The organism is Halomonas sp. GXIMD04776, assembly GCF_049808615.1.
GTDB lineage: Bacteria > Pseudomonadota > Gammaproteobacteria > Pseudomonadales > Halomonadaceae > Modicisalibacter.
Genome location: NZ_JBNCAN010000001.1, coordinates 1 through 56731, shown reverse-complemented (window position 1 = coordinate 56731; position 56731 = coordinate 1). Strand labels below are relative to the sequence as shown.

General features: G+C 59.0%; 50 protein-coding genes, 1 tRNA gene and 1 pseudogene. 33 read left to right on the top strand and 19 right to left on the bottom strand.

The window, feature by feature from the left end; all coding sequences use genetic code 11:
- Positions 1 to 25 precede the first annotated feature (25 nt).
- Positions 26 to 1882 carry an RNA polymerase sigma factor RpoD gene (gene rpoD, locus ACPF7Z_RS00260; protein ID WP_425191154.1) on the top strand — a complete coding sequence of 619 codons (1857 nt, stop codon included), beginning with the start codon at positions 26 to 28 and terminating at the stop codon, positions 1880 to 1882.
- 140 nt (positions 1883 to 2022) lie between these two features.
- Here the strand turns inward: rpoD and ACPF7Z_RS00255 are convergent, their stop codons facing one another.
- Positions 2023 to 2949: a LysR substrate-binding domain-containing protein gene (locus ACPF7Z_RS00255; RefSeq protein ID WP_425191153.1), complete on the bottom strand. Its 927-nt coding sequence runs from the start codon at positions 2947 to 2949 to the stop codon at positions 2023 to 2025.
- Between the two features lie 258 nt (positions 2950 to 3207).
- Between ACPF7Z_RS00255 and ACPF7Z_RS00250 the strand changes: the two genes are divergently transcribed.
- From ACPF7Z_RS00250 to mtgA, 6 genes are all read left to right on the top strand, one after another.
- Entirely contained in the window at positions 3208 to 4587 is a 1380-nt protein-coding gene (locus tag ACPF7Z_RS00250; protein ID WP_425191152.1) for an L-serine ammonia-lyase, read from the top strand.
- Between the two features lie 280 nt (positions 4588 to 4867).
- On the top strand, positions 4868 to 5608 hold the full coding sequence (locus ACPF7Z_RS00245; protein ID WP_425191151.1) for a Crp/Fnr family transcriptional regulator: 741 nt from the start codon (positions 4868 to 4870) through the stop codon (positions 5606 to 5608).
- Between the two features lie 199 nt (positions 5609 to 5807).
- Positions 5808 to 6917, top strand: coding sequence for an S-(hydroxymethyl)glutathione dehydrogenase/class III alcohol dehydrogenase (locus tag ACPF7Z_RS00240; RefSeq protein WP_425191150.1), 1110 nt, complete (start codon positions 5808 to 5810; stop codon positions 6915 to 6917).
- 72 nt (positions 6918 to 6989) lie between these two features.
- A complete protein-coding gene (fghA, locus tag ACPF7Z_RS00235) occupies positions 6990 to 7844 on the top strand; it encodes an S-formylglutathione hydrolase (RefSeq protein WP_425191149.1) in 855 nt (284 codons plus the stop codon).
- A 289-nt stretch (positions 7845 to 8133) separates the two neighbouring features.
- Positions 8134 to 9279 carry a GlxA family transcriptional regulator gene (locus ACPF7Z_RS00230; RefSeq protein WP_425191148.1) on the top strand — a complete coding sequence of 382 codons (1146 nt, stop codon included), beginning with the start codon at positions 8134 to 8136 and terminating at the stop codon, positions 9277 to 9279.
- A gap of 61 nt (positions 9280 to 9340) precedes the next feature.
- Positions 9341 to 10045, top strand: a complete 705-nt coding sequence (gene mtgA, locus ACPF7Z_RS00225) for a monofunctional biosynthetic peptidoglycan transglycosylase (RefSeq protein ID WP_425191147.1) — start codon at positions 9341 to 9343, stop codon at positions 10043 to 10045.
- Positions 10046 to 10057: 12 nt separating this feature from the next.
- On the opposite strand, the gene ACPF7Z_RS00220 is transcribed toward mtgA, so the two are convergent.
- The 3 genes from ACPF7Z_RS00220 to ACPF7Z_RS00210 form a co-directional block, all read right to left on the bottom strand.
- On the bottom strand, positions 10058 to 10933 hold the full coding sequence (locus tag ACPF7Z_RS00220) for a DMT family transporter (RefSeq protein WP_425191351.1): 876 nt from the start codon (positions 10931 to 10933) through the stop codon (positions 10058 to 10060).
- Between the two features lie 74 nt (positions 10934 to 11007).
- Positions 11008 to 11487 carry a DUF4174 domain-containing protein gene (locus ACPF7Z_RS00215; protein WP_425191146.1) on the bottom strand — a complete coding sequence of 160 codons (480 nt, stop codon included), beginning with the start codon at positions 11485 to 11487 and terminating at the stop codon, positions 11008 to 11010.
- 63 nt (positions 11488 to 11550) lie between these two features.
- A complete protein-coding gene (locus ACPF7Z_RS00210) occupies positions 11551 to 12546 on the bottom strand; it encodes a lipid A deacylase LpxR family protein (protein WP_425191145.1) in 996 nt (331 codons plus the stop codon).
- 225 nt (positions 12547 to 12771) lie between these two features.
- Between ACPF7Z_RS00210 and ACPF7Z_RS00205 the strand changes: the two genes are divergently transcribed.
- The 6 genes from ACPF7Z_RS00205 to ACPF7Z_RS00180 all read left to right on the top strand — a co-directional run bounded on the left by ACPF7Z_RS00205 (position 12772) and on the right by ACPF7Z_RS00180 (position 20869).
- Complete coding sequence (locus ACPF7Z_RS00205; protein ID WP_425191144.1) at positions 12772 to 13686, top strand: MurR/RpiR family transcriptional regulator; 915 nt, start codon at positions 12772 to 12774, stop codon at positions 13684 to 13686.
- Positions 13687 to 13725: 39 nt separating this feature from the next.
- Entirely contained in the window at positions 13726 to 15060 is a 1335-nt protein-coding gene (locus ACPF7Z_RS00200) for a pyridoxal phosphate-dependent aminotransferase (protein WP_425191143.1), read from the top strand.
- Between the two features lie 148 nt (positions 15061 to 15208).
- Positions 15209 to 15607, top strand: a complete 399-nt coding sequence (locus tag ACPF7Z_RS00195) for a DUF4168 domain-containing protein (protein WP_425191142.1) — start codon at positions 15209 to 15211, stop codon at positions 15605 to 15607.
- A gap of 247 nt (positions 15608 to 15854) precedes the next feature.
- The gene (locus ACPF7Z_RS00190; RefSeq protein WP_425191141.1) at positions 15855 to 17585 is read left to right on the top strand and encodes an NADH-ubiquinone oxidoreductase-F iron-sulfur binding region domain-containing protein; all 1731 of its coding nucleotides are present in this window, start codon (positions 15855 to 15857) and stop codon (positions 17583 to 17585) included.
- 12 nt (positions 17586 to 17597) lie between these two features.
- A complete protein-coding gene (fdhF, locus tag ACPF7Z_RS00185; protein WP_425191140.1) occupies positions 17598 to 20456 on the top strand; it encodes a formate dehydrogenase subunit alpha in 2859 nt (952 codons plus the stop codon).
- 71 nt (positions 20457 to 20527) lie between these two features.
- Positions 20528 to 20869: a hypothetical protein gene (locus tag ACPF7Z_RS00180; protein ID WP_425191139.1), complete on the top strand. Its 342-nt coding sequence runs from the start codon at positions 20528 to 20530 to the stop codon at positions 20867 to 20869.
- A 73-nt stretch (positions 20870 to 20942) separates the two neighbouring features.
- On the opposite strand, the gene ACPF7Z_RS00175 is transcribed toward ACPF7Z_RS00180, so the two are convergent.
- The 3 genes from ACPF7Z_RS00175 to ACPF7Z_RS00165 all read right to left on the bottom strand — a co-directional run bounded on the left by ACPF7Z_RS00175 (position 20943) and on the right by ACPF7Z_RS00165 (position 25222).
- Entirely contained in the window at positions 20943 to 21569 is a 627-nt protein-coding gene (locus ACPF7Z_RS00175) for a flavin reductase family protein (RefSeq protein WP_425191138.1), read from the bottom strand.
- A 95-nt stretch (positions 21570 to 21664) separates the two neighbouring features.
- Positions 21665 to 23716, bottom strand: a complete 2052-nt coding sequence (locus tag ACPF7Z_RS00170) for an FAD-dependent oxidoreductase (protein WP_425191137.1) — start codon at positions 23714 to 23716, stop codon at positions 21665 to 21667.
- 222 nt (positions 23717 to 23938) lie between these two features.
- Positions 23939 to 25222, bottom strand: coding sequence for an aromatic ring-hydroxylating oxygenase subunit alpha (locus ACPF7Z_RS00165; RefSeq protein ID WP_425191136.1), 1284 nt, complete (start codon positions 25220 to 25222; stop codon positions 23939 to 23941).
- Positions 25223 to 25528: 306 nt separating this feature from the next.
- Between ACPF7Z_RS00165 and ACPF7Z_RS00160 the strand changes: the two genes are divergently transcribed.
- Positions 25529 to 26635 carry an FAD-binding oxidoreductase gene (locus ACPF7Z_RS00160; RefSeq protein WP_425191135.1) on the top strand — a complete coding sequence of 369 codons (1107 nt, stop codon included), beginning with the start codon at positions 25529 to 25531 and terminating at the stop codon, positions 26633 to 26635.
- A gap of 75 nt (positions 26636 to 26710) precedes the next feature.
- Here the strand turns inward: ACPF7Z_RS00160 and ACPF7Z_RS00155 are convergent.
- A pseudogene (locus ACPF7Z_RS00155) lies at positions 26711 to 26908 on the bottom strand (hypothetical protein); the annotation flags it as partial.
- Positions 26909 to 27061: 153 nt separating this feature from the next.
- On the opposite strand from ACPF7Z_RS00155, the gene ACPF7Z_RS00150 reads away from it, so the two are divergent.
- Positions 27062 to 27688 (top strand): cell wall hydrolase, encoded by a 627-nt coding sequence (locus ACPF7Z_RS00150; protein ID WP_425191134.1) that lies wholly within the window; start codon positions 27062 to 27064, stop codon positions 27686 to 27688.
- A 39-nt stretch (positions 27689 to 27727) separates the two neighbouring features.
- Here ACPF7Z_RS00150 and ACPF7Z_RS00145 read toward each other — a convergent pair whose 3' ends face one another.
- Positions 27728 to 28633: a LysR substrate-binding domain-containing protein gene (locus ACPF7Z_RS00145; protein ID WP_425191133.1), complete on the bottom strand. Its 906-nt coding sequence runs from the start codon at positions 28631 to 28633 to the stop codon at positions 27728 to 27730.
- Positions 28634 to 28974: 341 nt separating this feature from the next.
- On the opposite strand from ACPF7Z_RS00145, the gene ACPF7Z_RS00140 reads away from it, so the two are divergent.
- The 6 genes from ACPF7Z_RS00140 (at position 28975) to ACPF7Z_RS00115 (ending at position 34525) form a co-directional block, all read left to right on the top strand.
- Positions 28975 to 30444 carry a pyridoxal phosphate-dependent decarboxylase family protein gene (locus ACPF7Z_RS00140; RefSeq protein ID WP_425191132.1) on the top strand — a complete coding sequence of 490 codons (1470 nt, stop codon included), beginning with the start codon at positions 28975 to 28977 and terminating at the stop codon, positions 30442 to 30444.
- A 34-nt stretch (positions 30445 to 30478) separates the two neighbouring features.
- Complete coding sequence (gene hisD, locus ACPF7Z_RS00135; protein ID WP_425191131.1) at positions 30479 to 31795, top strand: histidinol dehydrogenase; 1317 nt, start codon at positions 30479 to 30481, stop codon at positions 31793 to 31795.
- 14 nt (positions 31796 to 31809) lie between these two features.
- Positions 31810 to 33000 carry a DegT/DnrJ/EryC1/StrS family aminotransferase gene (locus ACPF7Z_RS00130; RefSeq protein ID WP_425191130.1) on the top strand — a complete coding sequence of 397 codons (1191 nt, stop codon included), beginning with the start codon at positions 31810 to 31812 and terminating at the stop codon, positions 32998 to 33000.
- A 97-nt stretch (positions 33001 to 33097) separates the two neighbouring features.
- Positions 33098 to 33823, top strand: coding sequence for an aspartate/glutamate racemase family protein (locus ACPF7Z_RS00125; RefSeq protein WP_425191129.1), 726 nt, complete (start codon positions 33098 to 33100; stop codon positions 33821 to 33823).
- A gap of 127 nt (positions 33824 to 33950) precedes the next feature.
- Positions 33951 to 34244, top strand: coding sequence for an antitoxin of toxin-antitoxin stability system (locus ACPF7Z_RS00120; protein WP_425191128.1), 294 nt, complete (start codon positions 33951 to 33953; stop codon positions 34242 to 34244).
- Positions 34241 to 34525 carry a type II toxin-antitoxin system RelE/ParE family toxin gene (locus ACPF7Z_RS00115; protein ID WP_425191127.1) on the top strand — a complete coding sequence of 95 codons (285 nt, stop codon included), beginning with the start codon at positions 34241 to 34243 and terminating at the stop codon, positions 34523 to 34525. The genes ACPF7Z_RS00120 and ACPF7Z_RS00115 overlap by 4 nt, the downstream gene beginning before the upstream one ends.
- A gap of 14 nt (positions 34526 to 34539) precedes the next feature.
- Here the strand turns inward: ACPF7Z_RS00115 and ACPF7Z_RS00110 are convergent, their stop codons facing one another.
- On the bottom strand, positions 34540 to 35418 hold the full coding sequence (locus ACPF7Z_RS00110; protein ID WP_425191126.1) for an AEC family transporter: 879 nt from the start codon (positions 35416 to 35418) through the stop codon (positions 34540 to 34542).
- A gap of 250 nt (positions 35419 to 35668) precedes the next feature.
- Between ACPF7Z_RS00110 and ACPF7Z_RS00105 the strand changes: the two genes are divergently transcribed.
- From ACPF7Z_RS00105 to ACPF7Z_RS00085, 5 genes are read left to right on the top strand one after another with little or no spacing between them, the layout of a single operon-like run.
- Positions 35669 to 36439 carry an ABC transporter ATP-binding protein gene (locus ACPF7Z_RS00105; RefSeq protein ID WP_425191125.1) on the top strand — a complete coding sequence of 257 codons (771 nt, stop codon included), beginning with the start codon at positions 35669 to 35671 and terminating at the stop codon, positions 36437 to 36439.
- Positions 36436 to 37185, top strand: a complete 750-nt coding sequence (locus tag ACPF7Z_RS00100; RefSeq protein WP_425191124.1) for an ABC transporter ATP-binding protein — start codon at positions 36436 to 36438, stop codon at positions 37183 to 37185. The genes ACPF7Z_RS00105 and ACPF7Z_RS00100 overlap by 4 nt, the downstream gene beginning before the upstream one ends.
- A gap of 60 nt (positions 37186 to 37245) precedes the next feature.
- Positions 37246 to 38457, top strand: a complete 1212-nt coding sequence (locus ACPF7Z_RS00095; protein WP_425191123.1) for an ABC transporter substrate-binding protein — start codon at positions 37246 to 37248, stop codon at positions 38455 to 38457.
- 29 nt (positions 38458 to 38486) lie between these two features.
- Positions 38487 to 39374 carry a branched-chain amino acid ABC transporter permease gene (locus ACPF7Z_RS00090; RefSeq protein WP_425191122.1) on the top strand — a complete coding sequence of 296 codons (888 nt, stop codon included), beginning with the start codon at positions 38487 to 38489 and terminating at the stop codon, positions 39372 to 39374.
- Between the two features lie 2 nt (positions 39375 to 39376).
- Positions 39377 to 40360, top strand: coding sequence for a branched-chain amino acid ABC transporter permease (locus ACPF7Z_RS00085; RefSeq protein ID WP_425191121.1), 984 nt, complete (start codon positions 39377 to 39379; stop codon positions 40358 to 40360).
- A 68-nt stretch (positions 40361 to 40428) separates the two neighbouring features.
- Here the strand turns inward: ACPF7Z_RS00085 and ACPF7Z_RS00080 are convergent, their stop codons facing one another.
- Together ACPF7Z_RS00080 and ACPF7Z_RS00075 are read right to left on the bottom strand one after the other, a co-directional pair.
- On the bottom strand, positions 40429 to 40650 hold the full coding sequence (locus tag ACPF7Z_RS00080; protein WP_425191120.1) for a hypothetical protein: 222 nt from the start codon (positions 40648 to 40650) through the stop codon (positions 40429 to 40431).
- A 185-nt stretch (positions 40651 to 40835) separates the two neighbouring features.
- Positions 40836 to 41582 (bottom strand): hypothetical protein, encoded by a 747-nt coding sequence (locus tag ACPF7Z_RS00075; protein WP_425191119.1) that lies wholly within the window; start codon positions 41580 to 41582, stop codon positions 40836 to 40838.
- A gap of 255 nt (positions 41583 to 41837) precedes the next feature.
- Here ACPF7Z_RS00075 and ACPF7Z_RS00070 point away from each other — a divergent pair, with 255 nt between their 5' ends.
- A complete protein-coding gene (locus ACPF7Z_RS00070) occupies positions 41838 to 42320 on the top strand; it encodes a pyridoxamine 5'-phosphate oxidase family protein (protein WP_425191118.1) in 483 nt (160 codons plus the stop codon).
- Between the two features lie 96 nt (positions 42321 to 42416).
- Here ACPF7Z_RS00070 and ACPF7Z_RS00065 read toward each other — a convergent pair whose 3' ends face one another.
- From ACPF7Z_RS00065 to dgoD, 3 genes are all read right to left on the bottom strand, one after another.
- Positions 42417 to 43295 (bottom strand): SMP-30/gluconolactonase/LRE family protein, encoded by an 879-nt coding sequence (locus ACPF7Z_RS00065; protein ID WP_425191117.1) that lies wholly within the window; start codon positions 43293 to 43295, stop codon positions 42417 to 42419.
- Positions 43292 to 44062, bottom strand: coding sequence for an SDR family NAD(P)-dependent oxidoreductase (locus tag ACPF7Z_RS00060; protein WP_425191116.1), 771 nt, complete (start codon positions 44060 to 44062; stop codon positions 43292 to 43294). The genes ACPF7Z_RS00065 and ACPF7Z_RS00060 overlap by 4 nt, the downstream gene beginning before the upstream one ends.
- 156 nt (positions 44063 to 44218) lie before the next feature.
- On the bottom strand, positions 44219 to 45367 hold the full coding sequence (gene dgoD, locus ACPF7Z_RS00055) for a galactonate dehydratase (protein ID WP_425191115.1): 1149 nt from the start codon (positions 45365 to 45367) through the stop codon (positions 44219 to 44221).
- 124 nt (positions 45368 to 45491) lie between these two features.
- On the opposite strand from dgoD, the gene ACPF7Z_RS00050 reads away from it, so the two are divergent.
- The gene (locus tag ACPF7Z_RS00050; RefSeq protein WP_425191114.1) at positions 45492 to 47288 is read left to right on the top strand and encodes an ABC transporter ATP-binding protein; all 1797 of its coding nucleotides are present in this window, start codon (positions 45492 to 45494) and stop codon (positions 47286 to 47288) included.
- A gap of 85 nt (positions 47289 to 47373) precedes the next feature.
- Here ACPF7Z_RS00050 and ACPF7Z_RS00045 read toward each other — a convergent pair whose 3' ends face one another.
- The 4 genes from ACPF7Z_RS00045 to ACPF7Z_RS00030 form a co-directional block, all read right to left on the bottom strand.
- Entirely contained in the window at positions 47374 to 48078 is a 705-nt protein-coding gene (locus ACPF7Z_RS00045; protein ID WP_425191113.1) for a PRC-barrel domain-containing protein, read from the bottom strand.
- Positions 48079 to 48187: 109 nt separating this feature from the next.
- Positions 48188 to 51202: a cellulose binding domain-containing protein gene (locus ACPF7Z_RS00040; RefSeq protein WP_425191112.1), complete on the bottom strand. Its 3015-nt coding sequence runs from the start codon at positions 51200 to 51202 to the stop codon at positions 48188 to 48190.
- Positions 51203 to 51319: 117 nt separating this feature from the next.
- Positions 51320 to 52096, bottom strand: a complete 777-nt coding sequence (locus tag ACPF7Z_RS00035) for a 4'-phosphopantetheinyl transferase family protein (protein WP_425191111.1) — start codon at positions 52094 to 52096, stop codon at positions 51320 to 51322.
- Complete coding sequence (locus ACPF7Z_RS00030) at positions 52074 to 52688, bottom strand: hypothetical protein (RefSeq protein WP_425191110.1); 615 nt, start codon at positions 52686 to 52688, stop codon at positions 52074 to 52076. The genes ACPF7Z_RS00035 and ACPF7Z_RS00030 overlap by 23 nt, the downstream gene beginning before the upstream one ends.
- 102 nt (positions 52689 to 52790) lie before the next feature.
- On the opposite strand from ACPF7Z_RS00030, the gene ACPF7Z_RS00025 reads away from it, so the two are divergent.
- The 5 genes from ACPF7Z_RS00025 to ACPF7Z_RS00005 all read left to right on the top strand — a co-directional run bounded on the left by ACPF7Z_RS00025 (position 52791) and on the right by ACPF7Z_RS00005 (position 56625).
- Positions 52791 to 52867 (top strand) — tRNA-Ile (locus ACPF7Z_RS00025).
- Between the two features lie 97 nt (positions 52868 to 52964).
- A complete protein-coding gene (locus tag ACPF7Z_RS00020; RefSeq protein ID WP_425191109.1) occupies positions 52965 to 54026 on the top strand; it encodes a tyrosine-type recombinase/integrase in 1062 nt (353 codons plus the stop codon).
- 773 nt (positions 54027 to 54799) lie between these two features.
- Positions 54800 to 55648 (top strand): helix-turn-helix domain-containing protein, encoded by an 849-nt coding sequence (locus tag ACPF7Z_RS00015; protein ID WP_425191108.1) that lies wholly within the window; start codon positions 54800 to 54802, stop codon positions 55646 to 55648.
- A complete protein-coding gene (locus ACPF7Z_RS00010; RefSeq protein ID WP_425191107.1) occupies positions 55563 to 56321 on the top strand; it encodes a replication protein P in 759 nt (252 codons plus the stop codon). The genes ACPF7Z_RS00015 and ACPF7Z_RS00010 overlap by 86 nt, the downstream gene beginning before the upstream one ends.
- Positions 56322 to 56415: 94 nt before the next feature.
- Positions 56416 to 56625, top strand: a complete 210-nt coding sequence (locus ACPF7Z_RS00005) for a hypothetical protein (protein WP_425191106.1) — start codon at positions 56416 to 56418, stop codon at positions 56623 to 56625.
- Positions 56626 to 56731 lie beyond the last annotated feature (106 nt).

Here is a 56731-nt window from a genome sequence, read left to right as displayed (position 1 = left end):
TCCTCTTCATCGAGATAGGGTCTCTATGGCTGGAAATGCGCAGCAGCAATCGCGTCTGAAGGAATTGATCGCGCGAGGTAAGGAGCAGGGCTACCTGACCTACTCCGAGGTCAACGATCACCTTCCCGAGGATATCGCCGATCCGGATCAAGTGGAAGACATCATCGGCATGATCAACGACATGGGCATCAGTGTCGTTGAGGTGGCGCCGGATGAAGATACTTTGATGATGTCCGATCAATCCACCGATGAGCAGGCTGCCGAGGAAGCGGTGGCTGCGCTGGCGGCCGTGGAGAGTGATGTCGGGCGGACGACCGATCCGGTCCGCATGTACATGCGCGAGATGGGCACGGTGGAACTGCTGACGCGAGAAGGCGAGATCGAGATCGCCAAGCGTATCGAAGAAGGCACTCGTGAAGTGATGTCGGCGCTGGCCTATCTGCCCGGCGCAGTGGATTCCATTCTCGACGCTTACGACGCCACCCAGGATGAGGAGGCACCCGGACGTCTCTCCGATCTGTTCTCAGGGTTCATCGATCCCGATGAAGGAATTCCTGGAGTTGCCGAAGCCGAGGTCCCGGAGGAAGAAGAACTTGTCGCCAGCGATGATGATGTCGATGGTGACGAGGACGGCGACGATGACGATGCCGCCGAGGAAGAGTCTGTTGGTGGGCCTGACCCGGAAGAAGCCAAGGCGCGCTTCGAACAGATTCGCGAACAGAATGCCGCTGCCAAGGCCGCCATTGACAAGCATGGCGTCAAATCCTCGGAAGCGCTTGCCGAGCAGGCGCGTCTGGCAGAGTTGTTCTCCCCGATCAAGCTAGTGCCCAAGCATTTCGAGCGGTTGGTGGGTCAGGTACGCATTAGCGTCGACCAGGTGCGGGTGCAGGAAAAGACCATTCTTCAAATGTTCGTCAAGAAGGGTAAGGTACCGCGCAAGACCTTCATCAAGTCGTTTCCGGGTAACGAATCCAACGCCGAGTGGCTGGATGAGTTTCTGGCCAAGAATTCCAAGCATGCCGACAAGCTCGAGGTATTCCGCGGTGACATCAAGCGTGCCCAGCGCAAGATTGCCTTCGAAGAGCAATTGATTCAGCTGTCGGTATCGGAGATCAAGGAAGTCAACCGTCGCCTTTCGATTGGCGAGGCCAAGGCGCGCCGAGCCAAGAAAGAGATGGTCGAGGCCAACCTGCGTCTGGTGATCTCGATTGCCAAGAAGTACACCAACCGTGGCTTGCAGTTTCTCGATCTGATTCAGGAAGGCAACATCGGCCTGATGAAGGCGGTGGACAAGTTCGAATATCGCCGTGGCTACAAGTTCTCGACCTACGCCACCTGGTGGATTCGCCAGGCGATTACCCGTTCGATCGCCGATCAGGCGCGCACCATTCGTATTCCGGTGCACATGATCGAGACCATCAACAAGCTCAACCGTGTGTCGCGGCAGATGTTGCAGGAGATGGGGCGGGAGCCGACACCGGAGGAACTCGGTGAGCGCCTCGAGATGCCCGAGGACAAGGTGCGCAAGGTGCTCAAGATTGCCAAGGAGCCGATCTCCATGGAAACCCCGATCGGCGATGACGACGATTCGCACCTGGGAGATTTCATCGAGGACGGCACCATGCTGCTGCCGATCGATTCCGCCACCGGTGAAGGCTTGATCGAGGCCACCCGTAACGTCCTGGGCGGGTTGACCGCTCGCGAGGCCAAGGTGCTGCGCATGCGCTTCGGTATCGACATGAATACCGACCATACCCTCGAGGAAGTCGGCAAGCAGTTCGATGTCACCCGCGAACGCATCCGCCAGATCGAGGCCAAGGCGTTGCGCAAGCTGCGTCATCCGTCCCGCTCCGAGCCGTTGCGCTCTTTCCTCGACGAATAAATCGTTCTCGCAAGCCTGATGAGGCTTCGGTACTTTATTTCACGAACACCCGCAAGCCTTGCTTGCGGGTGTTTGCGTCTGGGTATGGTCGAGTCGCGAAGTGGCATCACATCAAGCGGGACTTTCCAGGAGTTCTTGCGCTATTCACTTGGCGCGGACCGCTCGGCCTCCTCGACGATCCAGTCGTGCACCACTCGGACGCGCCGGTCGTCGAGAGCGCCCTGGGAGTAGACGATGCCGTAGCGCTTGCCGGTAGCGACCCGTTGCGCGAACGGTGCGATCAACGCACCGGTCTTCAATTCGTTGGTGATCAGGGTGCGCCGTGCAATGGCTACACCCATGCCGGCGATGGCGGCGTCCATGGTCAGTTGATTGCGGTTGAACGTATAACCGCGGCGCAAATTGAGTCGCGGCGCCTCGATGGCTTGTAGATAGTGCTCCCACTCGGCGTAGTCGTGGCTGCCTCGCCAGGCAGTGACATCGTGTAGAAGTGGATACCAGGCGAGGTCTTGGGGTCGAGCGAGTGGGGGTCTTCCGCGTAGCAGCGATGGCGCGCAGACCGGGAAGATCACCTCATCCATCAACGGTGTGATGTGAAAGCCCGGGTAGCGACCATCGTTCAGATCCAGTGCCAGGTCGAACTCGCCTTCGCGGAGCGAGATATTGCTGTCTTCGGCAATGATGCGCAGCTCGATGTCCGGGAAGCGCGCCTGTAGCCGGGGCAGTCGCGGCATTACCCACTTGGCGAGGAAGGAGGGCACCGAGCGCAAGCGCAGGATGCCGCTCATGACACCGCTACGCAGACGGCGCACTTCCTGGCCCACGGATTGATACGCCTCATCCACCACGGCGGACAAGCGACGGCCTTCATCGGTCAGCTCCAATCGTCGGGGCAGACGTCGAAACAGCTTGAATCCCAGGCGCTCCTCGAGTTGCTTGATCTGCTGGCTCACCGCACCCGTGGTGACATGTAGCTCCTCCGCAGCGCGCGTAAAAGAGAGGTGTCGGGCGCTGACCGCGAAAACCTTTAGCCAGGCATGGGTTTGTCCATTGAGAGAACGGTTCATAATTTAGTAACAGTTTAGTAGTCGTTAAGTGCATCAATAAAAGAAAGGGATTTATGCCCATATTTGAATTACAAATGGTGCCTGGCGCGATGTCTGATCTTTTCACTATAGTTATTCTAAAGCGATAGTCAGATATTTTCGATTGCCTGGCGCTCATTATGGCTGCAGTCTAGGATCAAAACCCCAATTGAGTCAGAGGGCTTTAGTAAGCCTGATCCCAAGGGATCGGCTTCGAAAGTTCACCGACGAGGAGATGTCATGGCTATCAGCGTATTCGACCTTTTCAAGATCGGCATCGGTCCCTCCAGCTCGCACACCGTGGGCCCAATGCGGGCTGCCTACGACTTCGTCGAGGAGTTACGTGAGCGAGACATGCTCGAGCGAGTCGCTCGCGTCGAGGTGCAGCTTTATGGGTCGTTATCCGCCACCGGCATTGGCCATGGTACCGATCGCGCCATCATCATGGGCCTGATGGGAGAGCGCCCAGACAGCATCGACCCGGCAATCATCAATCCCTGTATCGAGGAGTTGCTCGAGGCCCAGACATTGATGCTGGATGGTCGTCTGGCGGTGGCGTTCGTATGGGCGCGGGACATGCAGCTGTTTGAGGAGAACCTGCCGCATCATCCCAATGCCATGCGCCTGATCGCCCATGGCTACAACGACGAGCTTTACTGCAACACCTACTATTCGGTGGGCGGAGGCTTCGTCATCGATGATGAACAAGCTCAGGCGGGGGAGTTGGATACCGACACAACGACTTTGCCTTATGATTTCAATAACGCTGAAGAGTTATTGGTGCAGTGCCGCACTCACAATATGCGTATCAGCGAGGTCATGCTGGAAAATGAAAAGGTCTGGCGTGGCGAGGATGAGATACGCAGTGAGCTGTGGCGGGTTTGGGAGGCCATGCATGCGTGTGTCGAACATGGCCTGCAGCAAGAGGGCGTGCTGCCCGGCGGGCTCAACGTCAGACGCCGTGCCAAGCAGCTTCACCAGCGCTTGCAGGCCGTCGAAGAGAGCCCGAGCCTGATCACCTCGACCTTTTCGGCAATGGATTGGGTCAATGTCTTTGCGTTGGCGGTCAATGAAGAGAATGCCGCCGGTGATCGCATGGTCACCGCACCTACGAATGGGGCAGCGGGAATCATTCCAGCGGTGCTGCACTATTACATGAAGTTTCAGCCTGGCGCCTGCGAGCGTGACCTGGTCGATTTCCTATTGGCTGCGGGTGCCGTGGGTGTTCTGTGCAAGAAGAATGCCTCCATCTCTGGGGCCGAGGTCGGTTGCCAGGGCGAAGTCGGTTCCGCCTGTGCCATGGCCGCCGCCGGACTGGCCGAGGTCATGGGAGGCACTCCAGAGCAGGTCGAGAATGCCGCCGAGATCGGGCTCGAGCACAATCTCGGCCTGACCTGTGACCCGGTGGGTGGCTTGGTTCAAGTGCCTTGCATCGAACGTAACGCCATCGCCTCGGTCAAGGCGATCAATGCCGCCCAGATGGCTCTGCGTGGCGACGGTGAACATTTCATCTCCCTCGACAAGGTGATCCGCACCATGCGCGATACCGGACGCGACATGCAGGACAAGTACAAGGAAACTTCCCGCGGCGGTCTGGCGGTCAATACCATCGAATGCTGATGAGCATGGCGAATGACGCCGCCCACAGCCGTAGGAACGGTTAACTCAAGGCGCTCCAGGGAGCGCCTTGTCATGTTTTAGACTCATTTTGGGCTCTGGCGACACGGCGTTGTTGAATAGGCGTAGAATAGTTGTTGAAACGTTGTTGACATATTGTTGAGACGTTGTCGAAATAACATGGGTTGTTGGGTGACCCTTGCAGGTGATTCAAAATACCGCGCGAGATCAAGAGGTGAGGGGCAAGGCTCCTTATTGCCAATCAGGACGGGAATGCTTGACCGTGGATCAACAAGACAGCTGTATCATTCGCCTTTTCAGCAACTACTGCGCCCTGTCGGAAGAAGATAAGCGCTTGCTGCAAAAGCTCGAGGAAAGTCCGGTCGAGGTGCAGGCAGGCCAGACGCTTTGGAAAGAGCGCGATAAGGCCTCGGAGTTTTGCACGATCAGCAAGGGTTGGGCGTACTCCTTTCGCAACATGGGCGATGGTAGCCGTCAGATTCTCGAAGTCTACCTTCCCGGTGACATTATCGGCATGCGTGAATTCGCCTTCTCCCAGCGACTTTCCGGGGTTGCGATGATCGATGATGGTGTGGTCTGTCATTTTCCCCATCACCGACTGCTGGAAATTTTTCGTGCCTCGACTACGCTGACTGCGGTGTTGTTTGCCATCGCCAGTCGTCATCAGGTGCTGTTGACCGAGCGCCTGGTCAACCTGGCACGGCGCTCCGCGCAGCAGCGTCTGGCGCATTTTGTTTATGAGATGTATGAGCGCCTGACCCAGACCGGTTCGTCCAATGATGGCCATTTTCGCCTGCCGCTATCGCAGGAACAGCTTGGTGACGCCTTGGGCTTGAGTTCGGTGCACGTGAGTCGCACCTTCACCAGCTTTCGCGATGCAGGGTTAGTGCTGCGCGAACGCCATCGTATATCCCTGCCGGATCCGCAGGCGCTGGCGGCATTGGCGGAATTCGACGACCGTTATCTCAATGACAGTCTGCGCCCGCTATTCAACGACCATTAATTAATGGCAGGGGCACCACGGGCGTGGGTGAGGCGCCTATTGGCTGAGTGGTGTTGTTCCTGTCCATGGCGTGGCCATGTTGGCTACTTGTCGCTGCCAGATAATCCTCAGGTTGGCTTAGCGCCTATTCTTTCCTCGTTTATTTCGCCTAAACTGGGCATAACCGTTTTGATGCCATTCTCTTTCGCTAGGAGTTGCTATGAAATCCCGTGCCGCCATTGCGCTTGAAGCCGGCAAACCGCTGGAACTTGCTGAAATCGACGTTGAAGGCCCCAAGGCGGGCGAGGTGCTGGTGCGTATTGTCGCCACCAGTGTATGCCACACGGATGCCTATACTCTGTCCGGTGCCGATCCGGAGGGATTGTTTCCTTCGGTGCTGGGCCACGAAGGCGCCGGGGTCGTGCAGGAGGTCGGTGAGGGTGTGACCAGCGTGCAGCCCGGCGATCATGTGATTCCGCTGTACACCGCGGAATGTGGCCAGTGCAAGTTCTGCCTGTCCGGCAAGACCAATCTCTGCAGCGCTGTGCGTGCCACCCAGGGCCAGGGCCTGATGCCCGACGGCACCACGCGTTTCTCCTTCGAAGGCAAGAAGCTGCATCATTACATGGGCTGCTCGACCTTTTCCGAATACACCGTGCTGCCGGAGGTATCCCTGGCCAAGGTCTCCAAGGAAGCCCCCATGGACAAGATCTGTCTGTTGGGCTGCGGGGTGACCACCGGCATCGGCGCGGTGCTCAATACCGCCAAGGTGGAGCCGGGCTCGACGGTGGCGATATTCGGCCTGGGGGCCATTGGCCTCGCCGTCATTCAAGGGGCGCAGATGGCCAAGGCCTCGCGGATCATCGCCATCGACGTCAACCCGGACAAGTTCGAACTGGCGCGTCAATTCGGTGCCACCGAGTTTGTCAATCCCAAGGACTACAGCGATCCCATCCAGCAGGTGATCGTCGACCTGACCGATGGCGGCGTGGATTACTCCTTCGAGTGCATCGGTAACGTCAACGTCATGCGTTCGGCGCTGGAGTGCTGCCACAAGGGCTGGGGCGAGTCGATCATCATCGGTGTGGCCGGTGCCGGTGAAGAGATCTCGACCCGGCCGTTCCAACTGGTCACCGGCCGGGTCTGGAAAGGCTCCGCCTTCGGCGGCGTCAAGGGGCGCAGCGAACTGCCGGGTTATGTCGAGCGCTACATGAACGGCGAGCTCATGATCGACGAGTTCATCACTCATAACATGCCCTTCGAGCAGATCAACGAGGCCTTCGATCTGCTGCACGAGGGCAAGAGTATTCGCAGCGTGCTGAGCTATTGATAGGCGCACGAAACCGCGCCGCTCACTGTCATGCAGCCGATCGGCGAGTCTTTCGATCAAGGAGAGTCGACCATGAGTATGTCCGAAACCCTGGAGCAGGTATCCGCCAACAAATGTTTCGGCGGGTGGCTCAAGCGCTACAAGCATCACGCCCGAGCGCTTGATTGCGAGATGACCTTTTCCATCTATCTGCCACCCCAGGCAGAGCAGGGTAAAGTGCCGCTCCTGTGGTGGCTGTCCGGGCTGACCTGTACCGATGAGAACTTCATGCAGAAGGCAGGTGCCCAGCGCGTCGCCGCAGAACTGGGCATGGCGCTCGTGTGTCCGGATACCAGTCCGCGAGGGCTGGATCTGCCCGGTGAGCACGACAGCTACGATTTCGGTTCCGGAGCCGGTTTCTATGTCAATGCGACCCAGGAACCCTGGTCGAAGCACTATCGCATGTACGATTACGTCAACGACGAGTTGCCTTCAGTGGTGCGTCAGCACTTTCCGGTCAACGGTCGCGAATCGATCAGCGGACACTCCATGGGGGGGCATGGTGCTTTGGTGATGGCGCTGCGCCAGCCGGGACGCTATGCCTCGGTCTCGGCCTTCGCGCCGGTGGTCAATCCAAGTGCGGTGCCCTGGGGAGAAAAGGCCTTCGGCAACTATCTGGGCAATGATCGTGGCAAATGGACCCAATACGACGCCTGCGAGCTGGTCGCCAAGGGCGCGTCGCGCCAGCCGCTGTTTATCGATCAGGGCGAGGATGACAACTTCCTCGAAGAACAGTTGAAACCCGAGAACCTGGAGGCCGCCTGTGAGAAGCGCGATCATCCGCTGACGTTGAGGCGCCAGCCGGGGTACGATCATAGCTATTACTTCATCGCCACCTTCATCGAAGAGCATCTGCGCTATCACGCCAGACATCTCAAGATAGCCTGATGCCGAGCTGATCTTTTGCGGAACATTTGACCGTGGAGCATCCGACGCCCCTGAGCCTGAACTGGCGCCAGGGGCGTCGTTTTTTTAAGCGTTTCGACTCATGGCGACATTGCCATAGCCATCAGCGACAGAATTACCTCAAGCGCCGAGTTTTTTGTCGGGAAATAAAAATTTTAATGGCATAAAACGACACAGGTTTTACATTGAGTAGGGAGGCCGAGGTAGGGGCATACAACGACAATGAGACTCTCACCAAAGGGTAGGGAGCGAGACATAAGAGGAGGGGAATATGGCAGATTCTCCTGTGGCAAAGACAGCATCCGTTATCCCAAGGTCCGTGACGCCTCAGACCCTTGGTTTTCTATTGCTGGAAAATTTCACTCTGATTTCGCTGGCCTCTGCCATCGAGCCGCTACGCATGGCCAACCAGCTTACCGGCAACGAATTGTATCGCTGGTATACCCTCAGTCAGGATGGCTTGCCGATACATGCCAGTGACGGCGTACAGGTGACGCCGGACGCTTCCACCAGCATTCCGCTCAGCCTCGATTGGGTGGTGGTATGTGGCGGGGTAGGGCCTAATCGTAGTATCAATCGCGAGCATGTCAGTTGGCTGCAGTCACAGTCGCGTCAGTTGCGCCGCCTGGGGGCGGTATGCACGGGCAGTTGGGCGCTCGCCCGGGCCGGCCTGCTCGATGGCTTCGAGGCCAGTGTTCATTGGGAGTGCCTGGCTGCCATGCAAGAAGCATTTCCGCGCATCGCGCTGACGACTCGACTCTTTTCTATTGATCGTGACCGCTTCACCGCTTCGGGGGGCACCGCGCCCCTGGACATGATGTTGACGCTGATCGGCCGTGACCATGGCCGTGACCTGTCGGCGGCAATTTCCGAGATGTTCATCTATGAGCGCATGCGTAACGAACAGGATCAGCAGCGTATGCCGCTCAAGCATATGCTGGGCACCACTCAGCCCAAGCTGCTCGAGATCGTCGCGCTGATGGAGGCCAACCTCGAAGAGCCCATCGGGTTCGATGAATTGGCTGCCTTCGTCGACATTTCGCGCCGCCAACTGGAGCGGCTGTTCCAGAAGTATCTGCGCTGTTCGCCATCACGCTACTATCTACGTCTGCGGCTCACCCGGGCACGTCAATTCCTTAAGCAGACACCGATGCCGATCATCGAGGTGGCGTCAGCCTGTGGTTTCGTATCGACGCCGCATTTCTCGAAGTGCTATCGCGAATTTTTTGGTGTGCCGCCTCGGCAAGAGCGTCTGGTCACTCGCTCGCGAAGTAGCGAACTCAAGAATGAGCAAGATGAGCAAGCGCCATTGACGTCGATGCCGGATATATCGGGGCAGGAACCCGTCTCGAGGGCGGTGGCGGCGCTGGTCAGCGCGCGCGAAGAATCGACCTATGCCAGTGTACCGCTGAAATAATCGGCGACGGGAGGCGCCATTGTTATACTCTGGGCCATTGCCCAATGTACAGAGAGACAGCATGACCCAGGACTGGCTGCGGCGAATAATGCGCTACTCACTGATTGCCATTGCCGGTTTTGTGGCACTTTCGGTACTAGCGGTGATGGTATTCCGAGTGGTGCCGGTGTTCGGTTCGATGGTCATGGTCGAGCGTAAGGTCCAGTCTTGGGTGGCAGGAGAGCCATTGAATATTCGGCAAGACTGGTCGCCCTGGGAACGCCTTTCCGATTACGCCAAACTCGCTGTGATCGCTGCCGAGGATCAGAAGTTTCCCACTCACCATGGCTTCGACCTTGGGCAACTGCGCAAGGCCGTATCCACCTGGCAATCCGGCGGTGGGCTACGGGGTGCCAGCACCATCAGCCAGCAGACCGCCAAGAATCTGTTTTTATGGACCGGGCGCAATTGGTTGCGCAAGGGGCTGGAGGCCTGGTTTACGGTGCTCATCGAGCTGTTATGGCCCAAGGAGCGTATTCTCGAGGTCTATCTCAATATCGCCGAATGGGACAATGGCGTATTCGGTCTCGAGGCCGCGGCGCAGCGCTATTTCGGCGTCTCCGCAGCGGAACTCAACGCCACCCAGGCCAGTCGTTTGGCTGCTATCCTGCCTAATCCTCGCGAGTGGAGTGCTTCAAAGCCCTCCGGTTACATTCTGAAGCGCAGTCAGTGGATTCAAGGCCAGATGCGTCAATTGGGCGGCACATCTTATTTGAGTAGGTTATAACGCAAGAAGATCCTATTTTGCTGGGGCGCGGTTGCCGCGTACCACCAGTCCAACCCCCGTAATGGCAATCACCATACCAATCAATGCCACCGGCCCCAGGGTCTCGTCGAACAACCACCAGGCTTCCAACGCCGTCAGCGGTGGCACCAGATAGAAGAGGCTCGCCACCCGTGAAGCCGCACCACGTCGTATCAGCGCCATCAGCAGCAGGATCGCGGCAATCGAGAGCCCCAGCACCAGCCAGGCCAGGGTCGCCAAGAAGGTCGCTGTCCAGGCCACGTCGCGGGTTTCGAACAGGAATGCGCCGATACCGAAGAGCGCACCAGCGGCCAGGTACTGGGCTATGCTACCGCCCAGCAGCGGCATACCGGTGCAGAAGCGCTTTTGATACAAGGTGCCGGCAGAGATACCCAACAGGGCGGTAAAGACGCAGGCCAGGGCGCCCAAGCCGAAACCCTCGAATAACCCTGCTTCTCCCGGGGCCAACTTGCCACTCAGTACCAGCGTGATACCGATCAGACCCAGCAGAAGGCCCAACCACTGCCAGATCGTCAGGCGCTCTCCCAATAAGGGAAATGCCAAAGCCGCGGTGAGCAGCGGTTGCAGGCCGACCAGCAGTGATGCCAGCCCCGCCGGCAGGCCAAGATAGATGGAATAGAACACTCCACCCAGATAGGCACCGTGAACCAGCAGACCGGTCACCGCGGCATGTGCCCAGAGTGCCGGTGACGATGGCCATTGCGCCTTGAGCAGCGCGAGCAAAGGCACAATGAGCAGCAGCGTCAGCACGCAACGAATGAACAGGAAGGTGAACGGCTCAGCGTAGGGCAGGCCGAACTTGGCCCCAATGAAGCCGGTGCTCCAGAGTAGAACGAAGACCCCGGGCATTGCCGCCAGCCACGGGGTTTGCGCTTGCTCGGTCTGGGTGGTGGCAGTGCCGGAGTCCGTGTTGGGGGAACTCATCAACGACTCTCACGCGGCGCCGTGCGGCGCTGTTCGGATTGTCGCATGGGCATCTTATCGATGATGTCGAAGATCTGCTGGGGGTCGACATAACCTTCGAGCTGCATCTTCTTCCCACCATCGTATCCCACCAAAATCACCGTCATCGGCCCTTGGGGGTCTACTTCCAGGGCCTCGAGCAGCGCCTCGGTCTCGAAGCGCGTCATGGGCCGCCCGGTGCGGTGACCGTTACCGTCCTCGACGCTGTAAAGCATCATGCGGCGGTCGTCGAACTCCGCGCGATGCCGCTGTAGCTGTTCGCGCATGCGAACGTAGGCATCATGTTCAATGCTGGGCGTGACGAGAATCAGCGGACGAAACTTGCCACGGTCGGTGATCAATGGGTTGGCCGGATTATCAGCGGCGAACGTGGTCGGCACGGCGAGACTCCAGACGATTAAACAGATCCAGGAAAGTAGCACTACGAGGGAACGAGGCATGGCGATTTCCTAGCAACCAGGTTAGTTCTCCAAGCACAACAGATCGGCTGGCGAAGTACCAGCTTATAGCCAGGTCGAGAGAGTGATCGACCCAAACTGATCTGTCTCGTTCTGAGAGTCGAACTCCCGGGTACGCCAGACGTTGGTAAACGCGACCTGGAAACGATCCCAGCTGAATACGACACCGGCGGTCAGATCACCCACCCATTCACGGCGCTCGACCTCATGGCTATTCTCGAAGGTATTGCCATCCAGCAATAGGTTGTGGGCCATATAACGGCCCTCCGTTCCGAGAAACCCATACCAGCCGAAGCCAGCGTCTTGAATGAATCCCTGACGTCCACCTTGGGCCGGTGAAACCGAAGGAATACCGAAGCTCTTTTCCAACCCGTTACCGACTCTCAACGCGCCTCCGGCACCTGCGTAGTCGTAGAGATTGCCCACCTTGAGCGAGGCGCTAGGCCCGTACTCCCATTCCAACCCGCCAAAACGAGAAAGCCACCACCAGGACTTGCTCCAGCCCAGGCTGACGATCGGCTCGTTGTCGAGTTGATTGTCCCAGCCTTCAGGTTCTTTACTGTCCACTACTTTATGCACCGCTTTCTGGATGGACTCGCCCCCCGCAGCGGGACCCACCCACCCGATTTGTAGTTGCAAGGCCGAGGCGGTACGCCAACCATCGTGCTGTTCATCGTCGAATAACGAGAGACCGCCCAGCAACAACCCTGCATAGGGGCGATCGTCCTCGATCAGGCGTTCACGTTCGATATCGTTGGGGGTATAGATCTGATGAATGAAGTGATAACCGACAGCATCCAGCCCGTCCGCCGACCAGCCGGGCAACCAGTCAGACAATTTCCGGGACCAATGAGTATTGCCTGGCAGGCTAATGCCTGTGAGCTCCAGACCGTTGGTGTAGTGGCCATCTTCGCCGCTGGAGAACAGGTCGTTTTCCACCTTGATGGAGTAAAGATTCGCGCCAACGGCAAAAGGAGCACAAAGCATGCCTGCAAGAAACAATCCTGAACGTGAAACCAGGGGCGGGAGAGATAGACGCATGCCGCTTCCTTGTGTGATGAGATTGCACAACATACATATATGTATGTTTTGAAGCAATGTAACAAAGACCGATTACAAAAACTATTTGGTGATGGGGAGGCGAGTAACGATCCTCATTCTTAGCAATGGTTGGTTGTTTTGAAATAAATTTTTCTTATTGCAAATAAATTTGCAATACGGCGGCGGTAGCGCTTATCCTCATGCAACGCACATGATGAGATCGCCATGCCCAGCACGATATTCACTCAGCCACCGGCCAGTATTGCCGAACTTCAGAACCTTGCCGACCTTAGCCGGCGTGGGGAGAGTGATGCCCCACACTTGTCGACAAAAGCACTCGCTCTGCTCGAGGCGCTGCTGGCAACACCAGAGACGGCGGGACTGTCGAGTATTTCCCGGCTTGGAGAGCGCCATGGGGTGAACCCCTCCAGTCTGACACGGCTGGCTCGAGCGCTGGGGTTTTCCGGCTTCAAGGCGTTTCAAGCACTCTTTCGAGAAGACCTGACTACCAACGCGTTCTATTCGACCCGCGCCGAACGTTTACTGGATTTCGGTGAAACGCCACAGTCACCGCCTGCAACCAGCCAAGATCATGTGCTGTGGCAACAGGAGATGGCCAACCTGTCCGTCGCGGTGGCAAATCTCGACAGCGATATGCTCGAGCAGGTGGTGAAGGCCATCGTGGCAGCCCGACGGCTACATGTCGTCGGCCTCCGGGCCAGCTTCGGGGCGGCGCACTACCTGGCCTATTACCTCGACTATTTGCGTGAGAATGTGCAATTGATCTCGCCCCTGGCGGGCGTCGGTCTCGAGCAGGCGCTACATCTTGATGAGAACGATCTGGTGATCGGCATCGCCTTTCGTCCCGAGACCCGTCTGAGCCTCGACTACTGCCGGTTGGCGGTAGAGCAGGGCGCCGATCTGGTGGCGCTGACCAACCATCCTGGTTCGCAACTGGCGGCTTTGACTGATCGCTGCCTGATGGCGCCGGCGGAAGGACCGTTCTTCTTCAACCCCATGAGTAGTCTGTTTTTACTGGTGGAACTGGTGTTGTCGCGAGTCGCCCGGGAATTGGGCAGCCAAGCGGTTGCCAGCATTCGCCAGCGCGAGGCGCTGATCGCACGTCTTGATATCGAATGAGGCGATCACGTCCACCCAATACCCACAGGGAGATTCTTCATGACCCGCGCTTCTGATTCATCCAGACCGACCGATGCTTCATTATCGGGACCGCATTACAGCGTTGCCGATCGTTTGGATAGCGGCTATGGCAGGGCAGACGAGGCAACCCGCTCCTCTGACACGTTGCTGATCAACGAGCAGTCCCGGCTGCTTGAGGCCGGAGGGCGACGCATCTTCAAGTTCGGCTTTGGCCAGTCACCGTTTCCGGTATTTGCCCCCGCCGTCGAATCGCTTGCCAAACATGCCGCCGAAAAGGCTTATCTGCCGGTGCAAGGGCTGCCGGCGCTAAGAGATCAGGTCGCTAAGTTTCATAGCGATATCGATCATACTCGCTGGGACGCCGAGCGTATTATTGTCGGTCCCGGCAGCAAGCTATTGCTGTTCGCGCTGATGAAGTCGTTACCCGAAGCCGACATTCTGATTCCGGCGCCGTCCTGGGTTTCCTATGCCCCCCAGGCGCGCATGGCCGGCCAGCGAGCGGTACGGCTCGATGCCTCCTTCGAGACCCGCTGGCAGGTAACCCCGGAGCAGCTCGAAGCGCACTGCACCGCGGATCCGGAGCGGCTCAAGGTGTTGATTCTCAATGCGCCGGGCAACCCCACCGGGTTGTCACCGGAAGAAGATACCCAAAAGCGCCTGGCCCAGGTAGCTCATCGTCATGGGGTACTGGTGCTTGCGGATGAGATTTACGGACTACTGCATCATCGCGGTGAACATCGCGCCTTTGCTCTGGATTATCCTGAGGGTACTGTCACCACCAGTGGACTTTCCAAATGGTGTGGCGCCGGTGGTTGGCGCCTTGGGGTCATGCATGTACCCGCCGAGCTGGGCGCTGAGTTGTTCGCTCGGGTGCTGGGCGTTGCCTCCGAAACCTGGTCTAGCGTCACAAGCCCTATACAGTATGCCGCCATGACCGCCTATACACGTACGCCGGGTCTCGGTGCCTACGTCCAACGCCAGCGCAACGTGCTGAGTGATATTGGACAATGGTGTGCGGCGCGCCTGAATAAAGCGAGGATACGTACCCATGCGCCGGATGGTGGCTTCTATCTATTCCCCGATTTCGAAGTCCATCGCGAGGCACTGGCCGCCCGGGGAATTACCACCAGTGCCGAGCTGACGGCACGTCTGCTCGAGGAGGCTGGAGTGGCATTGTTGCCGGGTAGTGCCTTCGGCTGTGACCCAAGCCGACTCACGGTGCGGCTGGCTTACGTGGATTTTGATGGCGCTAAATTGATGAATGGCGAACAAGCAGCCCTGGAGCAGTCGGCGACAACGACTCTCATTCAGGGAATCGACGCCATCGTCGAATGGCTCAACCAAGAGGCGTAAGAGTGGGTGATCGAATAATTCGTCGCTTTTTATAGACATTTGTAATCGATAGGAAAATTTTTACCTTCTTTTCTTTACAAATAAAGTGGAACCACCCTGCGATAGAATTATCAGACCCAGGACACACAACACGTAATGGAGTATCTACATGCATAAGATGACTGCCCTGTTCTCCGCCGCTCTGCTGACTGCAGGGATGATTGCCACGCCAGTGATGGCTCAGGATTCGTCAGCCCAGCAGCAGGACCCGGCAGCACAACAGTCCCAGGCTACCGCTCAGGACTTCTCCGATGAGCAGCTACAGCAGTTTGCTGATACCTCTGAAGAGATTGCCAAGATCTCCCAAGACTATACCCAGCGTCTGCAGGAAGCGGGCGATGACCAGCAAAAGCAGCAGGAAATTCGCATGGAGGCCAACGAGAAGATGGTGGCTGTAGTCGAAGACAGCGGCTTGGATGTAGAGACATTCAACTCCATCGGTCAGGCGATCCAGCAGGATCCCGAACTGATGAAGCGTGTTCAGCAGATGGCTCAGAACGGCCAGTAAACACGCAGCATTCGACCGAAAAAAGTACGTCGAACTCGAGGGTCGCCAAGCGGGCGACCCTTTTTTATTAGTGTGTTCATTGGGCATTTATCAATGTCTTTGTTTGGGTTTATCAAATTGAATGTGCTCAGAGCGACATCAGGATGAAGCTGATCGGCACCGAGTAGGAGATTGTATAAATCGCCATTGCCGATTCGCGGGAGCGATGCGAACATCCCTTGATAGCGATAACAATGAGCGTCAGACCATGACCGTCAATTCCGTAACGCCGCCGCGTCGTGGCGCCCGAGGCAAGCCCCGAGGACGTGAGCTCGAACCGGTCGCCCGGACCGAGATCGAAGCACTATTGGGCAATGTGCCAGATTCTGTCCGCCATCGCCGCGATCTGCTGATCGAGCATCTGCACGTCATTCAGGATCACTATGGTCATCTCGCCCTGCGTCACCTGCGCGCTCTGGCTGCCTTCATGAACCTGCCGATGGCGGCGGTCTACGAGACCGCCACCTTCTATGCCCACTTCGATGTGGTTCATGACGACCAGGCGCCGCCACCGGCGATCACGATTCGCGTCTGTGATTCATTGTCCTGCCAATTGGCCGGGGCTGATGCCTTGCGCAAGGAACTCGAGGCGGGGGCCGACGCCAGCGCCGTGCGAGTGATCCGCGCGCCCTGCATGGGGCGTTGCGCAACGGCGCCGGTGGTGGAGCTTTCGTCAAAGGGCCATCATTGGCATATGGACCATGCCACACTTGCCCATGTTGGCGATGTCTTGACAGCCGATGAACTGCCCACCGAGACGGTCGATTGGCAACGACTCGAGGCCTATCGGATCGAAGGAGGGCACGCACTGCTCAGCGCCTGTCGCACGGGCGAAGTCAGCGGCGAACAGCTCATGCAGGTCATGGAGCAGGCCGGGCTTCGCGGCCTGGGCGGGGCGGGGTTTGCCACCTTCAAGAAGTGGGGCTTCGTGCGTGCCGAGCCGAGACCACGCTATTGCGCGATCAACGCCGATGAAGGCGAGCCGGGTACCTTCAAGGATCGCTATTATCTGGAACGCTCTCCCCACCGCTTTCTGGAGGGCGCCTTGATCAGCGCTTGGGCGGTGGAGGCCGAGGCGCTTTACATTTATCTGCGCGACGAATATCCGGCCCTGCATCGTGTCCTGCGCGATGCCATCGCTGAGCTGGAAGCCGCCGAGCTCGTCGAGCCAGGCTATATCGTTCTGCGCCGCGGCGCCGGGGCCTACATCTGCGGTGAGGAATCCGCGATGATCGAATCCTTGGAGGGCAAGCCGGGCAAGCCACGTCATCGCCCGCCCTTCGTCGCCCAACGCGGGCTCTTCGATCGTCCGACCCTGGTCAATAACGTCGAGACCGTCTACTGGATCCCGCTGATCTGGGAGCGCGGCGCCGAATGGTTTGCCGGTCAGGGCCGCCATGGTCGTAAGGGATTGCGTAGCTTCTCGGTCTCAGGGCGTGTCAGGAATCCCGGGGTGCATCTGGCTCCGGCGGGCATCACATTGAATGAACTGGTCGAGGAATATGCCGGCGGCATGCAGGAAGGCCATGAGTTGTGCGCCTACCTGCCCGGGGGCGCCTCCGGAGGTATTCTGCCGGCGTCCAAGGCGGATATTCCGCTGGATTTCGATACCTTGCAGGCCCACGACAGCTTCATTGGGTCCGCAGCGGTAATGGTGATCTCTGACCAAGACGATCTGCGGGGCGTGGCTACCAACCTGCTGGCCTTCTTCGCCGACGAATCCTGTGGGCAGTGCACACCCTGTCGAGTGGGCACCGAAAAGATGCTGGCACTGCTTGAGCGTGACGAGTGGAGCGTAGCGGAACTCACCCGGCTGTCCCAGGTGATGATGGATGCCTCCATCTGCGGCCTGGGCCAGGCGGCGCCTAACCCGGTACTGGGACTGCTCAAGGATTTTCGCAACGATCTTGAAGCGCAGAACGTCATTGTCAAAGCCTGAGGAGAATCGATCATGAATACCCTTGTTTCTCCTGAATCCTCGGTAGAGACGTTTGAGCTGACCCTGGATGATCAAACCGTGACGGCTTATCCCGGCGAGACCCTGTGGCAGGTGGCCAAACGAGCCGGCGAGACGATTCCGCATCTGTGCTTCAAGGATGGCTATGGCTATCGTGCAGACGGCAACTGTCGTGTCTGCATGGTCGAGATCGAGGGCGAACGCGCCTTGGTCGCCAGTTGCCTGCGTGAGGCCAGGCCCGACATGGTGGTCAAGAGCGCCACTTCTGAGCGCTCGCGGGTCGCCAGGGAAGGGGTCATGGAGCTGTTGATCGCCGATCAGCCCTCACGCGAAGAAAGCCCGGATCGTTCGAGTCATTTCTGGGCCATGGCGGACAAGCTCGCCATCGACGCCACGGCGGTCAAGGCCTGGCTGCCGGCACACAATCCGGTGGAAGAAGCCTTCGCTGAGGAAGCCTTCGTCAAAGAGAGAGGCGAATCGCGCCGCTCGAATCATGACACCTCGCACAGCGCCATGAACGTCAATCTTGACGCCTGCATCGAGTGCAATCTATGTGTACGCGCCTGTCGCGAGGTGCAGGTCAATGATGTGATTGGCCTGGCCCATCGTGGGGCGTCGTCCAAGATCGTCTTCGACTTCGATGATCCGATGGGAGAGAGCACCTGCGTGGCCTGCGGCGAATGCGTGCAGGCTTGCCCGACCGGCGCATTGATGCCGGCGACATTGATCGACGCTCAGGGCCGGGGCGATTCAAAGATCGCCGGTCGCACGGTGGATTCCGTTTGCCCCTATTGCGGCGTGGGCTGTCAGTTGACCTACCACCTCAAGGACGACGAGATTCAGCATGTCTCGGGTCGCGACGGACCCTCGAACCACAATCGACTATGCGTGAAGGGGCGCTTTGGCTTCGACTACCCGCGCCATGCCTCGCGCTTGACCGTGCCGCTGATCCGCCGGGAAGGCGTGCCCAAGGGCCTTGATCCAGCGTTCGATCCGGCGACGCCGACCACGCATTTTCGTGAAGCGAGCTGGGAAGAGGCGCTGGAGCTGGCCGCTAGTGGGCTGGTGGGGCTGAAAGACACCCATGGCCCGGATGCCCTGGCGGGTTTCGGCAGCGCCAAGTGCTCCAACGAGGAGGCCTGGCTGTTCCAGAAGTTGGTGCGTACCGGTTTCGGCTCCAACCACGTCGATCACTGCACGCGGCTGTGTCATGCAAGCTCGGTGGCGGCGCTGATGGAATGCATCGGCTCTGGTGCGGTGACGGCGTCGTTCATGCAGGCGCTGGACGCCGATGTAGTCATCCTCACTGGTTGCAATCCGACGGTGAACCATCCGGTGGCGGCGACCTTCTTCAAGCAGGCCGCCAAGCGCGGAACCAGGCTGATCGTCATCGATCCCCGCGGTCAGGCGCTGGGCGCCTATGCCCACAAGACCCTGCGCTTCACGCCGGGCTCGGACGTGGCGCTGTTCAATGCCATGCTCAATGTCATCGTCACGGAAAGGCTTTACGACGACACCTATATCCATGAGCATACCGAGGGCTTCGAGGCGCTCAAGACCCATGTCGTCGACATGACCCCGGAGGCAATGAGCGGGCTGTGCGGCATTGACGCCGAAGAGATCCGCGAGGTGGCACGGCTTTATGCGACAGCGGACAAGGCGATGATCTTCTGGGGCATGGGCATCTCCCAGCATACCCACGGCACCGACAACGCGCGTTGTCTGATTTCCCTGGCGCTGGCCTGCGGCCAGATCGGGCGCCCAGGCACCGGGCTGCATCCGCTGCGTGGTCAGAATAACGTTCAGGGCGCCTCGGACGCCGGGCTTATCCCCATGGTGCTGCCGGATTATCAGCCGGTCGGCGACGCCCAGGTGCGGGCCGCTTTTGAAGAGTTGTGGAACACGTCGCTCGACGACAAGCCGGGACTCACCGTGGTCGAGATCATGGACGCCATTCATGCCGATACTATCAAGGGCATGTACATTCTCGGCGAGAACCCGGCGATGTCCGATCCGGACCTGGATCATGCCCGGGCGGCGCTGGCCAAGCTCGAGCATCTGGTGGTGCAGGACCTGTTCGTCACCGAGACCGCGCAGTTCGCCGACGTGATCCTGCCGGCCTCCGCCTGGCCGGAGAAGGATGGCACCGTGACTAACACCAACCGCCAGGTACAAATGGGTCGCAAGGCCATGCCGTTGCCCGGTAAGGCCAAGCCCGACTGGTGGATCATCCAGCAGATCGCGTTGCGCTTCGGCTTGTCCTGGGACTATCACCATCCCCGCGAAGTGTTTGCCGAGATGACTCAAGGAATGGCGTCGCTGGATCACATCAGTTGGGAGCGTCTGGAGCGCGAGGAGTCGGTGACCTATCCGTGCCCCGCTGACGATGCCCCGGGGGCCGATGTGGTGTTCTCGGATGCCTTTCCCACGCCGAGCGGCCGGGCCAGGTTTTCGCCGACCCGGCCGCTGCCGCCGAACGAGCCCCTGGACGACGTCTATCCAACGGTACTGACCACCGGACGCCAGCTCGAGCACTGGCATACCGGCTCGATGACCCGGCGCGCCAAGGTGCTCGACGAGCTCGAGCCGGAGGCGGTGGCAAGCCTAGCCCCCGGCGAACTGGCGCGTCTAGGGCTGGCGCCGGGAGAGCCCGTCGTGATCACCACCCGGCGCGGGCAGATCAGCCTGACCGCGCGGGTCGATCCTCTGATGCCCGAGGGCATGGTGTTCGTGCCGTTCTGCTATGCCGAGGCGGCGGCGAATCTGTTGACCAATCCGGCACTCGACCCCTATGGCAAGATTCCCGAGTTCAAGTACGCGGCCTGCCGGTTGTCGGCAGTCGAGCATGCGTGACGTGAAATGAACCTGAATCGGAAAAGCGCTGTCTATGCTCGAATCGAACATTACGAAAAGGATTCGTTACGATGCCAAAGACGCTGCTCAAGGATCTCGGGGTGCTGGGAATTGTACTGGGGCTGACGCTGGAAGCCCCAGCGTTTGCTCAAGACCCGCAAGGTGACGCTGAAGAACCCGACCAGCAGATCCCGACGTCAATGCAGAATGATGGCGCTGAAGATCCGGCCAGCCGAGAAGGGATGAACGAAACTCAGGACGATACCGATAGCGACACCGAGGGCGGTATGGTCAAAGAGGACAAGGCTGGCTTCGGCTCAGGGGGTGAAGCCATGCCGGGGACCGATTTACCCAAGTCCTCTGAAGATTCATCCGAAAAACCCTCCGAGCAGCAGACCGACACCGACGAGTAAACAGGCCGTATTTACATTGCTACCAGGCTGCAAGTCACCATCAATCGTTTTATTTCAGAATGTTGTAGGCGTTTTATTCGGGGCGCTGCAGGGAAAAACGGTCGGTGACCCGCGCATAATCCGCACCGGCCATACGCCCCACGGGATGCAAGACATCCGGATCGACATGACGCCCATCCCACACGCTGGGGTCGGCATGAATCACCACGACCTCGGCCAATACCAGCCGCCCCGAGAGCGGGCGATCGCCAAAATTCACGATATCACGCACACGGCAACCGAAGGCAATCGGCGCCGCAGCGATACGTGGCACTTTCAGATTGCCCAAGGTGGCCTTTTCAAGGCCGGCATGCAGGAATTCATCCTCATTGGGTGGCAGCGTGGCACTGGTGGCGTTGAGCGCCTCGACCAGCGCCTCTCCGCCAATATGCACCACGCACTCCGGCACGTCCTGTAAATTGCGAACGGTGTCCTTGGCTTGGCGTTGACCGTTCAGCAGGGGCGAAAAAGCCAGTACCGGGGGATCGACGCTGGCCACGTTGAAGAAAGAAAAGGGCGCCAGATTGGCATTGCCCTGGGCGTCGATAGTCGATACCCAGGCAATCGGACGGGGAGCGATGGCGCCAGACATCAAGCGATAAATAATGCTCGCCTCGAGTTCGGCAACATCGAGAATGGCGGACTGATCGTCTTCGTGCATGAAGTGACCTTTCAGCGGCAGTGGAAACTGCCGCTATCCCATCATGCTCACGCTCGGGCGTCCAGTGATGCGCCTTGTCTCCTGCCTCGCGATCATCAAAGGCCCATCGCGAGGCGCAGACCGTCGTACACCCCGGCATGCACGTTGCGGCTGGCCACCGCGTCGCCGATACGAAAGAGCTGGAAGCGGCCCTGGGGGTTGCGCGTCTTGCGCTGCGGCTTGACTGCAATGAAGGCGTCGATATCCAGCTCGCCCAGGTTGCTCGACTGCGGCTTGAGCTCGAAATAAAGCTCATCCAAGGGCGCTGTGCCGTGTTCGACGATAACCCGATCGACGCTCAGGGTTTCTCGAGTATCGCTGCAGTAAGGGCTGGTCAGAGTCGCCTTGAGACCGTCCGAGGCGCGCTCCACACCCACCAGGGTGCGGTTGAGACTGACATCCACGCCATAGCGATCGAGTGCGGTGAGGAAGGCCGGGAAGTTAGTGCTGCCGACCTCGATGCCGATCATGCGCTCCGGCGTGGCGAAATGCACCATCGCGCCTTTGCTTGCCAGATGCTCCGCGGCGGAAAGCCCGGGGTGGCCGCCATGATCATCGAAGACCAGCACGCGCTCGCCAGGGCGGACCGGGTCCGCCAAAGCATCCCAGCTCGAGTTCACCAGCGATTCGCCGCTTTCCAGCTGTGGATGCACCTGGGGCAGGCCACCGGTGGCGATGATGACCACGTCCGGATCGAGTCCCAGCACGTCCTCGGCTTCGGCATAGCAGTTGAAGCGCAGCTCCACGCCCAAGCGCTGACACTCGCTCACCCGCCATTCGGTGATACCCAGCATCTCGCGACGCCGTTCGAGCAGGCTGGCGACCCGCACCTGACCACCGGCTTCGTCGTTGGCTTCCAGCAACGTGACCCGATGGCCACGTTCGGCGCTGGCCCGGGCTGCCTCGAGTCCGGCCGGCCCTCCGCCTACCACCACCACATGGCGCGGCGCATCCACGTCCCGAGCGATGACATGAGGCATCGTCGCCTCGCGGCCGGTAGCCGGATTGTGGATGCAATAGGCGGCACCATTCTCGTAGATGCCGTCGATGCAGTAGCCGGCACCGACGCAGGGACGAATACGCTCTTCCTCACCGGATTCGATCAGCGCGGTGATGTTGGGCTCCGCCATATGCGCACGCACCATGCCGACCATGTCGAGCAGGCCTTCGCGCAGGGCATAGCGGGCGGTGGCCACGTCGTTGATGCGGGAGGCGTGCATGATGGGTAAACCGGTGGTCCGGCGTACCTCGCCGGCAAAGGCGAGGTGCGGCGCGGAAGGGGCGCCCATGTTGGGGATTACCTCCGCGAGCCCTGCATCGGAGTCGATATGCCCGCGAATCACACTGAAGAAATCGATGGCGCCGCTTTGCTCGAGCAACCTGTAGATCTCAAGCCCTTCGTCGCGTCCGATGCCGTGGGGCATCAGCTCGTCCACCACCAGACGCACGCCGATGATGAAGTCCGGGCCGACGGTGGCGCGAATGGTGTCGAGGATCTTCAGCGGGAACCGCAGGCGTCCTTGAAGGTCGCCACCCCATTCGTCGTCGCGGCGATTGGTCCAGGGTGAGAGAAAGCCATCGAACATATGGCCGTAACCATTGATCTCGATGCCGTCGAGGCCGGCGGCCTGACAGCGGGCCGCGCCATCGGCATAGGCCTGAGCGATGCGTTCGAAATCGTGATCTTCCATCTCCTTGGGGAAGGCCCGATGGGCCGGCTCGCGCATGCCGGAGGGTGCCACTACCGGTAGCCAGTCGCCGGTGTTGTAGCGGGTGCGACGTCCCAGGTGGGTGATCTGGCACATCACCTTGCAGTCGTGCTGATGCACGCCATCTGCAAGCTCAGAAAGCCAGGGCACGATCTCGTCCTTGTAGAGCAGCAGGTTGCCGAAGGCCGGTGGGCTGTCCGGGGCCACCACGGCGCTGCCGCCGATCATGGTCATGGCCATGCCGCCTTTGGCCTTGGCTTCGTGATAAAGCCGATAGCGCGCCTTGGGCATGCCGTCCTCGGAATAAGACGGCTCGTGGGAGGCGCTGACGATACGGTTCTTCAAGGTCAGGTTGCCCAGAGAAAAGGGCTGCAGCAGCGGATCGCGGGAGGTAGTCATCGGTAATCTCCAGATAAGGATGGCGCAAGTATCTCGGGACTAACCCGCCGACAGGCCGTATCTACTTTTGCCATCTGACCGCCATGGATGGCGGAAATGCCGGAATTGTATGGAACATTTTCCGGCCATGGCAAAAGACCTCCTCTTCAGCCTGTCCCCGGCATCCCTCTTCATGTTCAGTTGCGCTTGTCCTGTATCGCAGTGTTGAACAAGATGATTGGACTAGCCTTGCGCTAGACGCAGCGACGGCGTTTCGTTCTCGAGATTCGCCAGCATGCGCTCGCTGTACCAGTCGACGAAATCGATCACGCCGAACTCGAAGCTCTCGGAGTAGGGGCCGGGCTGATAGGCCATGGAGTTGATACCGCGCTGGTTGTCCTCGGTGATACGCCGATCTTGCAGATTGGTGGCGTCCCATACCTTACGCATCTCTATCGGATCATAATCGACGCCTTCCACCGCATCCTTGTGCACCAGCCATTTGGTGGTCACCAGGGTCTGCTGCGGGCCCAGCGGCAGAATGCGGAATACGACACCATGATCCGCCATGAAGTGATTCCAGGAGTTGGGTAGATGCAGGATGCGCAGCGCCCCCATCTCCGGATCTGTCATGTCGCCCATCAGCTTCTTGCAGGCCGGTTTACCGTCCAGAGTCATGGAACTGGTGCCATCCTTGAGCGGAGTACGGGTCAGCCGGTTCTGCTTACCGAAAAACTGAAGCTGCCAGGCCGCATCCAAACCATCCCACTTGTCACGCATGCGTGCGACCTGGGCCTTGTAGGCCGGTGTGGCACGCACATCTTCTGTGTCGTCGAACTCCAGCAGCGAGTTCATCAGCTCCGGGTGAGAGCCGTTGCAGTGATAGCACTCGCGATTGTTCTCCACGACCAGCTTCCAGTTGGCTTCCTCGACGATATGCGACTCCGCCGCCACCTTGACATTGTCCATGTCGTGGGGCGCCAGATAGCGCTCGAGCTGAGCCAGGAATTCGCTGTTGTCCGCGGGCTGTTCCGCCAGACTGACAAAGATATAGCCACCGGCGGTCACCACATGAATGGGCTTCAGACTGTAGTCAGCCGGATTGAAGTTCTGGCCCATGTCGCCGGCAAACAGCAGACGGCCATCCAATTCGTAGGTCCATTGATGGTAGGGGCACACCAGCTTGGCGACCTTGCCCTTTTCCGTGGCGCATAGGCGCGACCCGCGGTGGCGGCAGACGTTATGGAAGCCGTGCACCGCACCGTCGTTACCACGCACGATGATGATCGGGTTGCTGCCGATCTGCAGGGTCATGAAATTGCCCTTGGCGGGAATCTCGCAGGTCATTCCGGCGAACAGCCACTCCTTCTCGAAAATTTCCTGCAGGTCCAGGGCATAGATCCGCTCGTCGACGTAGAGCGGTTGAGGCAATGAAAATTTCGGGATGCGCGTGCTTAAAAGCTCAGCGGTGGCCTCGCGTGCGTCGGCCAGGGGATCATCCAGACGGGAATGAGCGATCAGGTTCATGTCAACGGCCCTCATCCATCACCGGTGTCGGTAAGTTTGGTGATGGTGTCAATATTGTTATTGGTGGAATTCACGCTGAGTGTGGAGCATGTGTGAATAGCGCAATTATCTGCGCACGACATCCGGCGATCCGGAGACGACCTGGGTGATAAAAATACGCCGTTCGACTGGCTGTTTGAGGTATGTCGATGTCGCTGGGAGACAAGTCGGTTTCGAGTGGCATGCGCAGAATGCGAGCATGATCATGCCGGGAGGCGGCCTTCGTAACGCGAACGTCGCCTTCGGCGCTGCAGGGCAGGAACAACAATGACAATGAACTTCTTGAATCCAGTCACCACCCAAAGCTGGACCAACGGTCGTCATCAGGTGCGCTGCGTCAAGACGATCCAGGAAACCGCGGATGTGCGGACCTTCTGCTTCATGGCGGAGCAGCCGCTGCTCTATTTCTTCAAGCCGGGGCAGTTCGTCACTTTGGAGCTTTCCATCGATGGCGAGCAGGTCATGCGTTCCTACACCATCTCAAGTTCGCCTTCGATTCCTTATAGCTTCTCGATTACCGTCAAGCGCATGCCCGGGGGCAAGGTGTCGAACTGGCTGCATAACACTATTACGGTAGGCGACGAACTGGTGGTGCATGGGCCCGTGGGCAACTTCAACATTATCGACTTCCCTGCGGACAAGCTGCTGTTTCTCTCCGGAGGGGTGGGCATCACGCCCCTGATGTCGATGACTCGTTGGCTGTTCGATACCAATGCCAGTGTCGATGTCGAATTCATCCACAGCGCCCGGGCACCACGTGATGTGATCTACCATCGCGAACTGATCCATATGTTCTCGCGACTTCCCGAGTTCAAGCTGCATCTGATCTGTGAAAACAAGGATGATATTGGCGAAACCTGGAGCGGCTACCGAGGCTATTTGACCCAGCCGATGCTGGAGTTGATGGCGCCGGACTATCTCGAACGAGAGATCTTCTGCTGTGGCCCCACGCCCTACATGAATGTGATCAAGCGTATCCTGCAGGATAATGGCTTCGACATGGATCATTATCACGAGGAGCTGTTCGGCGCCACGCCGCTGGAGGTGCGCGAGGATGTGCTCGAGCTGGCGGAGCAGGCCGAAGCCGCTGCCGAAGAGATCGATTATTCCGAAATGCTCAGCATCGAATTCGCAGGCTCCGGCAAGAGCGTGCGCATTCAACCCGATGAGACGATCCATGCCGCCGCCGCCAAGCTGGGTCTGCATATCCCCAAGGCCTGTGGCATGGGCATCTGTGGCACCTGCCGGGTAGGCATCAAGTCCGGGGAAGTCGAGATGGAGCATAACGGCGGCATCACGGATGAGGATGTCGAGGCGGGGTACATCCTCTCCTGCTGCAGCCGGCCCAAGGGCAACGTGGTGGTGGATTTTTAAGCGACCGGTCCGATTAGCAAAGCAGTGGGCTCAAGCTCTGGTCTCAAATGTAGTACCTTTTCGACTTTTGCATCGTCAAAGCCACTCGCCCATACCAATCCCACCTAGCGCCGTGGCTTGCAAATGGACATTTTCAGCGACGGCGCCGGTTTCCATGTAGACGTAGCGCTCACCACGTTTTCCTGACGGTGGCTGTTCATGAGAGTGCGTGCGCATGCTCGGCATGTCCGCAGAAATAATGATGATGGCGGCCGCATCCTCGATCCACGGCTGATCCTCAAGAGCGTTCGCATGTGGACGATCGTCCGATAGGCACTTGAGTGATTACCGAATACGATGTGACTGAATCCCAAACGTTCTAGAAAGCGATTCCCCGCTTATATCGAGTCACCATGGGCAGGTTTGATTCTTAGAAGAGGTTCGATCATGTATCAAAGCTGGAAGTGGATAGTGCCCTGTCTTGCAATATTTCTATTTTCCAGCCAAGCCCTTGCGGCCGATCAGGCGCAGAGGGCGGAAGTTGCCAAGGAAAAGGCGGAGGCTCTGGAGCAGGCCGTTGTGACGGAAGGCAAAGACATAAGTCCTCCTAATTCCTTGATCATTACCAAGCCAGGCGTACAGGCGGTCGACCCGACAGGACGGGGCCCATTGGAGGATGCGATTACCTGTCTTGCGCGCGCCATCTATTGGGAGGCCAGGGGCGAAAGCGTTGCCACCATGGAGGCCGTCGCCGACGTGGTAATCAATCGCCTAGGTCATGAAGGCTTTCCGGAAACGGTGTGCGAGGTGGTCAGGCAAGGCGGTGAGCAGGGGAGCTGCCAGTTCTCCTGGTGGTGCGATGGCCGTATGGATCATGCGGAAAATGAGCAGGCCTACGCCACCGCCAAGGAGATCTCGCGCCGAGCCCTCAACGGGCAGCTGCCAGACAGAATCGATGGCGCCTTGTATTTCCATCAGCGACAAATATCGCCGGGGTGGGGCAGAAACTTCATCAAGACGAACCAAATTGGTGATCTTGTCTTCTACAAGCTTCGCGAAGGCGTAGCGCCCTAGCGTCCACTCACGATGGATGGCGGCGCTAACCAATCCCGATCAAACCGCAGGGGGCGTCTTCTGCATCAGTGCCCACAATCGTTCCGCCGCATCGAAGCTGGGTGTCACATGACGATAGCAGGCAACCGCCAGCAACGGGCCGCCGAGCTCATCGAGCAATGGAACGAGCTTGCCGGACTCCAGCTCCGTCTCGATCAAGCCGTGCGGTAGCCAGCCGACCCCCAATCCCGACAAGGCCAATTCCTTGATCCCGATGGTGAAGGCCGTCTCGCAGACGAGCTCGACATCGAAGCGGCGTTGAAGATCGAACATGAAGGGGGTCGCCAGGGCACTTCCCAGGAAGCTATCGCGGTCGTAGCCGATAAGGGGCAGGACATTGTCTGGATGCGGCGCATGAAGTGGTCGGCCAGAGTGGTCGGTGGCGCTGACGGGAATCAATTGCTCCTGGCCAAGCTCTAGCCGCTCGATATCATGACGCTCCGTCAGCGGAGGGGCGCCATGCAGCTCGCTGCATACCATCAGGTCCGCATCGCCACGTTTGAAGTCGTTGATGCAGTCGTCCCGGTTGGAGGAGCGTACCTGCAAGCGAGCCTCCGGTGCGTGGTGGCGAAAGTAGCGAAGCAGCCGTGGCAAGTAGCTGACCGTCAGCGTGTGCTGGGTGGTCAATACCGCGCGGCGGCCATGCAGTGCCTCAGCCCGCATACGACTGCGCAAGGCATAAAGCCGGGCCAGCCAGTCCCGCAGGTGCGGTTCGTGAAGTTGCCCTTGGGGCGTCAGCGTCAAGCGGATCGCCTGCCGGTCGATCAATTCGACCCCCAGCCACTGCTCCAATTGGCGAATGCGCCGCGAAAAGGCCGGCTGGGTGACATGGCGACGTTCGGCGGCCTGGGAAAACGTCCCCGCCTCGATGAGTACCAGAAAATCCTCTATCCACTCGATCTTCATGTCTTTTCTATCCTGCCTTTCTTGTTTTTCTAGTGTAATCGGCTAGCCATGCAAAAAAGTAACTCATCTTGAGTTTCTTGGCATTGGCCACTCATTCCCACGCCGCCTAGTCTTGAGTGAGACCAGTCAGAAAAGGATGAGGCCATCATTCTACGACTGTGAACAATCCAAGAACACGCGCATGCCAATAATGTCGCGCCGGAGGCCCGAATGCATCTGTCCCGTTTTCCCCGTATTCGTCTTGGTCATTTGCCGATTTCCTCTCGAGACGATGGACAACCTGAGCCTTCCGCTGGGTGGCCCGCGCCTGTGCTTTCCTGATCCTCCGAAGGTATATCCTCATGAATTCCTCACACCCCCCTGCAGACCCGTCTCTCGATCCCAGCGACTGGCGCGAATTTCGAACACTTGCCCACAAGATGCTGGATGCTGCGGTCGACAAGATGGAGGCCGCCCGCCAGGGCCGCGTCTGGAATGAAGTGCCGCCGGAAATGAAGCTGTCGCTTCAAGCCGAACTGCCGATCCATGGTCAAGGGTTGGCAGCGACCCAGCAGCGGATCGAAGCGCTGCTGCCTTACGGCATCGGCAACACCCACCCGCGTTTTTTTGGCTGGGTGCATGGGTCCGGCACGCCGGGAAACCTGATCGCCGAGATCGCGGTGGCGGCGATGAACGCCAATCTGGGCGGTCGAGACCACGGCGCGATGTACGTGGAAAAACAAGTGGTGAAATGGTGCCGGGAATTGTTCGAGTTCCCCGAGACCGCCAGCGGCCTGATCGTGTCCGGTACATCGATTGCGACCGTGATTGCCTTGAAAGTGGCAAGAGACCGGTGTCTCGACTTTACCAGTCGCACAGAGGGCGTCGGCGGCGCACCGCTGGTCGGCTACACCTCGACGCAGACCCATTCCTGCGTCGCACGTGCCTTCGATATTCTGGGTCTCGGCGCGGATGCCCTGCGCAAGATTCCGGTCGATGATCGCTTCCAGATCGACATGGACGCGCTGAAAACCGCGATCGCCACGGATCGAGCAGAAGGGCGCACGCCCTTTGCCATCATCGGCACTGCCGGCGCGGTCAATGTCGGCGCGATCGACGACCTGGAAGCCATTGCCGACCTCGCGGCCCGGGAAGGCCTGTGGTTTCATGTTGACGGCGCATTCGGCGCCAGCGGCGTCCTCAGTGATCGGCTTCGCCCGCGCCTGACCGGATTGAAACGAGCCGACTCGCTGGCGTTCGATTTTCACAAGTGGCTGCATGTCAACTACGACGCCGGCTTCGTCCTTGTACGGTCCGAAGACGCGCACCGCCGAACATTCTCCGATCGCCCCGACTACCTCAAGGGGGCTAGTAGGGGCCTGGCCGCCGGCAACCCTTGGCCGGTGGAGTACGGGCCCGAATTATCCCGTGGCTTTCGAGCGCTCAAGATCTGGGCCCAACTCAATGAACACGGCACCGACAAACTGGGTCGGCTGATCACGCGCAACTGCGAGCAGGCGGCTTATCTGGCAGAACAGGTCGCGACTCAGCCGAATATGGAAGTGTTGGCGCCGGTCGCGATGAATATCTGCTGCTTTCGCTATGTCCATCCTGACCTGGCCCCAGCCGCGTTGAATCACCTGAATGAAGAGATCGTCATTCAGTTGCAACTCCAGGGCATCGCTGCCCCCTCGACCACCATCATTCACGACAACACCGCGATCAGGGTCAATATCACGAACCACCGCACGAGATTCGAGGATCTCGATCTGTTGGTAAGGGAGGTCGGCAGGATCGGAGCAACGCTGGCCGCCGAGGCGGGTCAATCATAATTTTCATGGATAGCACACGAGAAAGGTGACAACAGTGACAATACGACATCTGAAATCCGCAGCTGCATCCGCTGGTGCTGAAGCAGAAGATCAGCGTGTCACGCAGGCCGTGCGTGGCATGCTCGACGACATCCGTGAGCGCGGCGAAGTTGCAGTGCGCGAATACGCGCAGAAGTTCGACAATTGGACAGGCGACTTCGTGCTTAGCGATGACAAGCGCCAGACTCTGATCGCCCAGGTCCCGCAAACGGTCAAGGGTGATATCGATTTTGCTCATCGCCAGATACGCCGTTTCGCTGAGGCCCAGCGCGACAGCCTGCAAGGATTCGAGATCGAGACCGAGCAGGGCGTCATCCTGGGCCAGCGAATACTGCCGGTGCAGTGTGCCGGTTGTTATATTCCCGGCGGGCGCTACGCCCATGCCGCCTCGGCGCTGATGAGCGTGGCTACCGCCAAGGCCGCCGGAGTGCCCTTCGTGGTGGCCTGTTCACCGCCACGCGGTGACAGCATCGATCCCGCAGTGTGCTATGCGCTTGATGTGGCCGGCGCCGACGTGATTCTCGAAATGGGCGGCGTGCATGCCATGGCAAGCATGGCCTTTGGGCTCTTCACCGGTCGCGAGGCGGACATCCTGGTCGGACCGGGCAACGCCTACGTGGCCGAGGCCAAGCGTCTGTTGTTCGGTCAGGTGGGCATCGATGTGTTCGCCGGACCCACAGAGTCGGCGATCATTGCCGACGACAGTGCCGACCCTATGACCATCGCGGTCGATCTGGTCTCTCAGGCCGAACATGGCCCCAACTCCCCGGTGTGGCTGTTCACGACTTCCGAGCGCGTGGGCCAGGAAGTGATCGAGCTGCTGCCCAAGGTCGCCGACGACATGCCCAATGCCGAGGTGATCCGCGCCGCCTGGCGGGACTTCGGCGAAGTCATCCTCTGCGACAGTCGCGAAGAGGTCGTCGAGGTCAGCGATCGCTACGCCTGCGAGCACCTGCAGGTGTTCTGCGACGACCTTGAGTGGTGGAAGCAGCACCTGAGCAACTACGGCTCGTTGTTCCTCGGCGAAGGCAGCACCGTGACCCATGGCGACAAGTGCTCCGGCACCAACCATATCCTGCCGACCAAGCGTGCCGGGCGTTACAGCGGAGGCCTCAATGTCCACAAGTTCATGAAGGTGCTGACCACTCAGCAGTTGAGCGAAGAGGCCAACCGGACCTTCAGTGCCGCCGGCTCGCGTATCTCGCGCACCGAAGGCATGGAAGGGCACGCCCGTGCCTGCGACTGGCGGCTGCGCAAGTACTTTCCCGAGCAAGCCTGGGACTTCCCGGTTCACGATCAGCAGCGCTACTGAGCAAGGGAATTATCATGCAGATCTTTTCAAAATCCTTCACCCAGCAGGAGCCCCTGCCCGAGGCGGCCATCGAAGCGGCGGTCGCGGTCATGCGCAGTGGGCGTCTGCATCGCTACAATCTGGTGGAGGGGGAGCGCGGCGAAACCGCCTTGTTGGAGCAGGAGTTCGCCGACAGCCTGGGCGTGGCCTATTGCCTGACCTGTGCCTCAGGTGGCTACGCCCTGCAGATTGCCTTGCGCGCTGCGGGCCTCCAGCCGGGCGAGAAGGTGTTGTGCAATGCCTTCACCTTGTCGCCGGTGCCGGGCAGCATTCACGGCGCCGGTGGGATCGCGGTACTGGTCGACATACAGGATGACACCACGGTCGATATCGACGATCTGCGCCGGGCCGCCGAGGAAAGTGGCGCCCGCTTCTTCCTGCTTTCGCACATGCGCGGCCATATCGGCGACATGGACGCTATCGTCGCGGCTTGCGACGATCTGGGCATCACCCTCATCGAAGATTGCGCCCATACCATGGGTGCCGCCTGGAAAGGGCGACCAAGCGGTACCTTCGGCAAGATTGGCTGCTTCAGCACCCAGACCTACAAGCATCTCAATTCCGGCGAAGGCGGGCTGTTGACCACGGATGATCCCGAGGTCATGCGTCGCGCCGTCATACTCTCCGGTTCCTATATGCTGTTTGATCGCCACCTGGCGGCTCCAGCCGCCGACAGCTTCGGTGACGTGCGCCTGCAGACCGCCAATTGCAGTGGCCGCATGGACAACCTGCGTGCGGCCGTGCTGCGCCCACAGCTGGCAGAGTTGGCGGAACGACGGGAGCGCTGGAACCGGCGCTACCGCGTATTGGAGGAGGGTCTCGGTCAAGAGGATCTGATTGCCTTGATCCCAAGACCGCCGGAAGAAGACTTCGTCGGCAGTTCCATTCAGTTTCGCCTGCCTGAAGTGCCCCGTGAACGCATCGCCGCCTTCATTTCGGGTTGTGAACGACGCGGCATACCACTCAAATGGTATGGCCGTGATGAGCCGGAAGATTACACCAGCCGCTACGACAGCTGGCGCTACCTGGGGAGTACGCGCCCGGTACCCAACACGGAAAAAGTATTGGCCACGCTTTGCGATCTACGCATTCCGCTGACCTTCGATGAGAAGGATTGCGTGGAAATCACGCGACTCATCGGTGAGGCATTGCAAGAAAGCGGATGAGCCAATCGCGTCCAGGATGGATGCCATCAATTCACCCACAAGGCGTTTCGAAGAGGACGCAAGAGCATGTTCAAGAACGCGCTGATGACTTCGACAAATGACTGACTTCAGCTCTTCGGGCCCCGCTGATGCAGCGTATCCGATGGTCGGTGTCATCGGTGGCATGGGCCCCGATGCCACGGTCGAGTTCATGCAACGCGTCATCGATGCCACCCCGGCGAAGGATGATTCGGACCATATCCACCTGCTGGTCGACAACAATCCCAAGGTGCCCTCGCGGATCAAGGCGTTGATCGAAGGGGATGGCGAAAATCCCGAGCCGACGATCGCCGCCATGGCGCAGCGGCTGGAGAAAGCCGGGGCCCGCTTTCTGGTAATGCCGTGTAATACGGCCCACTACTATTGGGACCATGCTCAAGAAGCCGTCGCCATTCCCGTATTGAACATGGTTCAGTTGACCTTGAGTGCCGTGCACGCAGCAGCGCCAGGTGCGAGGATCGGCATGCTGGCCTCGCCGGCACTGCGCAAGATCGGCCTCTATGAGCGCTACGCGGACGATGTCGGGCTCACGCTGATGTATCCGCAGGATGAGAATGCACTTCTCGAGGTCATTCGCGCCGTCAAGCGCGGTGAAAAACGCCATGCGGATACTCTGAATGCGTTCAACCGCGCTGCCGAGGATCTGAGTCGACAAGGCGCCGATGTGCTTGTCCTGACCTGTACCGAGTTGTCGGTTATCCAAAGCGACTTGAATACTGCCGTGCCCATCCATGATTCTTTGCAGATTCTGGCGGAAGAGGTGGTGAGAACCGTCGAGGGGTGAAAGCCCTTGCATCAATCGCCGGTTCTCAGCCACGCCGTCAATCGATCGTTGCTTGATAAGCGAACTTGGCGTGAAGTAATGATGACGTATATACTTCGTATATTCGTTCCTGATGGAAGCATCAATCATGGCTAAACAAGCGGTATTCACGATGAAGCTGGAGTCCGAGCTACGGGATGAGTTCATGGCTGAGGCCGAGGCGGCTCATCGACCCGCCTCGCAAGTGCTTCGAGAGCTGATGCGCGAATTCATAAAGCGACAACATGAGTCTCGAGAATACGATGAGTTTTTGAGCCGCAAGGTGGAGATTGCGCAGGCCTCGGTGCAAGCTGGCCGTGGCCGCTCCAATGAAGAAGTCGAGGCAGAAGCGACTCTGCGGCGCGCTGAATTGCTGCGTGAGGTCGACGAGGCTGGTAAGTGAAGGTCAAATGGACGCCAGAGGCGGATCGAGATCGGCAAGATACAAGAGAATTCATAGCGGTTAATGATCCCCGTGCCGCGGCTCGGATGGATCAACTTTTCAGCGACGCGGCTGCCAAGCTTGCCGATTTTCCCAAGCTAGGGGCAAAAGGCAAGATCCCTGGCACCCGCGAACTAATCCCCCACGAGCACTATCGGCTCGTCTATATGATAGAAGGCAATACCCTATGGATGCTGGCCTTGGTCCATACCGCAAGGCAATGGCCACCCGTCAAAGAGTGAATTTCTCCTCCACCTCACATCATGATCGCCAGCAGCACCGGCAAGTAAATGAATGATAGTAGCGTCGAACAGAACACCAGGCCGGCGACGTATTCCGGTTCACGCCGAGCGCGCTGGGCGAACAGGTAGTTATAGACCGCCACCGGCATGCTCATCTGCAGGATCAGCACGCTCTGCGCCAAGGGCGGCAGGCCCAGCAACTGGGCGACGCCAAAGGCGATCAAGGCGGCGGCGGGAATACGCAGCAGGCTGAATTGCAGTCCCGAAACCAGGCTCCTCACCTGGATGCTGGCCAGTGACACCCCCAGGGTGATCAGCATCAGCGGCACGCAGAAGCCCGAAATCAGATCGACGGTATTTGCTGCCCAGCGGGGCAAGGAGGAATCGGTGAGCAATAACCCCAGCGCGATCAGTATGGCGTAAATGGTAGGGGTGCGAAGTAGCGTGCGCAGTGGACGGCCGCCCCGGCTTGCCAGCATGGCGCCGAAGGTGAATTGAAGCAGGGACACCGAGACCATCACCGTGATGGCATAGGCGAAGCCGGCATTACCGAAAGCATAAAGCGTGACCGGAAGCCCCATGTTACCGGTATTGGGATACATGGTTGGGGAAACGATCACCTTCCAATCCTTGCCCAGCACCTTGGCCATCAGCAGGCTGGCGCCGGCCATGATACCCATCACGATCAATGCGCCCAGCAAGGTTTGCCCGAAGCTTCGAGCATCGATCTCGGCATTGCCCAGGGCAGCGAGGATCAGCGCCGGCGTGCCGATGTTGAACACCAGTTTGGTGACGAACTCGACCGGATAGGCGTGACCCAGGCGTATCCAGAAAAAGCCGAGTCCCGCACCGAAGAATACCGGTGCCATGACGGCAAACAGCTCGGCGAGCATGAACAATCCTTATGCAATAAGCGGAGTGGTGAATAGTGTAGCGAATGCAGACTGGCATTCTTTCTTATTTTGCTTATATATCTATCATTGGTCGAGTTCCGACAAGCAGTGGTTGAAGGCGAGTGGCGGCTGCTCTAGCTTACGCTAACGTAAATTATTGCCTCGCAGCGCCGTCAAGAACCATTTTCGGTACCTGTAGGGGTGACAACAATAACAAAACGATCGCCTTGCGATCGCCAGAGGACTGCCTATGCCCCGGGAGTTCATACTCGAAACGCAGGAATTGACCAAGACGTTTCGCGGGTTCACTGCGGTCGATCGGGTCGACCTGCAGGTCACCGAAGGGCATATTCATGCCCTGATCGGTCCCAATGGGGCGGGCAAGACCACCGTCTTCAATCTATTGACCAAGTTTCTTCCTCCCAGCCACGGTGAAATTCTCTACCGGGGCAAACCGATCACCAATATGAAGGCCAACCAGATCGCCCGCCTGGGCCTGGTGCGCTCGTTCCAGATATCCGCGGTGTTCGCCCACATGACGGTGCTGGAGAATGTCCGCGTTGCTCTGCAGCGCAAGCTGGGCACTTCGTTTCACTTCTGGAAGTCCGAGCGCAGCCTGACCGCTCTCGATGAGCGGGCCAGGGAGTTACTGGCCCAGGTCGGCCTGGAAAGGGATGCGGATAGCCTGACGGTGGAACTGCCCTACGGGCGCAAGCGTGCCCTGGAACTGGCCACCACCCTGGCCCTGGAACCGACCATCATGCTGCTCGACGAGCCCACCCAGGGCATGGGGGCGGAGGATGTTGATCGGGTCGTGGCGCTGATTCGCGAAGCCGCCAAGGGGCGGACGGTACTGATGGTCGAGCACAACCTCAGCGTGGTCAGCCGCCTGTGCGATCGCATCACCGTTCTGGCTCGAGGCGCGGTGCTGGCGGAAGGCGACTATGCCAGCGTCTCCACCGACCCCAAGGTGCGCGAGGCCTACATGGGTAGTGACTCTGTGGTGGAGGAGAGCGCATGACGACGACACTGGAACAGACCGGGGTTGCCAACAGGGCAAGCGATACTCCCGAGCAGCTCAAGGTCAGCGACCTGCATGCCTTCTACGGCGAGTCGCACATCCTGCACGGCGTCGATTTCGAGGTGCGCAAGGGCGAACTGGTGACCTTGCTGGGGCGTAACGGCGCTGGGCGCACCACGACCCTGCGGGCGATCATGAACATGGTCGACCGACGCTCCGGCTCGATCGTCATCGACGGGCACGAAACCTTGAATACCTCGCCCCATCATATTGCTCGACTCGGAGTGGGGTACTGCCCCGAGGAGCGCGGTATCTTTGCCAGTCTCAATGTCGAGGAGAACCTGCTGCTGCCACCGACGGTACGCTCCGGCGGCATGAGCCTCGACGACATCTATGCCATGTTCCCGAATCTCTACGAGCGGCGTCATAGCCCGGGCACCCGCCTCTCCGGGGGCGAGCAGCAGATGCTGGCCATGGCGCGCATCCTGCGCACCGGCGCCGACCTGCTGCTGCTCGACGAGATCACCGAAGGCTTGGCGCCGGTCATCGTGCAGGCGCTTGGCGAGGTGCTGGTCAAGCTCAAGACGCGCGGAATGACCGTGGTGCTGGTGGAGCAGAACTTCCGCTTTGCCGCGCCGCTGGCCGATCGCCACTACGTCATGGAACACGGCCGCATCATCGAAGAGATCAGTGCCGCCGAGTTGCCCGAGCGGCGCGAACGCCTGCATACCGTGCTCGGCGTCTGACCCGGTTTCATCATCATTGAATCAACAACAACAAGCCGCCCGCTGGGCATGGAGAAACGGATGAACATTACCAAGCACGCCTCTCTTACTGCCGCCGCCCTGTTGCTGGCGCCAAGCCTGGCCCAGGCCGAGATCAGCGGCGACGTGGTCAAGATCGGTTACCTGGCGGACATGTCGGGCACCTATCGCGACCTGGCCGGGCCGGGCGGCCTGGAGGCGCTGAACATGGCCGTCGAGGATTTCGGTGGCGAGGTCAATGGTGCGCCCATCGAGGTGCTCAGTGCCGACGATCGCAACAGCGCCGATGTCGGCGCCAACACCGTGCGCGGCTGGATCGACCAGGACGACATCGATCTGGTGGCGGGCATGGTGGCGTCTTCGGTCACCATTGCGGTGACCAATATTCTCGAGCAAAAGGACAAGCTGGGCATCGTCTCCGGCTCGGCGGCCTCGAGCATCACCAACGAGCACTGCACCCCCAATCATATCCACTGGGTCTACGATACCTACCCGATGGCCAACGGCACCGCCAAGGCGATCGTCGATGAAGGCGGCGATACCTGGTTTTTGCTCACCGCCGACTATGCCTTCGGCCACGCCCTGGAGAGCGACGTCGAAACGGTGGTCAAGGAGAACGGCGGCGAGATCGTCGGCAAGGTGCGCCACCCGTTCCCCACCAACGATTTCTCCTCCTATATCCTTCAGGCCCAGGGTTCCGGGGCCAAGATCGTCGGCCTGGCCAACGCCGGTTCCGATACCGTCAATGCGTTGACCACCGCCAGCCAGTTCGGTCTGGTGCAGTCCGGCCAGACCCTGGCGGGCCTGCTGATCTTCTTGAACGACGTGCATGCGCTGGGGCTCGATGTCACCCAGGGGTTGCAGTTGACCACCGGCTGGTACTGGGACATGGACGATGAGAGTCGGGAGTGGGCCAATCGCTATTTTGAGCGCACCCAGCGGATGCCGACCATGGTCCAGGCCGGCATCTATTCCAGCACGCTGCACTATCTGAACGCGGTGGCGGAAACCGGCAGCGATGACGCCGCGACGGTGCGCGAGCAGATGGCCGCCACGCCGGTCAACGACATGTTCGCCGACGACGGGCGCATCCGCGAGGACGGGCGCATGGTGCACGACATGTACCTGGTCGAGGTGAAGTCACCGAGCGAATCCGAAGGTGAGTGGGATCTTTACGAGATTCTGCGCACCATTCCCGCCGAGGAAGCCTTTCGTCCCTTGTCCGAGAGTCAGTGTTCGCTGGTCAAGGGGTGAGATAAACCCGTCGCTGAGGGTATGACACCATGACGACGATTTTCGGCATCCCGCTGATGGTGCTGTTCGGGCAACTGCTGCTGGGGCTGATCAATGGGGCCTTCTATGCCCTGTTGAGCCTGGGGCTGGCGGTGATCTTCGGCCTGCTCAAGGTCATCAACTTTGCCCATGGTGCCCAGTACATGCTGGGCGCTTTCGCCGCGCTGCTGGGGCTCGAGTACCTGGGGCTGGATTATTGGCTGGCGCTATTGATAGTGCCCCTGGTGGTCGGGGCGTTGGGCATCCTGATAGAGCGCTTTCTGCTGCGACGCATTCAGCATATCGATCATCTCTATGGGTTGCTGCTGACCTTCGGGCTGGCGCTGATCTTCGAGGGGACGCTGGTCAATCTGTTTGGCGTCTCGGGCAGCAGTTACCCGGTGCCTCCGGCACTGGCCGGTGGCTTCAACCTGGGCTTCATGTTCCTGCCTACCTATCGGGCCTGGGTGCTGGTGGCGGCGCTCGTGGTGTGTCTTTTTACCTGGTTCATGATCGAGCGTACCCGGCTGGGTGCCTATCTGCGCGCCGGCACGGAAAACCCCAAATTGATGCAGGCCTTTGGGGTCAACGTGCCCTTGCTGGTGACCCTGACCTACGGCTTCGGGGTGGCGCTGGCGGCCTTCGCCGGGGTGCTGGCGGCGCCGATCTATCCGGTCTCGCCGACCATGGGCTCGAGTCTTCTGATCGTGGTCTTCGCCGTGGTAGTGATCGGCGGCATGGGCTCGATCCTGGGGGCGATTCTGACCGGCCTGGCGATGGGGCTGATCGAGGGGCTGACCAAGGTGTTCTATCCCGAGGCCGCCAATACCGTGATCTTCCTGGTGATGATCGTGGTATTGCTGCTGCGCCCCGCAGGCCTGTTCGGCAAGGAGGCATGACCATGGCCATGAGTGATTCCCCCAGGGTGACCGCGGCAAGGCAGCGTTCGGCCCGGCGCCGCCTGGGCCTGCTGTATGTCGGATTGATCGTGCTGGGGCTGGTGGCGCCTTTCGTCGCCTATCCCGTGTTTTTAATGAAGATTCTCTGTTTCGCGCTGTTTGCCAGTGCCTTCAACCTGCTGCTCGGCTTTGCGGGGCTTCTCTCCTTCGGTCATGCCGCGTTCCTGGCCACCGGCGCCTACATCACGGGGTTCCTGCTTTCGACCTATCCGGGGCTGACCCCGGAGCTGGGTATCCTGATAGGCACACTGGGTTCGGCGGTATTGGGCATGCTGTTCGGCATTCTGGCGATTCGCCGCCAGGGTATCTACTTCGCCATGATCACGTTGGCCCTGGCGCAGATGATGTTCTTCTTTTTCATTCAGGCGCCGTTCACCGGGGGCGAGGATGGTCTGCACGGCGTGCCTCGCGGCAAGCTGTTCGGGCTGTTCAGCCTGCAGAGCAACCTGGCGCTGTACTACTTCGTGTTCGCTGTCTTCGTGCTGGGCTTTGCCCTGATCCAGCGCACCGTGCATTCTCCCTTCGGCCAGGTGCTCAAGGCGATCCGCGAGAACGAGCCCCGGGCGGTTTCACTGGGCTACGACACCGACACCTACAAGCTGGTGGCCTTCGTGATTTCGGCAGGGCTTGCCGGGTTGGCCGGTGCGACCAAGACCCTGGTCTTCCAACTGGCCTCTCTGGGGGATGCGCACTGGCACATGTCCGGGGAGGTGATCCTGATGACGTTGCTGGGCGGTGTCGGCACGCTGCTCGGGCCGTTGGTGGGGGCCAGTCTGGTGATCGGCCTGCAGCATCAGCTGTCGCAATCGCCGCTTGGCGACTGGGTCAGCGTGATTCTCGGGGCGATCTTCGTGCTCTGCGTGCTGAGCTTTCGCAGCGGCATCATCGGCGAGCTGCAGAAGCTGGTAAAACGCAACTTCAAGTGATGTCGCGGCTATCATGGAAAAGGCCTGCTCGAGCAGGCCTTTTTGCGTGGGGAGGGGGATGCCAGCGCTTATCCCTGTTCTTCCTCGGCCATCATCCGGATCAGTTCTTCCAGTTCCGCGACCTGCTGTTCCAGCGCTTCGACGCGAGACGTTCCGGACTTGGTGGCCTGTTCCGTCTGCTGGCTGATCTCGGCCATCTTCTGTTGGATGGCGACCGAGTCCATGGCCAAGGCCGAGCCGGTCAACAGGAGTGACGCGAGTAGAGAAGCGGTCAATATTGCGATCTTCATGGGACACCTCATAAGTAACGGTTTTTTATTGTGGTTCGCATCTCGATGCGATCACCACGTTGAGGCATTCCATCCTCCAGGCATACCTATCGATTTCTGCCTCGGGACCCTTCAATGCGTCCTGATAATTCGTCGGGCAATGGATTGAAACCTTACAGGCACCAGTCGATGAATGATCCAAAAGGTTAGCCGGTGGACGCGTCGGATTCGTTGGCCTTTTTGCTTTGGCGCGTGTCGACATCACGCCAGGTCGGGGAAGAGAGGTTCCGATCATTGATCTGCTTGATCCATCGGCGCACACGATAACGTTGCCAGCGCTTGATGAATTGGTGTGTGTCGGGGGATAAAGGATTGAGGGCGCAGTAATCGGTCTTGTGAATAAGCTTGATGCGTCGTTCGGCGGCGATCGGCAGATCCTCTGGACCGTAGAGGGCGATGAGGCGAATGGTTAGGCTGCGAAAATGTATATCGCCTTGAGGCCGGTGGCCCTGCATTTCAATACCGGCACCGCGCGCCAGTCGCTTGATCAGTCGATCGAAGGTGCCGATATGAATGAAATCATCCGCATCGAGCGGGCCTTGGTGGCTGTTTTGCGGGTCCAGGTCTGGAGCGCCGCTACTGCTCGCGGTTTCTTCTGACGAATTATCCGATGTATCGGTCTCGTAGCTGGTTACATCCTGAATGATAACGCCCTGGGAAGTATCGAGTTCGGCGATGACGTATTCGATGAACACCGGTTCGTCGCTCATGTTGCTGATGATACAGAGCGCCTCGGTATTCTTTTTCTTGCCGCTGTTGATGAGCAAGCGCGGGTGCCGGCGTCGACGCATTTCCATGAAAAGCGCTTGAGAGAAACCCAGCCAGATGATGATCGAGGCGAGGCCGGTGAAAATTCCCAAAATCTCCGAATGTTGTGATAACCAGCCGAACATGGTTTTTCCTGGGTCGTGGATCGAGGATCGAGGATGAGTAGCGGTTCATGGTATACGCAGTCGCGGCAAAGCGATTTATCTCGGAGCAAAGTCGTGGCGAGACTTCAGGCCACTATTCGACACTCGACGCCCGGAAGATTCGTTACTATCTTGAAATTACATGATTCTTGGCAACTGCGGGTGTGTTTGCGAAGCTCGCAGAGGCTTTGTTAGGGTGAATGTCGTTATTCGAATCAGACAAGGAGTTTGGTTGCTATGTCCAGTCCTGAGCATAAGCAAAAGATATGGAACATGATCAAAGACATCAAAGTTGGCATGCTGGTGACCGAGGATGGCGATATGCCCCGGGCCAGACCGATGCATTTGGTGCAGGATGAATACGACGGCACGCTGTGGTTCTTTACCAAGCGTAGTGCCGAAAAGGTCATTGAAGCGAAGACAGACAGCGCTGTCTGCTTGAGTTTCTCCGATCAGGAAGAGGGGATCTACGTGTCGCTCTCCGGTACGGCCAACCTGACCGATAATCGGGAATTGATCGACAAGTACTGGAATCCGTTCGTGGGCGCCTGGTTTCCGCAAGGCAAGGAAGACCCGGACGTCGCTCTCATGGAAATCAAGATTCAAATGGGTGAGCACTGGAAGGCCAAGGAAAGCAAGACCTTCCAGCTTTACGAGATCGCCAAGGCCAACATGACGGAGAAGACGCCGGATATGGGCGAGAACGAAAAATTCGGTTGAGATACTGACGCTTTATTGCCACTAATTTGTCACAACGTGAAAGGGTAAGTCGGCTGTTCGGCTTACCCTTTCTGTTTTCTTGGTGGACTTGAACATTCAGCTCAAGCGCAGTGGCGGTTCGACCAGTCCAGGGATCTTGAGCTCCAACATGAATAGATCGCCGGCCATGGGTTCTCGTTCGCGTTGGGTGGTGTCCATGCCTTCCCGGGCAGTGGTGATATAGAGCCGATCCAGATGCTCGCCGCCAAAGGCAGGGCAGGAAGGCTGGGCGGTCGGCAGACTGATCTCGTCGATGATGCTGGCGTCCCCCGCCAGGCGCACGACCTTGCCGGCCCCCCACAGTGCCAGCCACATCGCGCCTTCCCTATCGATGACCGCGCCATCCGGGTTGCCATCCTTTTCGGAAAAGTCGGCCCAGGGCGCCGGCTCGCCCTGGGGCCAGCCTTCGCTGTCCAGCGCCCAGCGGTAGACGATTCCGAATGCCGTATCGGCGAAATAGGCGCAGTCAGCCTGGGGCGAAAAGCAGAGCGCATTGGGGATGGTCAGGCCCGTGCGCAGCTTGACCAGTTCACCGAGATGTAGGCGATACAGGCTGCCGGCCCCGGCTTCCGCCGCCTTGCCCATGCTGGAAAGCCACAGGCTGCCGTGACGATCGATGCGACCATCGTTGGAGCGGGTGATGGGATTATCCGCCTCGAAGTCGAATAGGTGCTCGCGCCTCCCGGAAGCTGGATCGAAACGCTCGAGGGCGGTTTCACCCACCACCAGCACATCACCATCCGCCATCTGCGCGGCAAGGGAAATGCAGTAGCCGAAGTCAGTGTGGCCATGCTCGCCGCTTTCCGGCGCCAGCCAGTGCAGTCGCCCGCTCAAGATATCGCACCAGTAGAGCCGCCCGCTGGCGGCATGCCACTGCGGTCCTTCGCCTAGTTCGCAGCCGCAGGCCAGGGCTTGTTTGGCCTCATAGATACTCACGCCCGGCCTCCATCGATGACCAGCTCCTGGCCGGTCATCATCCTGGATGCCTGGGAGGCCAGAAAGAGACAGGGGCCGATCATGTCTTCCACCGCTATGGTTTCCTTCAGGCACTGCTGATCCAGGCACTCCTGCAGATCCTTGTCGTTGACCCACAGCTCGCGCTGGCGGTCGGTCATCACCCAGCCGGGGATCAGGCAATTGACGCGGATGTTGTCAGGCCCAAGCTCCCGGGCCAGGGCCCTGGTCATGCCCATGATGCCGGCCTTGGCGGTGACATAAGCAGGATAGCCGGCATTGCCGAGCAGATAGGAGTTCGAGGACAGGTTGATGATGGCGCCACCCCCGAGTTCGCGCATGCCCTGGGATACCGCCTGAGCGCTGAAGAATTGCGGGCGCAGGTTGGTGGCGATGGAGTCGTCCCACTCCTCGACACCCCACTCGTCCAGCGTGTGGCGAGTATCCCGGGCGGCGTTGTTGACCAGCACCTGAATCGGGCCGTGAGCCTTGCGGGCCTGGTCGATGGCCGTACGCAGTGCCTCGATGTCACGAATGTCGCAGCGGATGAACAGCGGGCGAATGCCGTGCTTCTGCTCCATCTCGTCGCAGAAGGGCGTGGCGTCCGAGAGGCCCACGAAGGCCACCCGCGCCCTCTGGGAGAGGAAGCCCTCGGTCAGGGCGGCGCCGATGCCCGAGCCACCCCCGGTGATGAAGACGCTCGCGCCTTTTAGATCCGGAAACTGCAGCGTTTCAAATGAAAATGCCATGGTTTGCCTACTCCTTTAGAAACTTTACCCACTCACGATCTCGCGAGTTAGAGCCAGACAAGGCAAATTCGGGCGAAGAGGCGGAGTTTACTTTAGTAAATGAGCATTCTGAGCCCAAATTTAACGATGTATGGCCGACACGTAGCAGATCGTGACTTACCATTCGGCGATAGAGCCGTCTTCATGCGTCCAAACCGGATTGCGCCAGCGATGCCCGACCTGGGCACGCTCCTCCACAAACGCCTCGTCGATCTCCACGCCGAGCCCCGGCCCCTGGGGAATGGCGCAGAAGCCTTTCTCGATGGCCAGCGCCGACTTGTCGACCAGATAGTCGAGCACGTCGTTGTCCTGATTGTAGTGAATACCCATGCTCTGCTCCTGGATGAAGGCGTTGTGACACACCGCATCCAATTGCAGCGACGCGGCCAGGGTCAGCGGGCCGAGCGGGCAGTGGGGTGCCAGGGCGACATCATGGGCCGAGGCCAGGGTGGCGATCTTCAATCCCTCGCTGATGCCGCCGCAATGAGAGAGATCGGGCTGGATGACGTCGACCATGCCTTCGGCGAGCAGGTCGCGGAACTGAAAGCGTGTGTGCAGGCGTTCGCCGGTGGCGATCGGGTAGCCCAGGCCGCCGGCGATCTGCTTGAGGCAGGGTAAGTGTTCCGGGGCCACCGGTTCCTCGACGAACATCGGGTGGAAGGGCTCGAGCTCGCGAAGCAACGCCTTGGCCATGGGGCGGTGCACACGGCCGTGAAAATCGATGCCGATACCGACATCCGGGCCCACCGCCTCGCGGGCCTCGGCGACCCGGGCCACGGCTTCGTCGACTTTCTTGTGGGAGTCGACGATGGCAAGCTCCGGAGTGCCGTTCATCTTGAAGGCGGTGAAGCCCTGATCGACCAGCGCCTTGGCGCCGGCGCCCACATCAGAGGGGCGATCGCCGCCGGTCCAGGCATACATGCGCATCCTGTCCCGTACCGCGCCGCCCAGCAGCTGGTGCACGGGCACACCGAGATCGCGGCCCTTGAGATCCCACAGGGCCTGGTCGATACCGGCGATGGCGGACATCAGGATCGGGCCGCCGCGATAAAAGCCAGCGCGATACAGGGTATTCCACAGGTGTTCGATGCGGTGCGGGTCCTGGCCGACCAGGTAATCCGCCAGTTCGTGCACCGCGGCCTCGACGGTATTGGCGCGCCCCTCGATGACCGGCTCGCCCCAGCCATAGCAGCCGCTGTCGGTCTCGATCTTCAGGAACAGCCAGCGCGGCGGTACCTGCCAGGTTTTGAGTCGGGTGATCTTCATGAAGGCCCTCCAATGACGATGGATGAAAGTAGGCCAGCTTACAGCAGGCATCGGCGGGCTGTCGTGTTGGGCATCGTGAAGGTTTCCGCTATCCTTGAGTGCTTTCCGATACAGGGCCTCGCCGATGACTACCACCAGTTTCCAGGCCTTGGGACGCTTGTTGCGCTATGCCCGGGGCTATCGACCCCGGATCATCGCGGCAACGATCTGTTCCATCATCAACAAGCTGTTCGATATCGCCCCGGAGATTTTGATCGGGGTGGCCATCGACGTGGTGGTCAACCAGGAAGAGAGTTTCGTTGCGGCCCTGGGCTTCACCTCGGCCCGGGAGCAGATCCTGGCGCTGGGGGTGCTGACCTTCTTCATCTGGGCCGGCGAGTCGCTGTTCGAGTATCTCTATCAGATCCTCTGGCGCAACCTGGCCCAGCGGTTGCAGGCCGACCTGCGCCAGGACGCCTACGAGCACGTGCAGCGCCTGGACATGGGCTTCTTCGAATCGCGCAGCTCGGGCCAACTGGTGGCGACCATGAACGACGACGTCAACCAGCTCGAGCGTTTCCTGGATGGCGGCGCCAACGCGATGATCCAGGTCGGCGTGACGGTGGTCGCGGTAGGGGCGGTGTTCTTCGTGATCTCGCCGCTGATCGCCCTGCTGGCCTTCACCCCGATTCCGCTGATCATCTGGGGCGCCTTCTATTTCCAGCGCAAGGCCGGGCCACTCTACAACGCGGTGCGCGAGCGGGTGGGGGAGCTTTCCAGTCGGCTCTCCAACAACCTGAGTGGCATCGCCACCATCAAGAGCTTCACCGCGGAAGCCCGCGAGGCCGAGCGGCTGCGCCATGCCAGCGAGGCGTATGTCGAAGCCAATCGCCGGGCGATCCGCATCAGTTCGGCCTTCATTCCGGTGATTCGCATGGCCATTCTGGCCGGCTTCCTGGCAACTTTCACGGTGGGCGGCATGCAGGCCTTGCAGGGTGATCTGAACGTGGGGGCCTACGGGGTGCTGGTGTTCCTGACCCAGCGCCTGTTGTGGCCGCTGACCGGCCTGGCCCAGGTCATCGACCTGTTCGAACGCGCCATGGCCAGCACGCGCCGCATCCTCGATCTGCTCGGCGTGCCCATCCGGGTCAAGGACGAGAGCGACACACCCCTGACCGACCCCGTGCGCGGCGAGGTCACCTTCGAAGGCATTGGTTTCCGCTATGCCGACACCGGCGGTGGCGTCGAGGCGATCGACCTGCAGGTGCCTGCGGGGCATACCCTGGCCCTGGTGGGCGCCACGGGGTCGGGCAAGTCGACGCTGATCAAGCTGCTGCTGCGCTTCTACGATCCCGACCAGGGCCAGGTGCGGATCGATGGACAGCCCATCGACGCGGTCAGCCTCGCATCCCTGCGGCGTGCCATCGGCCTGGTCAGCCAGGATGTCTACCTGTTCGAGGGCTCGATCCGCGACAACATCGCCTACGCCCGACCCGAGGCGACCCCGGAAGAGATTATCGAGGCGGCGCGTACCGCCGAGGCCTGGGAGTTCATTCGCACCTTGCCGCTGGGGCTCGACACGCCGGTGGGCGAGCGCGGGGTAAGGCTTTCCGGCGGCCAGCGTCAGCGCTTGTCCCTGGCCCGGGCGCTGCTCAAGAACTCCCCCATCCTGGTGCTGGACGAGGCCACCAGCGCCGTGGACAACGAGACCGAAGCGGCCATACAGCGCTCTCTGCGGCGCATCGCCCACGATCGCACGGTGATCATGATCGCCCACCGGCTGTCCACCATCGTGCATGCCGATCAAATTGCCGTGATTCATCAGGGGCGGGTCGTGGAGCGGGGTACCCATGCCCAGTTGCTGGATAACCAGGGCTACTATGCTATGCAGTGGCAGGTGCAAACGGGGCAGGCCAGGGCCGAAGACGTCCCGCTGGCGTGAGATTGCGCTAGGCAAGAGCGCTAGCCGGAATCAAAAATGCCCGGTCGAGGACCGGGCATGAGAGAGGAAACGCGATGAAATCGAATCAGTTGTTGGTTTCCTGATCGATTTCCTCACCGGCTTGCTCGGCCTTGTCACCGGCGGCGTCGGTCGCCTGCTGAGTCTCATTGACGACCTCGTCACCCGCCTGCTCAGCCTTGTTGCCGGCAGATTCCGCCGCCTGCTCGGTTTCGTTTGCAGCGTTCTCGGCCGCCTGCTCGGTTTCGTTACCGGCTTCGCTCAATGCATCGCCGGCGCTATTGAGTACGTTAGCCGTGGCCGCCTTGGTGCTTTCCCAAGCGCTGGCCGCGGTCTTCTTGGTCTCTTCCCAGGCATCCACGGCCTTTTTCTGAGTGTCGGCCCACCAGTCATCGGTGTATTCGGGTTGTTGCGCGATCTCGTCCTCGGTCATTTCGACGGTGACCTTGTACTCCACCTCGTCCTTGTCGTCGCCGTTCATGGTCTCGACGGTGAACTTGCCGGTTTCGACGATGTGTTGCTTCTGACCAAAGTCGAGAAACTCGCTGGTATCGATGACCAGTGAATGCACCTGCATGTTTTCATCGAGCAGGACGTCTTCTACCTCACCGACGGGTTTGTCGGCATTTTGGCTGGTGAATACCTCGGCGTCGGTCAGTTCATCGGCGGAGTAGAGCCCCTGAGGTTGTGCAAGTGCGGTTCCACCAAACGTGAGTCCCCCTGCGATGAGAGCCGTTGTGAGCGCGTGATTAAGCGGTGTGCGCAAGGTCATGATGTCGCTCCTTATAAAATCCATTTTAGTTATGGGGTATTCGGCAATGACGATCTGCCGCTTCACTTCCCTCTTTAACTATTGGTGGAGATTGCGCGGATTTCAACCGCTAGAGCAGAAAGTCATTGATCTGCAAGGTATCGACACCCACGAATTGGACCGATAGATCGGCAATGCCGTCACCGTTGACGTCGCCGCTGAGCGTGCCGTTGGCGAAGCGTAATTCACCGCCGTCACCACTGAACCCTTCATCGCCGAGCCAGACAAAGGCCTGATTGCCTTTGAGGGCGAGATTGGCATCGATGGCCGAACAATCGATCAGGTCGTCTTGGCTGTGACGGAAGTCGCCAATCGTATCGATGGCCAGAGGACTGGACTCGAAAGTCGACGTGAAGGCGAAGATATCGGCGCCGGCACCACCCTTGAGATAGTCGGCCCCCAGACCGCCTTCCAGATAGTCGTTGCCGCCGCGCCCATATAGCTTGTCATCGCCGCTCAGGCCGTACAGGGATTCGTCGCCATCGTGACCCAGCAAGAGATCGTTGCTGGGTTCCAGGGCCAATACGACATCATTCTCGATGGCTTCTCGCGAACCGCTGGCCAGTACATTGTTGGGTAGCGTCTGTTCCGTGTCGTAGCGTTTGTAACTGAAGCGCCAACTCTCCCCCGGCGCCAGGGTCGTATCGGCGTCATCCTGAAGGCTGTAGCGACCAGCGTCATATTGGGCCTTGGCATTCCACAGTGTGTCGATGCGACCCGGCAGGTCGAAGCTGATGGCGACATCGTCGATCTGCGATTCCGAGACGTTCGTAACCACCACCTCGGCGATATGGCCACCGTTCCAGGCCTTCTTGATGCTGCTCTCCACGCTGAGTAGCGACGCGACATCGGGGGCGCTACCGGCGTAGAGCCCCGAGAGATCCATGTCCACCGTCTGCCCCGCGAGGGTCAACCCCTCCGGCAGGGCGCTTTCAGGCGCGTAGGCCTTGAAGGAAAAGCGCTGAGTGGCGCCCACGCCGAACTCGGCGCTATCGTCTAGCGCAATGCGATACACATCACCCTGGCGCGCTACAAGCGTCGCGCCATAAAACCGGGTGATGTCCGCCGCCAGGGTGAACTCCACCAGTGGGCGCTCGAGAGTCTCCTCGAGTTGATTGGTAATTTCGACGGCCAACACATAACCACTGCTCCAGCGACTCACGCTACTTAGTGCTGCCGAACAGCGAACCGGCTCCGGAGTGGCGACCAGCTCGGGCAGGGCATTGTGAGCATCTGCGAGCACCTGATCGGCGCCGGGGATGGTGGGGCGCTCGCCTTGGGTGGCGATGCCGGTGGCAATATCCAGGACGATGCCATCGCTGAAGATGGCCTGCTCGACATCGATCAGCGTGTCGCGGCCGATGCCTTCGACGACCAGACGGTCATTGTCATAATGTACGTTGCTTTCGAGGAAGGGATGATCGAACAACACCGTATCAAACCCCTCGCCGCCGTCGATAAAATCATTGCCCCATCCTTCGCCTCCGCGCAAGAGATCATTGCCCTTGCCGCCGGTCAGGCTATCGTGACCTTCCGCGCCGTCCAGGTAGACGCCATTGTCCGTGCCTTGAATCACATCGTCGCGCCGTGAGCCGATCACATAATCGAAGCGAACTTCGTTCGCCTCGGCATCGGTGGGTGCCCCGAAGAACTCGCCGCCATCATTGATCCACAGGGTGGGCGACTTGACGTCGGTGGCCGCCTCACGAATCGACCTTTCGACATGCACGCTGTTGTCATGATCTTGGCCACCGTGGAAGTTGATATCCCGGTCGGTGTGATTGATGTTGACGCTATTGCCGACCGAGGAGTGCCAGGAGGCGAAAACCAAGCTGTGGCGCATGCCGGAATCGCTCAGGTCGGTGAAGGTGCCGTCGAAACTCTCGCGCAGTTCGTAGGCATAGCCATTGCCGCCACCCCCCTTGTTGAAGGCGCCTTGGGCGATGAGGTCATGCGCCTCGAGGTCGAGCGAGAGCGCTAGCTCGAAGGCAGTGGAGGGGCCATTGACGACCTGGATGTCATAGAGGCGGCCGTCTACCGTGCCGTTGAATTCGACGGCATGGTAGCTATCCAGCTCGGGAATGACGTTGCTGAAGTTGCCGCTGTCCGGGGTGCCGTAGATGTTGTCGAGAGTATAGTTTACCGAGAAGCCACCCAGGGTCACGTTTTCCAGCGCTTCGAGGCGTTCGACCCGGGTGTCGCCGGCCGCGAAATCGAAGTGCACGCCACGATCAAGGGTCACGCTGTCGCCCTTGACGCTTACCACCTGGGCCATGCTGGTGCGCAACGGAGCCTCCATGTTGCGCCAGTGGGTATCGCCGATGGCATCGAGGTAGTCGGAGGTGTTGTCCTGCCACAAACGGATCGTGTCGCCAACACCGAGACCATGGTCCGAGGTCAGGGTAAGCACCTTGTCGTGCTCGTCCACACTGCTCCGTAGATGTCCGGCGGCACTGGCCTGGGTACCCTCGGCGATAATGCCGTGGGCAGGATTCGTGGCTAGCGCCTGTTTGCTGAAGGTGACGTGCGTCTTGTCGGAGCCGGCACCGGTCAGCGATACATCCGAGCGGGTAATGCGGATGGCATCGTCAAAGTGATACTCGCCGGCGGCCAGATGAATGCTGGCATTCTCCGGTGCCAGGTAGATCAAGGCGTTGAGAATGTCGGCATCGATGTCTGGACCCACGGTGATGGCGTTGTCGACGAAGGGGTAGTCGTCGCCCAGCAGCATTTTTTCGGGCATCTGCGCCTCGCGCAGCGCCTGTGCCCCGTCGCTAAGCTCGGCCTGCTGACCATTGACCTTGAAGGCGAAGGGCAACTCGCCGCTGTCGCTGAGTACCTTGAACTTGAGGCGTACCGTCTCCCCGGGAGTGAGATCGTTCTTGTCGTCATCATCGGCAATGACATAGCCCGCCTGCGTTTTAGAGACAATATCGGCATTCCAGATATCGCTGATGACGCCTTCCAAATCGAACGCTATCTGATAGTCGTGCAGGGTACGGGGGCCGTCGTTAGTGACAAACAGTTCGAGGATGTAGCCGCCGTTCCACTGGCTGGCAAGGGTGTAATCGATCAAGGAAGACATCGGCACTACCTGAATGTAAAGGCGGACAAAGCCGGCGCCACACATAAAGGGAGTCAGCGCCAACACTCAGGAGCTATCGGCGGAATTGAAGGAGTCTTAAGTAATAATTGGTATTTTTTATTGCCTGATTGTGTCTCTGTTTTCTTGCGCTGCGGGCAGAGCTACCAGACTCAGCATATATGCTTCATAACATGCGTATTGGCCCTGTAGCCGAGTGCCGGCGGGCCAGGCAGGGGAGAGCGTCTTGAGCAACATAAGGCGTGCCTGTTGCGACTCATTGCACCAATCGATCAATTCGGCGTCCTGAAAATAGAATCGTGCGCCCACCAGCGGGAACAGTGCCTTGAACAGGCTCTCCTTGAGGGAAAACACCTGAGTGACGAATGCGCCGCGCTGCTCGACGGGCAACGAGGTCAGCCACTTACGTTCATTGGGGGTCAGTATTTGCGGAGCCAGACGCTCGCCGCGCTGGAGGCTCATGATGGCTTCCGCATCCAGCCCGATGCCTCGGTAATGACTGGTTGGAGCCACAAGAGCCGCGGCCAGGGTGCCGCTGTGGGTGATCGACCCGGCCAGACCCTGGGGCCATCGCGGCGCCTTGCTCTCCGTGATGCCCGGTACGCAGGGCGAGCCGGTCAGTCGTCGGGACGCTTCCCTAACGCACAGCCGCCCGGCGAGGAATTCTGCCCGGCGTTTGGGAGCGGCCCGCTGAACGGAGGAAGGCGCACCGATGCCATGGGTGGCAAAATCCTCCTCCGCCAAGCGCTGTCGATCGAAGTGCAGCGCCATCCACTGAGCCATTGCCAACGGCTCGCGCCAAGGCCAGCGATCATCCAGCGCACTGCAACCGTCGGGTAGAGGTGTCATGGCCTCAGCGATCGACGAGGGTGGCATCGAGTTCCACCGGTACCTCGTCGCCGATCTCTTCATAGCCGAGCAACAGAAGAATCGAGCGCACGGTCTGGTTGTTCATCAGCTCGCGCCCATCCAGGGCGACCCGCTCGGCGTTGCGCACGCGAATGGTGTCGTCGCTTTCACGGGTAAATCGCGCCTTGAGAGGTTCCTGACGATTTTGACCGTCCGCTTGTACGCCGAGCATCAGGGTCTCGGTCATGGATTCCCCCACGGCCAGTGCGTCGAGCCGCTCCGGCGGCAACTGAGTGACTACCGTGGCAAGCGTGGTATCCGCTACCCCTGAAAGCCAAGGCGGCAACTTGCCCAGGCGGTCCATGATATCGGTCTGGCGTAGGCGCAGCGGTAGCGTCAAGGTGCCATCTTTACTCACATTGCCCTGTAATTGGCGTACCGCGTGATTATGCGGCACCGGGCCGTTAGGCGTGATCTCGACGATCGTCGCTTGCACGCTGGATTGTTCCGGTGCGAGCTGCCAATCCGCGTGAGCGGGCAGTGCCGTAAACAGCGCCATGCTCGCGATCAGGGCGGTGAGGCTACGTGTTTGAGATTGCAACACAGGATGAAAGCGCATCGATGCGGGCACTCCGTGGTCGTTAGTAACAGATGATTGGACAATGGGAAAACGCCTCTGGTCTCATCCATCGCCATTCGCTATCATACGCGACCATCATAAGGGCCTATAGCTCAGTTGGTTAGAGCAGGGGACTCATAATCCCTTGGTCGCAGGTTCGAGTCCTGCTGGGCCCACCATTAAAATCAAGCGCTTAGTAATTTCCTCTGGTGAGTCCCATGTTCCAAGGGTACAGTTTCGGTACAGTGCCGATCCTTCAGCCCCCTGGAGATTTTCATGGCCACCATCGTCAAGACCCCCTCTGGTAGCTGGAAAGCCGTCATCCGCAAGACCGGCTGGCCCACCACCGCCAAGACCTTTCGTACCAAACGTGACGCTCAGGACTGGAGCCGCCGCACCGAAGATGAAATGGTGCGTGGTGTCTATATCCAGCGTAGTGCCTCCGAACGCATGTCTTTGGAAGCGGCGCTCAAGCGTTACCTGGCCGATATTACTCCCACCAAGAAGCCCAGCACCCAGAAAAGCGAACGCCACAAAGCCACTACGCTCATCGAGCACTTGGGTAAGTACTCCCTCGCGGCTCTGACGCCGGAACTGATCGCCAACTACCGCGATACGCGGCTGAACAGCCTGGGGCACCGGGGCCAGCCCATTAGTCCCAATACCGTGCGCCTGGAACTCGCCCTGCTTGGCCACCTCTACACCGTGGCTATCCAGGAATGGGGCTTGGGCCTGACTTACAATCCCGTTCAGAACATTCGCAAGCCCAGCCCTGGGGAGGGACGCGACCGGCGCCTGAGCCCCGACGAAGAAAAGCGCCTGTTTACCGTACTTCGTCAGCACAGCAATCCCATGCTGGCCTGGATCGCCAGAATCGCTCTGGAGACGGGCATGCGCTCGTCGGAGATCCTAACCCTCACCCGTTCGCAGGTTGACGTGAAACGCCGCGTGGTGCGCCTCACCGACACCAAGAACAATGAAGCCCGCCTGGTGCCGCTGACCCAGGCCGCCACCGAAGTGTTCAAGCAGGCGCTGAATAACCCGGTGCGGCCGCTCGACTGTGACCTGGTGTTCTTCGGTGAGCCTGGCCGAGGCGGCAAGCGTGGCCCCTACGCCTATACCAAGCTCTGGAACCAGGCGAAGAAGAAGGCTGGGCTTGATGACTTCCGCTTTCACGATCTACGCCATGAAGCCGTTAGCCGGCTGGTAGAGGCCGGGCTGTCTGACCAGGAGGTCGCTGCGATCAGTGGTCATAAGTCCATGCAGATGCTGCGACGGTATACGCATTTGCGGGCAGAAGATCTTGTCTCGAAGCTAGACCGAATTCAAAGCTACTAGCCAAACCATCTCGGATGTAAAGCTGTGGTAGTAATAGTAATGTTATTACTATTACTACCACTGAATAGCCAATCTCCCTTCATCTCCTGCCCAAAGCTAACCCATGTTATGCCAGCGATGTGTGGCGGGCATGCTTCATATCATATTCTGTATCATATTTCGTACCGTATTCTGTATTGTATTAAATGCTCAATACGAAATAGTCGCCTGGGCATGCCGTAAGAGAAAGCCAGGGGTGCCTGCAAGAGTTAGCCTGAGCGAGATGGTGGGGCCTAGAAGGATTATAATAATAAGAATAGTGTTCTTATTATTCTTATTGTGAGCCGCTTATCTGAGCCTGTAGGCGGCCGTGTTAAAAAATATTGTGTATTTTTGTTAACTTACAAGGCTTTGAGATAATTTAGATTTTGGAGTTTTTGTGTAAGTCAGATGATCAAAGTGATATATATTGATGATCAATGTGTATTATATTGATTGACCTCAAAATTTGGCATGGTTGAGCTTTATCTTAAATTAGCTAGTATAAATTCCGTCAACGTTCGATTGATGGTGCTAGCTATGACTGTAGATGATTACCTTATTGGCCGATTCGGCCTTCTAATGAGCATATCTGACCTAGCGGACCTGCTCGATCGCTCTCCAGATGGCGTGCGTGTCTCTTTATATAGCGATACTGAGGTGTCGAGAAAGCTGAAGCCGACAATGGTAAAGGTAGGGCGTCGAGTCTACTTTCGGACTCTTCAGGTAAAGGATGCGTTGGGCTTGGAAAGCTGATGAGCGTGCAAGCAATAGCCTGGGCTCTACATCAGCAAATTGTGAAAGACCCCGGTGCGCGTCATGTACTCATTGGCTTGGCTAATCATGCCGACGAAATAGGTCGCTACGCTTTTCCAAGCATCGAGCTGTTATCTAAATATACAGGCCTTAAGCGTCGAACTGTTCAAGAAAAAATTAAGTTACTAAAGGAGTTGGGTGTAATAAAGAAAGGGAATCAGAGGGTGGCAGCGGCAATTATTGACCGCGCTGATCGTAGGCCAGTGGTATATGACCTCAGAATGGATGTTGGTTCTAATCAAGGCGTTGTCGATTCTGAAAAGAAAGCGAGCAGTGAGGAGCAACGGGATGCGAAATCTGCACCCCGTCTGTCACGGGGGGCAAATACTGCACCCCGCCACTGCCACGGGGCGCAGATTACGGTGGAACGGGGTGCAAGATCTGCACCCGAACCGTCCTTAACCGTCACTAACTCACACACATACGTAGATGAACAGAGCGAGAGGCATCCTAAGCAGTACCGAATGACCTATGCATGGGAACCCGATAACGATGTCTTCAGGTTCGCATGTAAACGGAGAGGCATGCCTGATCATATTTACCCTAGCCAAGCTGAGGTAGCTGACTTTATTGGATTTTATTCGGAAACAGATCGGAAGTTCACTGAACAGGGCTGGCATGACCGGTTAGCACGTTGGGTTTATGAAAACCAAACGTCTCGGAAAGGAACTGAGGAGAGGTCCTCGAGACCTTGGGGGAAAGATGGCGATGAAAGTTACTATGGAAAATCTTCATCACGTCGTGTCTCAGCTGCCGAAGCGCGAGAACGAAGCCGGAGATATTCATAACTGGAAAGCTGAATCCGAATTTAGTGTCAATGCGCAAGGAGTGAATGAAAGCGACATTGATGCACTATTCGACGCCCTTAAGAACCTCTACGGTAATAAGTTTGTTAGTCAATGGGGTTTGTTTGATGAGCAGGGGGTGTGGCTTGCTGAATTGGCACATTTAAATGTCATGCAGCTAAATATTGGCTATTGCCGTTGTAAGGAGAGGCTTAAAGATTTTGTTAGAGAAGGTAAGGACGCTTGGCCGCCACAACCTGCAGAATTCGCTGTTTTATGCGAGCTAAGGCCAGAGGATTTAGGCATGCCAACTATGGAAGAAGCTTGGGCGGAAGTATGTGAAAAGGCTCACTCTCCTAGTAATCATTTGTGGAGCCATGTCGTTGTCCGTCTTGCTGCTAGAAAAGTAACGTGGGCTATTATGCACACTTCTTTTGACGAAATAGGCAGGGTTCGCGATCGGTTCAGTCAGGAATACCTTGCACTGGTTAACCGTGTGATGAGCGGGCAGCAATTATCTGATCAGGCATTGCTGGGCAAAGACAATGAACTTACTCCGGTCCAAAGGGCTGTGAAACGGGGAGAGGAACGAGCTCTGATGCTAGCAAAGAGCTTGGGTTGCAAAAAGGTTAAAGGCGCTGCGCTGAGCGAAATAAGGAAATTGTTGTCGCACTGATGAATACGCTCTGCTCAGTGATTTAAAAAGGAAGGTCATGGGGTTAGTTGTGGGTGTGTCTAATTGATGAAAAATTTTCTTATGGGAATCTAGGATGGCGAAAAATAATTTTGCTGCGCCTAATTATATCGATAGTGGTTTATCACGGCTTTATCGAACGCATGCAGTAGAACTGCAAGCGATGCAGAGTGAGATTAAAACCTTGGTAATTATTGCCGGTTACGCTCGCGATTCTATAACTGAAGGGCTGGAGGATCTTCCTGAAGAATTTTTCATATGCATTGAGGAGATCCTGAATCCGTGAGACCGGCCCCCAGGAATGCTTCTAACCTACTGAACTGCATGGCAATATAGCGAATATCGCCATTCACCCAGACAGTGCCATGCCCAACGTCAAGTTCCGCGCCAGT

What these genes read in the sequence shown, in the direction of transcription:
- ACPF7Z_RS00130 (WP_425191130.1), top strand. Translation starts at nt 31,810, where the DNA reads ATGCAGATCTTTTCAAAATCCTTCACCCAGCAGGAGCCCCTGCCCGAG.
- ACPF7Z_RS00005 (WP_425191106.1), top strand. Translation starts at nt 56,416, where the DNA reads ATGGCGAAAAATAATTTTGCTGCGCCTAATTATATCGATAGTGGTTTA.
- ACPF7Z_RS00070 (WP_425191118.1), top strand. Translation starts at nt 41,838, where the DNA reads ATGTCCAGTCCTGAGCATAAGCAAAAGATATGGAACATGATCAAAGAC.
- ACPF7Z_RS00210 (WP_425191145.1), bottom strand. Translation starts at nt 12,546, where the DNA reads ATGCGTCTATCTCTCCCGCCCCTGGTTTCACGTTCAGGATTGTTTCTT.
- ACPF7Z_RS00240 (WP_425191150.1), top strand. Translation starts at nt 5,808, where the DNA reads ATGAAATCCCGTGCCGCCATTGCGCTTGAAGCCGGCAAACCGCTGGAA.
- ACPF7Z_RS00180 (WP_425191139.1), top strand. Translation starts at nt 20,528, where the DNA reads ATGCCAAAGACGCTGCTCAAGGATCTCGGGGTGCTGGGAATTGTACTG.
- fdhF (WP_425191140.1), top strand. Translation starts at nt 17,598, where the DNA reads ATGAATACCCTTGTTTCTCCTGAATCCTCGGTAGAGACGTTTGAGCTG.
- ACPF7Z_RS00170 (WP_425191137.1), bottom strand. Translation starts at nt 23,716, where the DNA reads ATGACTACCTCCCGCGATCCGCTGCTGCAGCCCTTTTCTCTGGGCAAC.
- ACPF7Z_RS00090 (WP_425191122.1), top strand. Translation starts at nt 38,487, where the DNA reads ATGACGACGATTTTCGGCATCCCGCTGATGGTGCTGTTCGGGCAACTG.
- ACPF7Z_RS00160 (WP_425191135.1), top strand. Translation starts at nt 25,529, where the DNA reads ATGACAATGAACTTCTTGAATCCAGTCACCACCCAAAGCTGGACCAAC.
- rpoD (WP_425191154.1), top strand. Translation starts at nt 26, where the DNA reads ATGGCTGGAAATGCGCAGCAGCAATCGCGTCTGAAGGAATTGATCGCG.
- ACPF7Z_RS00215 (WP_425191146.1), bottom strand. Translation starts at nt 11,487, where the DNA reads ATGCCTCGTTCCCTCGTAGTGCTACTTTCCTGGATCTGTTTAATCGTC.
- ACPF7Z_RS00010 (WP_425191107.1), top strand. Translation starts at nt 55,563, where the DNA reads ATGGCGATGAAAGTTACTATGGAAAATCTTCATCACGTCGTGTCTCAG.
- ACPF7Z_RS00150 (WP_425191134.1), top strand. Translation starts at nt 27,062, where the DNA reads ATGTATCAAAGCTGGAAGTGGATAGTGCCCTGTCTTGCAATATTTCTA.
- ACPF7Z_RS00165 (WP_425191136.1), bottom strand. Translation starts at nt 25,222, where the DNA reads ATGAACCTGATCGCTCATTCCCGTCTGGATGATCCCCTGGCCGACGCA.
- ACPF7Z_RS00020 (WP_425191109.1), top strand. Translation starts at nt 52,965, where the DNA reads ATGGCCACCATCGTCAAGACCCCCTCTGGTAGCTGGAAAGCCGTCATC.
- ACPF7Z_RS00145 (WP_425191133.1), bottom strand. Translation starts at nt 28,633, where the DNA reads ATGAAGATCGAGTGGATAGAGGATTTTCTGGTACTCATCGAGGCGGGG.
- ACPF7Z_RS00255 (WP_425191153.1), bottom strand. Translation starts at nt 2,949, where the DNA reads ATGAACCGTTCTCTCAATGGACAAACCCATGCCTGGCTAAAGGTTTTC.
- ACPF7Z_RS00110 (WP_425191126.1), bottom strand. Translation starts at nt 35,418, where the DNA reads ATGCTCGCCGAGCTGTTTGCCGTCATGGCACCGGTATTCTTCGGTGCG.
- mtgA (WP_425191147.1), top strand. Translation starts at nt 9,341, where the DNA reads ATGACCCAGGACTGGCTGCGGCGAATAATGCGCTACTCACTGATTGCC.
- ACPF7Z_RS00035 (WP_425191111.1), bottom strand. Translation starts at nt 52,096, where the DNA reads ATGCCACCCTCGTCGATCGCTGAGGCCATGACACCTCTACCCGACGGT.
- fghA (WP_425191149.1), top strand. Translation starts at nt 6,990, where the DNA reads ATGAGTATGTCCGAAACCCTGGAGCAGGTATCCGCCAACAAATGTTTC.
- ACPF7Z_RS00195 (WP_425191142.1), top strand. Translation starts at nt 15,209, where the DNA reads ATGCATAAGATGACTGCCCTGTTCTCCGCCGCTCTGCTGACTGCAGGG.
- ACPF7Z_RS00045 (WP_425191113.1), bottom strand. Translation starts at nt 48,078, where the DNA reads ATGACCTTGCGCACACCGCTTAATCACGCGCTCACAACGGCTCTCATC.
- ACPF7Z_RS00085 (WP_425191121.1), top strand. Translation starts at nt 39,377, where the DNA reads ATGGCCATGAGTGATTCCCCCAGGGTGACCGCGGCAAGGCAGCGTTCG.
- ACPF7Z_RS00190 (WP_425191141.1), top strand. Translation starts at nt 15,855, where the DNA reads ATGACCGTCAATTCCGTAACGCCGCCGCGTCGTGGCGCCCGAGGCAAG.
- ACPF7Z_RS00050 (WP_425191114.1), top strand. Translation starts at nt 45,492, where the DNA reads ATGACTACCACCAGTTTCCAGGCCTTGGGACGCTTGTTGCGCTATGCC.
- ACPF7Z_RS00060 (WP_425191116.1), bottom strand. Translation starts at nt 44,062, where the DNA reads ATGGCATTTTCATTTGAAACGCTGCAGTTTCCGGATCTAAAAGGCGCG.
- ACPF7Z_RS00250 (WP_425191152.1), top strand. Translation starts at nt 3,208, where the DNA reads ATGGCTATCAGCGTATTCGACCTTTTCAAGATCGGCATCGGTCCCTCC.
- ACPF7Z_RS00200 (WP_425191143.1), top strand. Translation starts at nt 13,726, where the DNA reads ATGACCCGCGCTTCTGATTCATCCAGACCGACCGATGCTTCATTATCG.
- ACPF7Z_RS00100 (WP_425191124.1), top strand. Translation starts at nt 36,436, where the DNA reads ATGACGACGACACTGGAACAGACCGGGGTTGCCAACAGGGCAAGCGAT.
- ACPF7Z_RS00230 (WP_425191148.1), top strand. Translation starts at nt 8,134, where the DNA reads ATGGCAGATTCTCCTGTGGCAAAGACAGCATCCGTTATCCCAAGGTCC.
- ACPF7Z_RS00040 (WP_425191112.1), bottom strand. Translation starts at nt 51,202, where the DNA reads ATGTCTTCCTTGATCGATTACACCCTTGCCAGCCAGTGGAACGGCGGC.
- ACPF7Z_RS00095 (WP_425191123.1), top strand. Translation starts at nt 37,246, where the DNA reads ATGAACATTACCAAGCACGCCTCTCTTACTGCCGCCGCCCTGTTGCTG.
- ACPF7Z_RS00030 (WP_425191110.1), bottom strand. Translation starts at nt 52,688, where the DNA reads ATGCGCTTTCATCCTGTGTTGCAATCTCAAACACGTAGCCTCACCGCC.
- ACPF7Z_RS00125 (WP_425191129.1), top strand. Translation starts at nt 33,098, where the DNA reads ATGACTGACTTCAGCTCTTCGGGCCCCGCTGATGCAGCGTATCCGATG.
- ACPF7Z_RS00105 (WP_425191125.1), top strand. Translation starts at nt 35,669, where the DNA reads ATGCCCCGGGAGTTCATACTCGAAACGCAGGAATTGACCAAGACGTTT.
- ACPF7Z_RS00205 (WP_425191144.1), top strand. Translation starts at nt 12,772, where the DNA reads ATGCCCAGCACGATATTCACTCAGCCACCGGCCAGTATTGCCGAACTT.
- dgoD (WP_425191115.1), bottom strand. Translation starts at nt 45,367, where the DNA reads ATGAAGATCACCCGACTCAAAACCTGGCAGGTACCGCCGCGCTGGCTG.
- ACPF7Z_RS00220 (WP_425191351.1), bottom strand. Translation starts at nt 10,933, where the DNA reads ATGCCCGGGGTCTTCGTTCTACTCTGGAGCACCGGCTTCATTGGGGCC.
- ACPF7Z_RS00080 (WP_425191120.1), bottom strand. Translation starts at nt 40,650, where the DNA reads ATGAAGATCGCAATATTGACCGCTTCTCTACTCGCGTCACTCCTGTTG.
- ACPF7Z_RS00075 (WP_425191119.1), bottom strand. Translation starts at nt 41,582, where the DNA reads ATGTTCGGCTGGTTATCACAACATTCGGAGATTTTGGGAATTTTCACC.
- ACPF7Z_RS00175 (WP_425191138.1), bottom strand. Translation starts at nt 21,569, where the DNA reads ATGCACGAAGACGATCAGTCCGCCATTCTCGATGTTGCCGAACTCGAG.
- ACPF7Z_RS00140 (WP_425191132.1), top strand. Translation starts at nt 28,975, where the DNA reads ATGAATTCCTCACACCCCCCTGCAGACCCGTCTCTCGATCCCAGCGAC.
- ACPF7Z_RS00015 (WP_425191108.1), top strand. Translation starts at nt 54,800, where the DNA reads ATGAGCGTGCAAGCAATAGCCTGGGCTCTACATCAGCAAATTGTGAAA.
- ACPF7Z_RS00120 (WP_425191128.1), top strand. Translation starts at nt 33,951, where the DNA reads ATGGCTAAACAAGCGGTATTCACGATGAAGCTGGAGTCCGAGCTACGG.